The sequence below is a fragment of the Algoriphagus sp. 4150 genome (assembly GCF_031457395.1).
Lineage (GTDB): Bacteria > Bacteroidota > Bacteroidia > Cytophagales > Cyclobacteriaceae > Algoriphagus.
Map to the genome: position 1 here is coordinate 115344 of NZ_JAVDWS010000014.1, position 47486 is coordinate 162829.

A 47486-nucleotide genomic window follows, 5' to 3' on the forward strand; every position below is an offset into this window, starting at 1 on the left:
CTGCGATCAATGCAGCAGACCCCGCACAAAGTGCATTGAGCAGATTATGCTTCCCTTTGATGGAAAGCGTATCCACGGGTACTTGGACAGACTTTCCTGATACGTCATATGTCAACGTATCTCCATCCGTCCAAGCTCCTGCCTGCTGTGCCCCCCAAGCTGAAATCCACAACTTGGAAGCATGTATAGTATTTGCCTTCAGGCCTTCCTTAGTCAAAGCATCTTCTGCAAAAAGAATCGCCTGATCCGCTGAAGTCATGTTCTTAAAAATCCCAAACTTGGAATCTATGTATTGGTCAATTTTGTACTCATATCGATCCAAGTGATCCGGTGTGATATTACAGAGGATCGCTACTGATGGTCTGAAATCCACAAATCCATCGATCTGAAAACTGCTGCATTCGATTACCCACCAGGCATGATCACCTTCCAGCAGTTGAGCTGCCCAGCTCTTCCCTACATTTCCTGCCAGTCCCACATCCAATCCTGCTTCCTTCAATAGGTGATAAGTAAGAAGCGTCGTGGTGGTCTTGCCGTTGGTACCGGTGATGGCGATCACTTTTCCTTTAGTATAGCCAAATGCAAACTCCAGCTCATCGATAATCGGAATCCCTGCCAGCGATGCCTTGGCTACCAGTTCGGTCTTGGGCGATATTCCCGGGCTTTTGATAATCAAGTCGGCATTGAGAATCTTCTCTTCTGAGTGTTTTCCCTCTTCAAATGAAATATCCAAGCGTTCCATTTCAGCTTTTCGAGTTGCTGAAATCTGACCAGAATCTGAAACGAAAACGGCATACCCCTTCTGTCCGGCAAGCATCGCTGCTCCCAATCCACTTTCTCCCGCACCCAGAATGGCCAATCGCTTCATTTCTTTTATCTCAGTTTAAGTGTTGCCAAAGTGATTACTGCCAACAAAATCCCCACAATCCAGAACCGCGTTACGATCTTGGCTTCGGGGATATTTTTCTTTTGGTAATGATGATGCAATGGTGACATCAGGAAGATTCTCTTGCCTTCACCGTATTTTTTTCTAGTGTATTTGAAATAGCCCACCTGGAGCATCACACTTACATTTTCTATCACGAAGACCCCGCACATCAATGGGATCAGCAACTCCTTGCGAAGTGTCAATGCCAACACTGCTATCACTCCGCCCAGCATCAAGCTGCCCGTATCTCCCATGAACACCTGAGCCGGATAAGCATTGTACCATAGGAATCCAACACAGGCTCCTATAAATGCCGAAGCGAAAATCACCAGCTCTCCAGAGTTGGGGATGTACATAATATTGAGATAGGAAGAGAAAATCGCATTTCCACTGAGGTAGGCGAAAATCGCAATCGTCAATCCTATGATGGCTGAAGTTCCTGCCGCCAAACCATCTATTCCATCGGTAATATTTGCACCGTTGGAAACGGCCGTGATAATAAAAATCACCACAAAAATGTACAGGACGGGAGTCATCGCTTTGCCCATAAAGCCGAGCATAGTCTCGTAATTCAACTCATTGTTTTTGGTGAATGGAATAGTGGTTTTAGCCACTTTCACGTCTCTGAAAGCCGGTGTTTCCACTACGCCTTCCTCTATGGACACCGGATTGGTGAATTCCCGTATGACTACGCTCTCATGGAAATACAACGTGGAGCCCACGATAATACCGATTCCTATCTGTCCAATGATCTTAAATCTACCAGCAAGTCCTTCTTTGTTTTTCTTAAAAACCTTGATGTAATCATCTATAAATCCTATTGTCCCCAACCAAACAGTGGTGATAAGCAAAAGAATAATATAAATATTGTTCAGATCTGCGAAAAGCAATGTCGGAATCAGAATGGCAGCCATGATCATCAAGCCTCCCATTGTAGGCGTGCCTTTCTTTTGGTTTTGCCCCTCCAATCCCAGATCTCTTACCGTTTCTCCTATTTGCTTGTTTCTGATCCAAGCGATGATTTTGTGACCAAAGGAGATGGTAATGATCAAGGAAAAAAGCGCAGCCATTCCCGCACGAAACGAGATATACCTAAACACCCCTGTTCCCGGGATATCAAGCACTTTGTCCAAATAATCAAAAATGGGATATAACATCTCAGCTCTGTGTCAATTGTTGTAAAAACTCAGTTACTACTTCAGTATCATCGAAGTGATGCTTCACTCCATTGATTTCCTGGTAATCCTCATGTCCCTTTCCGGCGATCAGGATGATATCTCCTTTTTGAGAAAGCATACAGGCTGTCTTAATTGCCTCCCTGCGATCCACAATGGTTAATGTTTTTCTGATTTCAGACGGGCCTACGCCAGCCTGCATATCCTTTAATATTTCTGACGGCTCCTCAAATCGGGGATTGTCAGAAGTAAGTATTGCCTTATCACTTTCCTGAACAGCAATTTTTGCCATTATAGGACGCTTAGTCTTATCTCGATTCCCTCCACAGCCCACGACTGTGATCAGTTGCTCACCGCCGGTTCTCACACCATTTATTGTCTTGAGTACGTTGTCCAGCGCATCAGGAGTATGCGCGTAGTCTACAATGGCTGTAATGCCTGCTATGGAAATCCTATCGAAACGTCCTTTGGCTCCGCGAATGCCTGAAAGTTCACGAAGAACCTCATCCTCTTCTTCTCCCAATAGCACGGTGACACCCAGAACTCCCAGAAGATTATAAGCGTTGAACGCTCCGATCATTCTGAACCAAATCAGCTTGCCGTTGATGTCCAGCTCAAGTCCTTCCAAGGTATTCGAGATTATTTTAGCCTTGAAGTCCGCCGGCGATTTAAGGGCGAACAGCTGATGGGAGGCTTTGCAATTTTGAAGCATTACAGCCCCTCGCTTGTCATCACCGTTCACCAGAGCAAAAGCGTCCTTTGGAAGCTCATCAAACAACTTTTTCTTAGCCTTGATGTATTCGTCAAATGTGCCGTGATAATCCAGATGATCGTGGCTGATATTGGTAAATACAGCTCCTGCCAGCTTCAAACCCGCTATTCTCTCCTGTACTATCGCGTGAGAACTAGCTTCCATAAAGCAATGCGTACAGCCAGCATCGACCATTTTGCGAAGCAAAGCCTGTACACTCACCGCGTCGGGCGTAGTGTGGGTGGCATGGATTACTGTTTCATTGATTTTATTTTCCACAGTAGAAAGCAATCCTGTACTATAACCCATCCGCATAAACAACTGATGCAAAAGAGTCGCCGTGGTCGTCTTACCGTTAGTACCTGTGATCGCTACGACCTTGATGGATTCGGAAGGATTGCCATAGTAGTTGCTTGCCATGATACCTAGGGCACGGGCGGAATTCACCACCTCTACATAAGTGATTCCATCCAGAAGTTTCTCAGGCAATTGCTCACAGATGACACTCTGAGCCCCGAGCCCAATGGCTTTTTCAATAAACTCATGCCCATCTACCTGGGTACCTTTGATTGCCACAAAAGCACTTCCTTCCGTCACTTGACGGCTATCAAAGACAATATCATTCACCTCCAACTCCATATTTCCTGTAGTAGAGGTTAGTGATACTTTATACAATATGTCTTTCAGTACTTTCATTTATCCTAATACCAGATTTATGGTTGTGTTTGGTGTTAATTGGGTTCCGGGAGAAATCGACTGTCCTTTCACCCGGCCTTTACCGGAGTAATTGACCTTCATTCCTTTATTTTCCAGAATAAAAAGCGCATCCCTAAGCGGAAGTCCCGACACATCAGGGACAAGCGATTGATCCGTGTCATTGACGTTCATTTCCACGCTAGTCGCATGAGACACCGTCTTCACCCACTCTTCAGGGTTGGCTGCAGAGGCTTTCAATCCCAATTCGCGGAAAATACCCTGCAGTTCTTCGGCCTTACCCGCCTTGACAAAAGGCATCTGTGTATCCTCCGCTTCGGCTCTTAATATTCCTTTCTGATTCATTGGATTCAACTCAATGTCCAATGCATAGATTTTGTCCGCAATTTCTTTGAATACCGGAGCAGAGACATCCCCCCCATAAGCGGCAAAGCCTTTTGGGCTATCAATTACCACGACCATGGAGTACTTTGGATGGTCCGCCGGAAAATAACCGGCAAAACTGGTGTAATAATTTTTTGTGTATTTCCCGTTGACCAGTTTCTGGGCCGTTCCTGTTTTTCCTGCGATTTTATAATCAGCATTAGCTATATTTCTTGCCGTGCCACGCGATACCACACCTTCCAATAGTTCTTGAAGAAGCTTGATGTTTTTCTCCGAAGCGATCTGCTTTCTTATCACCTCAGGTTCGTACAGCTGTTCAATTGTATTGCCTTTGGAAACTGACTTGACGATATAAGGCTTCATCATTTTTCCTCCATTCGCAACAGCATTGTACAATGCAAGTGTATGAAGAGGATTCAGTTTGGATTCGTAACCGATGGAAATCCATGGAAGTGAAGTGCCATACCAATCTTTATTTCCCGGTTTTTTATAAAAAGGCCTTCCCTCACCGATGAGCTGAAATCCAAAAGGCTCCCGCAATCCCACTTTGTCGATGTAAGCCATGAACTTGGAAGGGCTGGAACCAAAATGCTCATCCACCAATTTAGAGATTCCGACATTCGAAGATTTCTCAAAAGCCTCACGAATCGTCAACGTGCCAAAACCACCATTCTTTGCATCGCGCATCACTTGGTTATAGAATTTATGAGCACCGTTACCTGTTTCCACCATTTCTTCCAGCGAGATCTTATTCTCTTCCAAAAGCGCAAGCATGGAAAGCAACTTAAAAGTGGAACCAGGCTCTGTGTTACCCTGATCACCAATTGCATAATTGTAATTCTCACCGTAGCCATTTCCGCTGGTGTTGCGCTGCAAATTGGTTATAGCCTTGATCTGTCCAGTTTTCACTTCCATGACGATCACAGCCCCAAACTCCGCATCCCTATCTGTCAACTGCCTCCTCAAAGCTGTCTCTGCTACGTCCTGAATATTCACATCCAAGGTAGTGACCACGTCAAACCCATTCTCGGGCTTTACGTCCTCAGCATCAAACACCGGCTTCCAGCTTCCTCCGGCCAATCGCTGGAAAAGTGCTTTTCCATCCTGACCCCGTAGGTAATTATTGAAACTGTACTCTATACCGGCGCCATATTGATCTTCATTCAAAAAGCCAACAGTACGGCTGGCAAGGGAATTAAACGGACGATATCTTTTTTCTACCTTTTCGAAGATCACTCCTCCTCCCAGCCTCCCTTGCCGGAAGATCGGCCATGTGGACATTTCCTGCATACCCTGATAGCCGATCTGTTTTCTGTTCAGCACCAGATAGCGCTTATTCTCAAGTCTGGCGTCATTGATCATTCTTTTATAGGCCGCAGCAGACTTATCGTTGTAATATGCAGACAGTAATTTTGCCAGAGAATCAACTCCGGCTTTGTACTGATCCGTTTTCGCTATGGTGGGATCCAGCGCCACTCTATAAAAAGGTAAACTTGTAGCCAGCAAACTCCCGTCACTTGCATAGATATTCCCCCGGGTGGCAGGTACTTCTCTGTATTGAAAATTGACAGTTTCAGCTCTTTCACGCCACACGTCTCCTTCCGCCATCTGTAGTTTGGCGATCTTATACGGGATAAGCGCTGAGCCCAGCGCTATCAGGATGAACACCACCCGTACACGGATCAATATGGATCGTTTAAAATTCACTTTTCTATCTCGATTTTTATCGGCGGTTGATTGAGTTCAAATATTCCTTTATCAGCTACTCGCTTGGCTACTTCGGACTGCATGCTGCTAAGCATATACTCTGCCTCCAGCGTAGTGACATCAGCCCGAAGATCTTCTACCTCTTGCTGAGCCTTTTCGATCTGCCGCACCATATTCTCCGCTCGGTGATTGCTCCAGATATAGACCAAAGCCAATAAAGCCACAAATCCAACTGGCGGAACCAGTTGGACAGGCATTCCTTCACCCAAGACCCCGGTGATGTCCAGCTTTTCTTCAATCCAGCTAAAGATGGATTTGCGGGGACCTCCCTTTGGCTTATTGCCTGACTTCAGTTTCTTTTTGAATGTGTTATTGCTCATCCTTCCGTCTTCTTCGCTATTCTGAGTTTTGCACTTCTAGCCCGGGGATTAGATGCGATCTCCTCAGCACCTGCCACCACAGCCCCTCTGCTTACAGGCTCCAAAGGCCGAATAAGATTTCCATAGAAATCCTTTTCTACCTCACCTTGAAATCTGCCTTTGATCATCAGGTTTTTCACCAATCGATCCTCGAGACTATGATAGCTCATCACTACCAATCTACCCTCAGGCTTTAGCACATCCACCGCTTCCAGCAGCATCTCTTCCAATGCGCCCATTTCATCGTTTACTTCTATCCTCAAAGCCTGAAAGACTTGGGCATAGTATTTAAAGTCTTTGCCCCGGGGAGCATATTTTTTTAAAAAGGAGGTAAACCCTTCTGTCGTTTCGAATGGCTGTGATGCCCTCTCGGAGACGATGGCCTGAGCCAATGTCTTGGCATTTTTCACCTCGCCATACATCCCGAGAATCTTATGTAGCCTTGCTTCATCGTAAGTATTCAGAACCTCCTTGGCCGAAACCTCGGCTGATTGATTCATACGCATGTCCAGGCTGCCACTGAATCTGGTGGAAAACCCTCTGCTTGGCTCATCTATCTGATGGGATGAAATACCCAAATCAGCCAAAACGCCATCTACTTTCTTCACACCGTAAAGCCGTAGATATTTCTTCAAATCCCTGAAATTCGCAGCGATAAAGGTAAAATTGTCACTAGCAGGAATATTAGCCTCCGCATCCACATCCTGATCGAAGGCATACAGATGCCCCTTATCCAGATACTTCAGAATCTCCCGGGAATGTCCACCCCCGCCAAAAGTCACATCTACATAAATCCCATTGGGATCAATAGACAATCCTTCAGTGCATTTGGCTAGCATCACTGGAATATGGTAAACTGACTCTGTCATGAGGTTACGAGAGATATTTTTCCATCAGACTGGATAAGTCTGCCGGATCCACTATGATATTCTTGCTATAATTTTCTTGATTCCAGAATTCGATCCTCCCACCATTCCCTATCACTATCACATCTTTTTCAAGACCTGCATAAGCCTGATAGGCCTTAGGGATCAACAAGCGGCCCGCACTGTCCAATTCTATATCGACGACAGAATTGAAAAAGGAGCGCTGCAACATTCTTTGTTCCGGATTATGAATAGAAAGAGACTTGATCTGATTCTCAAGTTTCTTGTATTCCACCATGGGGTAAAGAGCCAAACATCTATCTTCAGCCATCCGAAGCATAAGCGTAGCGCCATTGGCCTCCGGAATCGCCGCCTTGATCTTGGCCGGCAACACCAGACGCCCTTTGGGATCTAGCTTGCAATCGTATTGACTGTTGAACATAATTTTCTGAACTCTTTAGAATGACGAGCATGTAGTAAAGACAAAAGTAATAAAATGACTTTCACTTTCTACCACTTTCCCCCACAAATTCCCACTTTCACTTAAAAGTAGGCAAATCTTTATTCCATCCCAATATTTCTCTATAAAAAAACAAGGATTTTTTCAGAGGTATTCTATTGATTAGAAAGAGGTTAGAGATTCCCCAAAATGGGGTTAAACTGAGCGTATGTAAGGTTTTCAGCAACTCTAAAAGAATATGAATGCCTTAGATTCCTCTGCTTCAAAAGAAAAGTGGGTGAAAATCCCATGATCCGGATTGGAGTCCGCATAGAAGTGTGGAGGAATCCCACATCAATTTTTAAAAAAGTCTATAAATAAAAAGACCTGCCCATCGGGCAGGTTTTTTCAAAGTATCAACACACAATTATTTTTTGAGAATATAACTCGAGCGGGAGGCATCTCTATTCATTATCATCCTTTTTCTTTAATTCCTCCTCAAGTTTTTTCTGATATTCTTCAATTTTGGTAGCATTCTCTTTTTGCCATATTTCCATTTTACGCTGGTATTCTTCCATCTTTGGCTGCATCTCTTTTTCCCAAGCCTTCATCTTCTCTTCATAATCCTTCATTTTAGGCTCATTTGCATCTTGCCAAGCCTTCATTTTGGCTTCGAATTCTTTCATCCTAGGCTCGTGGTTTTTTTGCCATTCGGCCATTTTCTTTTCAAACTCCTGCATTTTAGGCTCAAATTCTTTTTGCCAAGCCTGCATTTTCTCTTCAAATCCCGCATTATTTTCTTCCCATTTGGCAGCCCATTCCTCAGCCTTTTCAGCCATCTCATTGGCTTTGAATTCCATTTTCTTTGCCCATTTTTCTTTTTCTCCTTTAGTCATGCCCGCGGTGTCCTGAGCGAAAAAAGAAAAATCCGGACTTCCTGCGAATTCAACAGCCATCGCCGGCATAGCCCCCATATCAAAGCCTGGTACCGGTACCATCTCGAAATCCATCACAGGCATAGCAGGCATTATAAAATCCATGACCGGCATTATCGCTTCTGCCGGGAAAGATGGCATAGGGGGCAGTTCCAAAGCAGGCATATCTTCTAAGATTATGGTCTTGCCATTGTATTGGTAAACGTGTGATCCTTTGTTGCTATCCTTAATTATTACCGTGTCGCTTTTGGAAATAACCGTATCAGCACAAACATTAACATTTGCATTGATAGTTAGATCAATAGCAACTTCTTCAGCCAGATCTTCCGTAGTACTTACACTTACAGATATCGGATTAGTTTTTTCTATCGAGACAGGGATGTCCTGCTGTGCAGTTGCCATGAGGCCCGCACTTAATAAGAGTGTTAGTAGCATAGGGATGGAAATAATAGGGTTTTGTGGATAAGTCTGGGCAGAATGGCCCAACATTCGTCTGATTCTCTGTAGTGTGGGATTTCTTTTTCTGGCCGCCGCCAGAGCTAACTCAGGAGGATTTTGATTTGCGAAGTTCAATACTTCAGCCAAGCTGCAAGCCAATTCCCGAGGCGAAATCCCGGCTTTTACAGCGATATCATCAGCAGCATTTTCTCTCAGTTCCTTGACCGTCTGATTCATCCACCAGTAGCAAGGATGATAGAAAAACAATACTTCCATAGCGGACTGCAGAAGATTTGCCAGGTAATCGTGACGCTTCACATGCGCCAATTCATGAGCGATGATCGCTTCCAATTGGCTTGGAGCAAGCTGAAAAATAAGGCCTGCAGGAATAAGAATAATAGGTTTGAGATATCCGAAAGTAACAGGGGAAAGACCATAGGAAGTAAGTTTAATCTCCACTTTTTTGGCTACCTTCATTTTCTCCATTAGGCGAGAGAGCATTTCCTCCAGCTGGAAATCCCGGGGATCAGCCGATGATTTTCGAAGCATCCTGATTTCCGAGAGACTATTAAATAATCGAAAAAGGAAGAGTAATGCGCCTACAAACCAGAAGTTCACCAAAAGAGGTAATTGTAGTTCAATCCAGTTTATCAGCATTATGATTATGTCTTCCACTCCCAGAGTAGCCGAAGCCTGTATTTCGTTTAGCACAAGTCCCTCAAATGCCATTCTACCCAGAAGCGGAGCAGGGCTAAAGCTTGATAACTCATAGATAAAAGTGGCTATTGCACACAGCAAACTGACTCCCAGACTGCCCAAAGCAAGATTATATTTGACTCTGGGACTACTTTTGTGAAAAACTTTCAGTAGCAGCCACAAAGCAGCTCCGACCAACACTAATTGCCAAAGTGAATGCACGAGCGTCCAGCCCATGGAATAAAGTAAACTTTCAGAGATCCAGTCGTTCAAAAGATTCATTGTTATTACTTGTTTTCTAGTTGGTCCAAAAATGCACGAATTTCATCCAATTCCTCCTTTGAAGGGTTTTCCTCACCCAATGCCTGGAGCACCAGTTTCTGCGCAGAACCGCCAAATGCTGTAGTTACCAGATTTTTGAGCAATGATTTCTGGGTATCTCTTTGATTGGTTGCCGGACTGTAAACATGAGTCCGTTGGGTTTCATTCCGGCTGACCATCCCCTTGGCATGCATATTCTGCATAGTCTTCAGTGTGGTCGTATACCCGGTATCTTTCGTCTCTGCCAAGCGTTCATGGATCTGGCGTACGCTGGCTTTCTTCATTTCCCACAATAGGGAAAGTATTTCTAATTCTGATTCTGTTGGCTTACTCATGGGACATTATACGATGACTTTCGTACCAAAGATATACGAAGAGAATCGTAAGTTCAAAACCTCTACGAAAATAATCGTATTAAAAATTGTTAAATCAATGATTTTCAGACAATTATTATAAATAATTATTTTCTAAAAGACTATTTAACACCCTCAAGAGGGACTTTAATAGCCCAGACGATCATCATAACCTACTTAAATTATGGAGCATTTTTCTATGGAATATACTAAAGGGCACAACCTTTTCATCACCTATTTTCTATATCAACTCCAAGGCTAAAAGCGAACTTAAAACCATCCTTATTAGTTGTATAGACATAGAATTTTTAGAATTAAACCAACCACGACATGATTAGCGATCAGGCATTATTAAAACCCATCACACTTTCAGGAGGGCTAGCATTGAAAAACAGAATCTGGATGGCACCGCTGACCAGAAGCCGAGCTGCCAATCCCTCAAACAAACCATTTGAGATTCACGAGAAATACTATGCACAGCGGGCTTCTGCCGGTCTGATTATTACAGAAGCTACGCAGATATCCAAACAAGGCATAGGTTATATCAATACCCCTGGGATCCATTCTGATGCACAGATAGAAGGATGGAAACGTGTCACTAAAGCCGTGCATGAGAAAGGCGGTCATATATTCATCCAACTGTGGCACGTAGGCAGATTGTCCCACCCTGATTTCCATAATGGAAAATTGCCCTTGGCTCCATCTGCAATCAATCCCCACGAAAAATCCTATACCCCGGAAGGTTTTAAAGAAACGGTCACTCCAAAAGAAATGACCCGGGAAGAAATCAAGCAAACTGTCCAAGATTTTAAGAATGCGGGAAAAAATGCAATGGAAGCAGGATTTGACGGAGTAGAAATCCACGGTTCCAATGGTTACTTACTTCATCAGTTCTTCAATGCTACCAGTAATGTGAGAAGGGACGAATATGGTGGATCCATAGAGAATAGGGCAAAAATTTTGTTTGAAATCATAGATGCACTCAAAGAAGTAATGCCTGAACAAAAAATAGGATTAAGATTGAATCCATCTCTAACAGGCGAATTTGGCACTACTGCCGATGAACAGACAATTCCTACTTTTGAATACATCGTAAAGAAACTCAATGATTATGATCTCGCTTATTTACATCTATGCGAGCCCTCTTCAGACGTTTCAGATATTCCTTATCTAGTCAGTCATATAGCTAAGCACTTTCGCCCGTTATATAAAGGCACATTGGTGATCAATGACGGTTTTGACCGGGAAAAAGGCAATAAAGTAATCGAGGCAGGTAATGCGGATGCCGTGGCTTATGGCACATTATACATCTCCAATCCAGATCTGGTAGAACGCTTTGAACAAGGTGCTGAGTTAGCAAGCCCAGACCAAAAAACCTTCTATACCCCAGGAGAAAAAGGATACACCGATTACCCAAGCCTGAAGGAAATAAAAGCCGGATAATCACCCAAAGGCCGGATGTTCCGGTCTTTTCTTTCTTATTTTTGAGCCATGTGTTTAGTAGCTTTTTCCTGGAAATCCCATCCCACATATCCATTGATCATCAGTGCAAATCGTGATGAGTTTTTCGAGCGTCCTACCCAAGCCATGCACCATTGGGAATCCGGATTCTATGCAGGAAAAGATATGAGAAGCGGCGGCACCTGGTTTGGCATTCATCCCAATGGCAGATGGTCATTATTGACCAACTACAGAGATTTCATCCACCAGCGCGAGTCAAAAATCAGTAGAGGAAAACTTGTGCAGAATTTTCTTGAGAGCCAAATAGATCCTGAAGCCTACCTCGAAGAAATTGAACAGAACAAAGCCCTTTATGATGGATTCAATCTGCTTGTATCAGATGAAAATCGGCTTTTTTACTACAGCAATTTCGGAGAAGAAATCAAAGAAATCCTGCCTGGAGTATATGGCCTAAGTAACGGACTAATCCACGATCCCTGGCCAAAATCACAGCTTGCCAAGCTACAGTTAGAACAATTGCTGACACAGCAGTTTGATGAAGACAACCTGCTTGAGATTCTAAAATCTACGGACACAGCAGATCCTGCACTCCTTCCTTTTACCGGGATTCCTCCTGAGATGGAGATTGCCCTTTCTTCTCAACTCGTTAGAATCGAAGGCAATTACGGCACTGTTTCTTCTACGGCTGTGTTACAGCATAAATCCGGATTTACCAAACTTAAAGAGCGGACTTTCGAGTGGGATTACCACAGATTCGAAGACCGGAAATTTCAGTTTCAGCCGGAAAAACCTATTAAAAGCGAATGACGAAGATATATGAAATGCTGATCATCGGCGGGGGCCCTATCGGCCTGGCCTGTGGTGTAGAAGCAAAAAAAGCAGGGTTGGACTATGTGATTATAGAAAAAGGCGCACTGACCAATTCTATTTATAATTACCCGATCAATATGACTTTTTTTTCCACCTCCGACAGATTGGAGATGGCAGGGATTCCCTTTATGTCGATAGGGAACAAACCCAACCGCACAGAGGCATTGGAATATTACCGTAGGATTTTCTCCCACTTTGATCTTAATGTGAAGCTTTATGAAGCAGTGGTGACCTTGGAAAAAAAAGAGGAAGTATTCCAAGTCAAAACCTCAAAAGGAAAGTACTTGGCAAAGAATATAGTAATGGCAACCGGCTTTTATGATTTGCCAAATCTAATGAACATTCCCGGCGAGGACTTGCCGAAGGTGCATCACTACTACAAAGAGCCTTGGCCATTTATCAACCAAAAAATCGTAGTGGTAGGAGGAGCCAATTCGGCCGTGGATGCCGCATTGGAAACTTGGAGAAAAGGCGCTGAAGTCAGTATGGTTTTGCTGGATGAAGAAGTGGATCAAGCTGTAAAATACTGGGTACGCCCAGACATTGTCAATCGCATTAACGAAGGCTCAATCAAGGCCTTCACAAAATCAAAGCTCAAGGAGATCCGGGAACACGAGGTGGTGATCACCACACCTGAAGGTGATGTGACGATAGAAAATGACTTCGTCCTTGCCATGACAGGATACAAGCCCAACTTTGGGCTATTGAATCAACTCGGGGTAAAACTAAGTGAAGACGAGAAATGCCAACCCCAGTACAATGAGCTAAGCCACGAATCGAATGTGCCCGGAGTTTATCTGGCAGGAGTGGTTTGTGGGGGATTGAACACCCGGGAATTCTTTATCGAAAACAGTGTGGTCCATGCCGGAATGATTGTGAGAGATATTGTTGGGAAGGTGAAATAGGTGTAAAATGTAGTAAGTAGAAAGTGGCAAGTTGCAACATAGATTTGTAGATTTTACTTGACACCTTTTACTTCTTACCCTTACACGGGGATTACTTCCTTCCTGTTCCTATTCCTTAATCTCTATCACCTTAAATTCTGTTCTTCTGTTTACCTGATGCTCTTCCTCCGTCTTGGCATTTTCTATGATCAACTGACTTTTACCATAGCCTTTGGCTACCAGCCTATCTACAGCTATTCCTTGAGACACGATATAATCGACCGCGGATTGAGCTCTTCGCTGGGATAAGTTTTGGTTATAAGACTCAGATGACCTGTCATCCGTATGAGAGCTTAGCTCGATTCTGATCGCAGGATTATCTTTCAGTATCTGAACCAATTTATCCAATTCTACTGCAGCATCGGCTCTGATCTCAGCTTTATCCAGATCGTAGTAAATATTCTCCAATACGATAGAACGATCCAGTACAAGCTGATCCAATACGATCGTCGTGTCTAGCGTAATATTGGTCACATCCTGCACGAGTGTGGAAATATCCGGCGTCTTGCCCTTGGTAGTATAGGGTACCGACTTAGAGAAGTAGCCATTCTTGGATGCGATGATGGTAAAGTCAGCGTCCGGAGTCAACGTAAATCTTACACGGCCATTTGTATTGGAGAAGTCTCCACCGGTTTGCTTATTATTTCCGTCGTATAATACTACTCTTGCCTGCTCCAGTACGGCATCATCTTCGCCTGCGATTCGTTGCTTGGTGAACACGTTTAGTAGTACATTGATGATTTTCGGTTTAGGGGTCTTATCCTCAAAGAAATAAATATCATCGTCTCCTACCCCGCCTTCGCGGTTGGAGGAAATAAAACCGGCTTTGGGGTATTCAGTGAAGAAAAGAGAGAAATCGTCGTTTGTACTGTTGAAATTTTCACCTAGATTTTTGATCACCTGTTTTCCGGACTCGTCTTTTTCAGCTACAAAAAGGTCTAATTTCCCATACCCGGGATGTCCATCTGATGAGAAAAAAAACTTACCATCAGCCATAGGCCGCGGAAAAAGCTCATTTCCCGGCGTATTTATATTGGGCCCAAGATTGACGGCATTACCGAAATCTCCGTTCGCCAGCTTGGTTGCCTTATAAAGATCTATTCCTCCAAAACCTCCCGGCCTATTGGATGCAAAATACAGCTCAGAACCGTCAGGGGAAAAAGCAGGGGTCGAATTCCACCAAGTTTCGTCTTCATTCACAGGCATCCAAATCGGCTGAGTAAATCCACCTCCTCTGAAGTAGGAAACAAAAAGTGCTGTTTCGGGGAGGTCTTTATCAGAAGTAGAATTCCCTCTTGCGTAGATAATCGTGTTGCCATCAGGGCTGATCGCAATTGCGGCTTGATTCAGGCCTTCTTCATTTTTAAATTCCGGAAGAGCCTGCGCGCCACTTACATCAACGCGAAGCCCTTCTGCCCGCGCTCTGAATAATTTGGTATAAGGAGAACCGTCAGCCGGGTAAAGTCCACTTGCCTGGCGCCCTGAAGTAAAATAAAGAAAGCCTTCGCTGATCACAGGAGCGTAATCAGGTCCAGCTGTGTTGAGGTCTTTATAATTTGTCAGCACATGATTTGGCCAGTAATCGGCTATTCCCTCAGATAGCTTGATGGCCTCAAGTTGACGTTGTGTCTCTGCCAAATAGGTTTCATCCTGCGTATAGTCTTTTGCTTTTTGGAAAGCTTCAGTCGCCTCCACGTCTTTATCCAGTGCCTTTAAGCTCAAGCCCAGCCGATAATAGTTGTCAAAGGAAGGATTTTCTTCCACCAACTTCTGATAATAAGGAGCCGCATTTTCTATTCTATTAGACAGCCTGTAACTCTCCGCTACTACCTGATTGGCTTCTATATTTTCGGGATCATCTGCCAAGATCTGGGAAAAGGTATTGATGGCATATTGGTACTGACCGGAAAGAAACTGGTCATTACCTTTCTCCTGTAGGCTTTTGCATGAGCTTACTCCAAAGAGAAGTATAGCACAAATCCAAAAAAAATGGTTTTTCATCTGAGGGGGCTATTGATGATCTATTGTGAATATTACTAAATTAATTTGGAAAGTATCTGCTCAGCCAACTTTTCCCTGCCAAAATCCACACACTTTCCAAGTCTTTTTTGCTTTGAACCTGAGGATTGATCACGGGTGTATGAGAATCGATCTCTCCGGAAGTTACTTTTGATTTTATTCCCAATGCCGAAGCTACGCTGATTTCACCCGAACTGGATTTAAAAGTCACTTTACCCTGATCGGTAAGGTTGTTTTCTATTTCATCTTCCAGCTCGCGCAATGTCCTCACCGAGCTATCAATGGAGCATCCACTTGCTCCCAGACCCGACTCATCCACAGCCAACACCAAGATCTGCCCGTCCAGAATCTCAAAAGATGAAGGCATTCTATTGCCGTGTGTGTTCCAGCCATCACAGAAGACGGATAACTTAGATGTGATCAGATCCTTTTCGTACTCGGAAAATCGACGTGCGGCCTGGTAAACCCAAACCCGTGAATATTCCGGCATATCTTTAAATTCAATGTACATAATTGCTTGCTACGTTTTGGCAAAGAAAAACCCTTTCTACCTAACGGCAAAAAGGGTCAAATTGATTCATGGAAAAAACTTAAATCCCCATGTCCTTGGCGATCATTTCTGCCAGATCATAGACTTTCACATCAGCTTCTCTTTCCTTACTCTTCACCCCGTCTGTCATCATGGTAAGACAGAATGGACATCCTACAGCTATTGCATGGGCTCCCGTCGCCAAAGCTTCTTCAGTCCGCTCCACATTAACGTCTTTTTTTCCCGGTTCAGGCTCTTTAAACATCTGCGCCCCTCCTGCACCACAGCAAAGTCCTTTGGTCTTGCAGCGTTTCATCTCTACCAGTTCTACATCCAAGGCTTTGATCACTTCACGTGGCGCTTCATATACATTGTTGGCTCTGCCCAAATAACAGGAATCGTGAAAGGTGATCTTCTTTCCTTTGAATTCTCCGCCTCCTTTCAGTGCCACTTTACCGGCATTGATCAATTGCTGGAGAAACTGCGAATGGTGAATCACTTCGTAATTCCCTCCCAAGGCAGGATACTCGTTTTTGATCGTATTGAAGCAGTGCGGGCAAGCCGTGACTACCTTTTTGATGTTGTACCCGTTCATCACCTGAATATTTGCCACAGCTTGCATCTGGAAAAGGAATTCATTCCCGGCACGTCTGGCAGGATCGCCTGTACAGGCTTCCTCAGGGCCGAGCACAGCAAAACTTACTCCCACCTTATTCAGGATTTTGACAAAAGCCTGAGTAACGGCTTTATATCGATCATCAAATGATCCGGCACAGCCCACCCAGAACAGTACTTCGGGACTCTCTCCTTTGCCGGCCATCTCGGCCATGGTTGGAACTTTATATGTAGACATAATTTAGAATTACGATTTGAGAATTACGATTTACGAGCTCGATCTCTAATTCAGAAATGATCTCTGCCCAGAAACCCCAAATTCTTTATACTATTTATTTCACTTCACTTACCGAGTCTACTTGCCTACTGAAACTGATGACTGAGACTGGCAACTGATTACTCCATTTCTTCATCTTTCACTTTCTCTGCCCAGTTGAATCGATCCGAAGGACTGAATTTCCATGGTGCAAAGCTGGTTTCCATATTTTGAAACATTGCATTCCATTGTGCCGGAGTACCGGATTCTTCCATGGCCACGTAGCGTCTCATTTCCAAAATGATTACAAGCGGATCAATATTCACCGGACAAGCCTCCACACAGGCATTGCAACTGGTGCAGGCGTTCAACTCTTCTTTGGTGATATAATCCCCCAAAAGTGACTTACCATCATCTAGTCCTTTTCCCCCTGTATCCAGACTTCTTCCTACTTCTTCAGCCCGGTCACGCACGTCCATCATGATCTTTCTCGGAGAAAGTTTTTTGCCGGTAATATTCGCCGGGCATTCTGCTGTGCAACGACCGCACTCAGTACAGGAGAAAGCATTCATCACATTAATCCAACTCAAATCATTGATGTCTTTGGCTCCAAATCGACCGATTTCAGCAGGAGGATCAGCCGAAGTATCCACAGGAATACCGAGCATCATATTCACCTCATTGGTCACAGCCGGCATAGTTGACATTTCACCTTTAGGCTTCAGATTCGAATACCATGTGTTTGGGAAAGCCAGAAAAATATGCAAATGCTTGGAATAAGTGACATAAACTCCAAAAGCCAAAATCCCGATAATGTGGAACCACCAAGCAACCCTTTCTGTGAAAATCAGAAATTCCGAACTGAAGCTTTCAAAAAGGGGTGCTAATAATCCGCTGAAAAACAACCCTCCAACAGGAATATATGGATCCACGCCCCTCGAGGCCAGCACCTGATCGGCTGCATTCATCTTCAGAATAGCTATCATCAGAACAACCTCCATAATCAGGATAATATTGGCGTCTAATGCCGGCCACCCTTTAATGTCAGGATTGATGAAGCGGGGTAGCTTGACAATATTTCTTCTGATCAGAAAGATGACACAGGAAACAAGCACGGCCACCGCGAGAAATTCAAAAATATTCATTGCTATGGAATAAGCGGCTCCCAAAAAAGGAGCAAAGATCCGATGTGTCCCGACCATACCATCTATGACAAACTCCAAAACCTCGAGATTAATCACCATAAAGCCCACATAAACGCACAGGTGCAGAAGAGCAGGTATTATTCTCTTGAACATTTTCTGCTGCCCGAATGCAACTCGTATCATTGCCTTCCATCGTTTGCCCGGCTGATCATTTCTAGTTTCAGCTTTGCCCAGTAAAATATTCCTACGAAGGAATTTGACACGTTTGATCAAAAAGAAGCCTGTAATGGCCAAAATGATCAAAAATAATAATTGAGGTAAAAAGCTCATAGTGATGATATTAGCGTATTTCTTGGGTTTTGGTCTATATTTTTTTCTAAAATGGCTTGCTTCAAATACTCAAATACCTACCTTTGCATCACTTTACAACAAGGTGATATAGCTCAGTTGGTAGAGCATCGGACTGAAAATCCGTGAGTCGGTGGTTCGAGTCCACTTATCACCACAAGCCATGAAGCAATTCATGGCTTTTTTTATGTCTTTTTTTAACCACAAAGAGTACAAAGATTTCGCAAAGTGCACAATTCCATATTCTGAACTAAAACTCAGAACAATCCCCCCTACTTTCATCTCATCTGTATATCCTACATTCATTAGTGTTGCAATTTCTTTATCGTAAGATACTGAATCATTTTTTGGATGCTGATAGGCAAATTAAGAAATAGTCGGCATGCATACTATTTCTATCGCTAATTTAGAAGCAATTTAGTCTAGCTAACCATCCCAATCAAAATACTTAACTTATTGAGAGTCTTTAGCTCTTCCCTTTTCCCTGTATGTGTAAAAAACTTTAACTTTTTTTCTTCACAACTGTAACATTTGCCATTCCCATGCATTACCGTATTAAATGAAGTCATTTTTTGAAGCACATATCTGGCCGCAAAGAGGCAGGCTCTACAGGCTGGGTTACCTCTGGGTGAGGGATCGGTCCTTGGCGGAGGATATGCTTCAGAATGTCTTTGAGAAATCTTTCGGAAAGGAGGAGGAACTTAGCAGTCACCCAAACCTTGCCGGCTGGCTGGTGAAAAGCCTGAAAAATGAAGTGTTAATGCACTTTCGACAGACCAAGAAACTGGAATCATTAGAAGGACTGGAAGAATTGACAATGGAAGAACCGGTTTCTGAAGACATAAAGGATTCTGTCAGACAGGTAATGAATCTTGTAAAGGGATTGCCACTGCGCCAACAGGAAATTTTCCTCCTAAGAGAGGTGGAAGGATTGAGTTACGGGGAAATCACCGAGCATCTGGACATCAGTCCGGAGCAAGTGAAAGTAAATCTTCACAGAGCTAGAAAAAGTATCCGAGAGCGGATGCTAAACCAAAAATCAACCAAATGAACCAGCGAATAGACGAATTACTCGAAAAGTACTGGGAAGCGGAAACAAGTCTGGCGGAAGAACAAGAACTAAAAAATCTGCTTCAAACTGCCTCCGGCTATGAGGATGAGAAAGCATTGTTCTTAGGCACCAGCACCTTCTCTTCCGAAGAGCCGAACCTAAAGATGCCTACCAAGACCATCCCAATCAAATCCGGAAATTGGATGAACTGGGCAGCATCAGTGGCAATCCTTGCCGGATCTATCTGGGGATGGACAGTATATGAGCAAAAGCAGGCTGAGAAGCAGGCGTACATGGAAGTGATGCAGGCCTTTGCCCTGATCCAAACCAATCTATCCAAGGGACAGGAGGAAATGCATGTGATGAATGATTTAAAATACCTGAATACGACAAACCAATTATTTGGTAACGCTATAATTAAATAAGCCATGCAAAAATTTCTTCTAATTCCACTTTTGGTCTTCGCCTTTATAATTAAGGCGCAAGCTCAGGACGATGCCATCCAGCGTTTTTTTTCCAAATACATGGATGATGACCGCTTTTCCAGGGTGTATATCAGCCCGAAGATGATGCAAATGGCGGGAGGCTTTCTGAAAAGCAATGCAGGAACAGATAAAGATGCCGAAGATCTGGGGTCATTGATATTAAAAGTGAAAGGAATCCGGATTCTTTCCTCAACCGAAGTGGACGGACTGACTTTCTATAAGGAGGCAATGGGAACCCTCAGTCAAAATAAATACGAAGATCTGATGGTGGTTCAAGACAAGGACAGCAGTCTGAAATTTATGGTTCGTGAAGAAGGGGGATTAGTGAAAGAGCTGATGATGATCTCCGGTAAAAAAGGTGATTTCACACTACTATCCATGCTGGGAAATTTTACTTACGAAGACCTCAACCTACTTGCCGAAAAGACGGATATACCGGGAATGGATCTCTATGGCAAAGGGAGTAAAGGATCGAAGGGAAGCAAATGAAGTAGCAAGTAGCAAGTAGAGCGAAACCGGAGGTCAAAAGACAAGGTTTCAGGAATTGAAAATCATTTAAACTAGCCATACTATAAATAAGACTATGAAAAAGTTAATTCTAACCTTAGCACTAATCGGAGCGGTGATGGCCGTCCAGGCACAAAGCAAAAGCGTCAAAGCCCTGTATGAAAAATACAAAAGCCAAGATGATTTCTTCCACATGGAGCTGGGAGGCAATTTCATGAACTTTGCCAACGGCTTCAAAATCGACATGGATAAAAATGACATGGCGACCGTAGCCAAATCAATTGAGAAATTGAATTTCTTTACACTACCCGATCATGCGGACAAATCCAGAGTGGAATACAAGGCATTGCAAAAAGGCCTGGAAAAGGAACGATATGAGCTGCTAATGGAAGCTTCTGAAGGAAAAAAGGGTGGTGTGGTGGTTTATTCCAAAGGAGGCAATACCATTTCTGATTTAGTAGTGCTGGTGGGAGGTGATGACGGTGACCTAATGGTCGTGGAATTGAAGGGGAAATTTGACCAGGAAATGGTAGCCAAAGCGACAAATTACAAGGGAAGAAATTAATTCTTCCGAAAAATCAGAAATCACAGAAATTCCAATTTTTGCAAGTACTCCTTAAACAGGCTTAGAATTGATTTTCTAAGCCTGTTTTTTTTGTCCATCCTAAAATTGTGGGATAAAATTCAACCAAGCTCCCACTAGTAAAGTCACTAAAATCCCAAAACCGGCTTGATTTCAGGTCATTGCAAAAGGCTGTCAAAAAAAATTTTCAATTTTTTTTGACAAAATTTCCATTGGGAATCCGTAGAAATGCTTTTTACCTGTAGTCATTATATTTTGCAAAAATAAAAAATTCAGTAAAATATTCTTCAAAACCACAAAAACGCAAAACACAAAGAGTTTCGCTATCGATTGCGAAAGCATTTTATTAAATTCATAAATTTTACATTGTTCTGTTACGAAATCATTAACAATTATCTTTTTTTATTGAAGTATTTGCAATTATCATTTTCCGTCGTACCTTTGAATTGTAATAACAAACCAATCGGTTACCCCGATGGAAACTGTAGCCCAAAACACCCCTCCAAGAGACGGATCAGCCGTCCGGCGGTTACACAAAATTTAGAACCTATTCAAACCAATTATTAAATGAAAAAATTATTCACATTGCTTTTTGTAGCGGGGATCGCTGCAGGAGCGTTCGCAAAATCTGAAGGCACGGCTGTTCAAATCAGACAGACTGAAACCACCAAGGTATCAGTAGCTTTCAATGAAGCGCCACATGGTACCGTGATCGTGAAAATCACAGATTCTCAAGATAGGTTGATCTTAAGAGACAAAATCAACAAGACAGAGGCATTTGCTAAGAAATATGATCTTAAAGCACTTCCTGAAGGAAACTACTCTGTAGAAGTTATGGACGAAACAGGCGTACTGAGAACTGCCTCTTTCAACAACTTTGTAGCTAAAACTCCGGCCGTATTCTCTAGAGTTTCTCCTATGGGTGACAACAAATACAGATTGCTTGTAAGCAACCTTGAAGCAAAAGACATCGAAGTAATGATCTACGATGGTGACAAATTGATCCACTCTGAGAAAATCGATAATCCTCAAGGTCTTCACAAAATCTACACTATCGACAAAGTAAGTGGAGCAGGTATCAACTTTAAAGTGAAAACTGCATCAGGATTTGAAGGATATGTGACTAGCCTATAAGCTAAACCAATTTTCTATAAACTAGCCCCGCTTGAGCAATCGAGCGGGGTTTTGTTTTTAGCACGCTTTTTTTACCGCAATGATCATGGAAGTTAACACAGAGGACACAGCCAATGAAATGATTTTATTTTTCCGCCAACATAAACTGAAATCTCTGACCCAAGAAAAAGGATTAATAGCTATTAACCTGCTCTACTACAAAGGTTAGTAATCCCAGCTGTCTTCACACAGGCTTTTCAACTTTCGTTTTTTGGACTGACAATAAAGGTATTCTCTCCAAGCAGCCCTTAAAATCCGGAAGAGGTAATGTCAAAAATGGTATCCTCCTCGCAAACCTTCGCAACCCTTGTGGTGAGAATCCTTAAAAGGAGGCTGTCTCATATAATTGTCACATTGAGCAGCCAGTCTGCCGAAGGCATGAAAGTCGAAATGGGCTTAATTAGCACATAAAAGGCTTCGACTTCCCGCCAAGGCGAGGCAAGCTGCTCCCAATGACGGATTTAATCTGAGTGAGCAGGTATTGGTATTGTGTCAGTTCGAGCACCCGGAAGACGGGAGTCTGAAGGAAGAGAACCCTTCGATTTCGAGACTCTCGTCTCTCAAGTGCTCAGGATGACCTTAATTTGTCCCTAATTACCTTGCTGTCACTACTCTTTTGTAAATTCTAAATTTTCCTTACTCAGCCTGACAAGAAAACATGATAATGAGGCAGCCTCATTTCTTTATCTCATCGTCAGAAAACAGGTCAACAATGCTTACTGGGACCGATCACTGTGACTTTACTACTTCTTCCAACTTGCTTTCCCTCCTTTAGCAGAATCCACTGCAATGGAATAATTAGATCCTGAAGATACAATCCACTTCACTTTCACTCCGGTCATACCGGGTATATTCGCAACTGATATTTTCTCAGGAGTTACCTTTTGCTCGGTAAATTTGTTGAAATCCTCATCTTCAACTACAAATCCCGCTACTACCTTGGCTCCGGATATAGTAACGTAGTCCGGTCTTTCGATTTTGTATTTGAGATCCTGGCTTGCATGAGTTGGCATCAGTCGCTCGTTGAAAATGGTGGCTGTAATGGCTTTCAAACCTCCACCCAACTCTTCTTCTTTCACATCCATTACAGACAGCTTTGGAGTGTGATACGCATGATAGATCGTGAAAGCCGTATTTCTATGTGCATCCTGCTCAAGTAAAAATCCCGGATGGGCACGGCCAAAGTTCTTCTTAAATCCACCGATTTCCACAGTCCCAAACTGCGGATGATCAAACTCATGCCAGTTTACAAATGCATCCCCCATGGTCAATAACTCATCCACCTTAAACATTTCGTCTTGTCCACGTCCCTGAGATTCCTTGTGAAAATAGAGGTAAGAATTCATCAGCTCGTTGGAATAGGTAAATACGCCCCGCACTCCATAGAACCAATCCAATTCTCCTCCGAACACAGAATAAAGATCCTTGTAAACCGTCAAATACCTATAACCTGGAATCATCTCCTCTCCCCGCTGTGCAATAGCGTCATAGATTCTGATATCGTCCCGATTGTAAGTATTTACGTCCTCTTCAGCACCCGGCCCTCGAAGAATCATTCCACCAGAGTTATGGAAACTTTGAGCCCCTGCTATATTCGGATGCTTCATCACAAACTCCATGACAGATCGATTTTCAGGAAGTGTAAAGGGATATTTCAAAGCGCCACGCTGGATGTAATCCGGCTGCCAGTTCCAGCCCCAGTCCCGATTGGGATCGTAATACCCTATACCGTCGTCGTTCACACGGCCATCACCATCCAAATCAGTACCTTCTTGGCCCAGCATTTCGTACTCTCCCCTCTTATCAGGCCCCACCATAATCAACTTTCTGGGATCCTGTGGATCTTTGATGTAGCGACCGGTAGGTGATTTCCGGATCATCATCGTAATGTGGCCATCTCCATCCAGATCATCCATCATATCCTCTCCTGCTTCGCCATCCCCGTCATTGTCCAAAATCATCATTCCGGATCGTGGGGAATTTGCCGTATTTGGCTCTAAAAAAAAGTTATTTCTTGCATCAGGATTAATAGTAGGTGTGATGTAGAAGGTTTTATCCTTGAGGAGTTGCCTGACAAACTCATTGTCAGCAAACATTTCAGTCAGGTACCAAGCGCCATACAGAGAGAACTCTCCTCCCTGAATTTCATTGGAGTGAATATTCCCATCGATCCACATGCCCGGTTTGTCCGTGTCTTTTCCTGTGGAAAAATCAGTAATCGTCAGCGTCATTATATCACGGCCCTCGTAGGATTTTCCTATTGATTCGAGTTTGGCGAGGTTTGGATGCGCTGCCGCAATCTTTTTCATATTATCCACCAACCCCTCATAGGTATAATATCTGTTGAAAGCGATTTCTACTTTGGGATTGTGGGGAGTACCTATTGCCCGAAAAAACTTCTCCTGTGCCTCAGCTTTATAACTTACAAAGCTAAAAGCACCCACAGCCAAGGCAAAGACTAATTTTGATATTTTCATGGTTTTCATGGCTTAGAGTTTTAAAGTAGTAGAAGTGAAACCGGCGTGAGAAGCGCCTGCCTTTACAGTCACATTTCCTGAACCCCGAATAATCCAGCTGAAGCTGACTTTTTCATATGCACCGAGGGAATCCACTAGTTCAATTTTATTTCCTGACACAATTTTGTCTGGCGTGGCATCCATATCAATTCTGATTTTGCGCAGCCATCTGGATTTCTCTCCCATTTCCGAGTGAGTTGGGATCGCAGAGTTGTTGAAAAGATCCAGCGTCACCCGGCTTAGTCCGTTGCCAAGCGATTCACTTTTCACATTGTGAATCTCCAGTTTTGGTTGCATCCCTGCCAATTTTAGGATGAATTCTGTATGCTGAGCAGCGATTTCATCTACTTTTTCAAAAGTCGGAGTTCTCATCACAAAAGGCTTAATCCCTCCAACTTCCACTTTTTTGCCCAGAAAATCAGGGTGCTGTACTTCAGTCCAAGGCACGAAAACATCATTCATACCCAGAGAATCCGCCCAGGCCAAGAAATTGGCTTCAGCATTGGACTTGCCCTTCCCCGTAGCATCCTTGAATTCAGGCACCCAATAACCCGGAGTACTGAAACTCAGCCTACCGAAGTGGAAATATGCCCATTGAAAGAAATCACCATCAGTCCCTTGATTATCTTGCAGATACGATTGCTGCTTTACGGTTTCTTTATAGAGATCTGACACCAGTGTATTGATAGCCTGATCCTTTTCTAAGATAGAAGTGACCACACGCTTGGTAGCATTTCCTGCATTGTACTTCAGCGGTGAAGACAAATTATTAGCCGGAGAAAAAGTAACAAAAGCAAAAATATTCCACTGTTCAAATAAATAATCCAACATGGCCCTGGATTCCTTTTGGCTCACGGGCATATCTCCGGCCAATGGCTCGAATACGGGAAATTTGTACGTCAACGACTTATTGAATGCGATTCCTTCTTTCAGGTCTTCAGCAAATTCACCGTCTTTGTCATCATCTTTGGATTCCTTGTAAAGCAGATACTTTCCTGCTTCGCCTTTTGATCTATCAGCTTTTACCAGTACTCTTTCATCCTCCTTTGAGACTAAATAATCTCCCATCGGATCTTCTACCCGCATCACAGTGATCATTCCGTCCCCGTTCAGATCCGTATAGCCACTGCCACCCGGAATCCCATCACGGTCATGATCTACTGACACAGCGTTTCCCCTTCTCTCATATTTTAGCGCAGCATGATATTGCTCATATGCATCCGGAGACATATTTGGGAAAATGTAAAAGGTCGTAGATTCCAATGCCTTCCGATGATCTGCCACTAATTTTTCGGCAAATTGAACTGCAAGCTCTACGCTCAACACCTCATAGCCTTCCACTCCACCGACTACTGCCAATGCGGGCTTCTGATCCTTTTGACCGGTACCAATTTTCAGAACCCAGATATCTTTGTCCCCATCGGTTTTGGTGAGTGATGTGAGTTCAGCGGAAGCATTGGACGCTATGCGCTGCAAACGCTGATTGAGTTGAGTCAGGGTTGGGTAGTCTGTCTGAGCATAAGCAACTCCCGACATGCCCATCCCGCAGACCAGCAACCAACTGAGTAGTATTTTTTTCATAAATGTTTGGGTTTTAAATATCTGATTTGCCGATTTTCTCCTTGAAGAAAGGCGTATAAATTTTACTAAAATTTGGCGATAAAAAGTCTTATCCTTTTTGTGAATGTGGAAATACCACTTGAATGGGAATTGCTTGTGATAAATGGAGTTATAAAAGAGATGTTGGACAGCTGGGCAAAATTCGCTTATTTAAGGGCATTACCTTTTAGCAATGTATCAAAAAGTAGCCCTTGCCATAGCTTTTTCCCCTAGGATGGAAGCTTTGATTTCTGAAACCAAACGACTGGTCCAGCTTTTTGGATCTGATCTGATTCTCATTCATATCGGCAAAAAAACCGATGAACTGGAAGCAAAACTCGATGAGATTATCATCAAAACAGGCTTGGACAAGCTCAAAACCGAGCTAATCTGGAAAGAAGGGAAACCTGTAAAAATGATCCTGGAAGCATGTAAAGAACAAAAAGCCGACTTGCTGGTGGCCGGAGCATTGAAGCGTGAGAAAATGCTTACCTACTACATGGGTTCTGTAGGGAGGAAAGTGATCCGAAAATCCAGCTGTTCTGTACTGACCCTGATTAACCCTCAAGTAAACGCGAAGAGATTCTCCAAAGTGGTAATCAATGGCACGCAGCTGGAGGTAACTCCCAAAGTAATTGAACAAGGGTTGAAATTCTGTCAGATAGAGCAAGTTCCCCACGTTCATATTCTCAATGAAATAAAGTTATACGGATTTAGAATGGCCACAGCCTCGGAGGGACCTGAAAACGAAGTATCAAACACTCGGCGAAAATTGATACAAGAGGAGGTCAGGTATGTACAGGAAATACTCAAAGGCTTGGATAAAACAGGTTTGAAAATCAATATCAAAATAACCGCTGGCAAATGGGCTGTAGAATTAGTCCGTTATTGTGAGGCTTTTAATGCAGATTTGTTGATCATGGGTGATGAAAATGGGTACACATTTATAGACCGTCTTTTTCCTCATGACCTTGAAGAAGTACTAACTGAGCTTCCTTGCAACCTTCTAATTATAAAGTAAAAGATGGAAAGCTTAGCGCACAAGGATGTCATCAATTTGCTCCTGCAACTTGCCAGTATGTTGTTATTGGCCCGGGTGTTTGCAGAAATTGCCCAGAAATTCAATCAACCTTCCGTGGTCGGGGAAATTCTGGCCGGGGTAGTTTTAGGCCCTACGATATTGGGATCTTTGGGACCGGAGGTTTTCGATTTCTTATTTCAAAGTAATCCGCCTTCAAATCTGGCTTTGGACGGTATAGTCCAAGTGGCCGTAATACTACTTCTTTTTGTAGCCGGATTGGAAGTAGAGCTCCACTTGGTATGGTCACAGGGTAAATCTGCCTTAGCCATCAGCTTGCTGGGATTGGTCATTCCATTTGTTTTGGGATTTATATTTCCGTACTTCTTTTCCGAGTTCTTTGGATTGGGAGAAGGAAACAGACTGCTATTTTCCTTGTTCATGGGCACAGCCATGTCCATCACAGCGCTGCCTGTAGTGGTCAGAATCCTCATGGATATGAACTTGTTTAAGACCAAAATGGGGATGGTAATTGTGGCAGGAGCTATGGTAAATGATATCATTGGATGGCTGATTTTCTCAGTTATCCTGTCTTTTATGGGGCAAACAGCGAATCTTTCGCTTTTCAACACAATCGGAATTACGCTATTATTCACAGCCTTTATGTTGACATTGGGAAAGGCCATGATCAATCGTGTCTTGCCTTGGATCAATAAAAAGTTAGCATGGCCCGGAGGGCTTTTGTCCCTTTCTATGGCCTTTTGTTTTCTGGCAGCTGCTTTTACCGAATGGCTGGGGATCCATGCAATATTTGGTGCCTTTATATTTGGCGTGGCTCTTGGTGACTCTGACCATCTATCAGAAAAAGCAAAAGAAATCATACATCAGTTTATCAACAACATCTTTGCGCCTTTGTTCTTTGTCTCGATTGGGCTAAAAATTGACTTTGCTGCAAATTTCGATGTTCTTTTAATTTTGGCAATTCTGGCAATTTCATTTACAGGTAAAATTGTCGGTAGTGGATTCGGCGCTTATAGATCGGGCTATACACTAAGAGACGCCTTGGCTGTAGGTTTTGGGATGAATGCAAGGGGAGCTATGGAAATAATCCTGGGCATTATCGCCTTGGAAAATGGCCTAATCGACGAAAAGCTCTTCGTCGCATTAGTTGTAATGGCACTGGTGACATCGATGACAAGCGGCCCGCTGATGAAATGGGCACTGCGTGAGAAAGCCCCGCTACATATTCAATAAATCATCTAAAAATCTGTGGGGATGCTACGGAAAACTAGTTCTTTTTTTCGTTAAAACAGGTTAAAAACAAGAATTAATAGGATTTAAATTAGGGGTTTTATATAGGGTTTAGTAGGTTAGCAGAAGCTAAACCAAAACAACAACCACATGAACAATCTAAAATCATCAAAATTATTCTCATTTGCTGTGGTGGCGGCATTCCTTATGGCCAATGTAGCAATAGGACAGCAGCAGACTCTTCCTCCAACTGTACAGGAAGGAGTGCAAGAAGATTTCTCGGAAAAAGAGATCGAGACATTCGTGAAAATCAATAAGGAAATCATGCCTTTGCAGGAAAACATCCAGACCGACATGGTCAGTTCTATTGAAGAGGTAGGCATGGAAGTACCTAGATTCCAGGAGCTTGCCCAAGCACAACAAGGAGGCAAACTTCAGGAGGTTTCTCAGGACCCTAAAGAATTGGAAAAATTTAATGCAGTAGGCCAAAAGATCATGAAACTCCAGGAAAGCCTTCAGGGAGAAATTGAGAAGGTAATCGACGACAACAAAATGTCGACCGAGAAGTTTGAGGCAATTTACATGGCTTACAACACCAATCCGGAAGTCAAACAAAAAGTAGACAAATTGATCTCTGAGGACACCTAATGAGAATAATCAGCAAATTTATAACAAGCCTGGCCTATGCCGGGCTTTTTTATGGTTGAAACTTTCAATGAGGATTTGAATCTTTCAATGTAAAAAAAAGAACCAAAGCACTACTTTTGGGTTCTCATTAGGAAATCTTCACAATAGAGCGCTCATGACTAAAACCGGAAAAACCGGCATTTTGCTGGTGAACCTGGGAACTCCAGATAGCACCGCTACCGGCGATGTAAGAAAATACCTTCGCGAATTTCTAATGGATGGACGTGTGATCGACATTCCATTTCTATCCAGATGGATGCTGATCAATTTTATAATCGCGCCTTTCCGGGCTCCCAAATCAGCACATGAATACCGTAAGCTATGGACAGAAAGAGGCTCTCCCCTACTTTTCCACACCGAAGATCTCAGGGATCGGTTGATAGAAAAACTTGACCCCAAGCAGTACAAAGTAGCTATCGCCATGAGATACCAGAGTCCATCCATCGAAGCCGGGTTGGATGAATTGCAAAAAGCCCATGTGACCAAAATCATAGTATTGCCACTCTTTCCCCAATATGCTTCTGCCTCTACGGGATCGGTTCAGGACAAAGTGATGGAGATCGCCAGAGGCTGGCAGATTATTCCTGACATTTCCTTTATAAGTAATTTCATAGAACATCCATTATTTGTGGAAGCTTGGGCAGAACGGGGCAGAGCGATGCTGGAAGGAAAAGAGTATGATAAAATCCTGTTCTCATACCATGGCCTTCCTGAACGACAGATTCTAAAAGGATCCGTAGACGGTTATTGTCAGTTAGGAGCATGCTGCAATAAATATGGGGCAAAAAACCACTATTGCTACCGTGCGCAATGCTTCCAGACTACCCGACTGATAGCCGGCAAATTAGGAATCCCGGAAGAGAAAACCGTAAACTGCTTTCAGTCTAGACTGGGAAAAGACCCTTGGGTGAAGCCATATACCGACGTAGTTATCGATGAATTGGCTGCACAGGGAGTGAAGAAAGTACTTGCCTTTTCCCCAGCTTTTGTTGCTGACTGCCTGGAAACCACCGTGGAAGTCGCAGGAGAATACCGCGATAAGTTTTTGGAAGCCGGTGGAGAGGAATGGGATTTGGTGCCAAGTTTGAATTCTGAAGATACCTGGGTAGAATGTGTGAAGTCAATGGTGCTGGAGCATTCCGGGGTTAACTGATTTTCACCACGGAGCCCACTGAGTTTTCCGCAGAGAAAATGTCCTGCTTCTCCAGAAGCAGGACTTTTATATTCAAAACATGAAGCAGTCTGAAGACTGCCATAATTTAAGTCCAAGTCATGAGACTAAACTAATCTCAACTTGAGCCGAATTCTCGGATTATATTCAATTGCGTTCTCTGCGAAAACCTCCGTGTCCTTTGCGGTTAAATTCATTCTCCTCAGCTGCCGATTCAACTTTACCCGTCTTATTCATCCATTTTGGATAGAACCTATTAACTTTGCGCTCATGAACGAGCGATATATGCAGCGCGGAGTTTCCGCTTCCAAAGAAGATGTCCACAAGGCTATTTCTAATCTTGACAAAGGACTTTTCCCTCACGCCTTTTGCAAAATCGTAGAAGACACCCTTGGCAACGATCCTGAATACTGCAATATCATGCATGCGGACGGAGCCGGTACCAAATCCTCTTTGGCTTATTCCTATTGGAAAGAGACAGGTGATGTGAGTGTATGGAAAGGAATAGCCCAAGACGCCATCATCATGAACACAGATGACTTGCTATGTGTGGGTGCAATCAACAATATCCTCGTTTCTTCCACGATTGGGAGAAACAAAAACCTTATCCCGGGCGAAGTGATCTCTGCCATCATCGAAGGCACCGAAGAAGTACTTCAGATGCTACGGGACAATGGAGTAAATGCCGTACTGACCGGTGGTGAAACTGCCGATGTGGGAGACTTGGTCCGAACAATTATCGTGGACAGCACTGTTACTTGCAGAATGCGCCGTGACGAGGTAATCTCCAATGATCAGATTCAAGGCGGTGATGTAATCGTAGGATTGGCTTCTTTTGGTCAGGCAAAATACGAAACATTCTATAACGGTGGCATGGGAAGCAACGGCCTAACCTCTGCCCGTCATGATGTGTTCAACAAAGTATTGAAAACAAAATACCCGGAGAGCTTTGATCCTTCTGTACCGGAAGACCTTGTTTACTCAGGCAAATATAATCTGACCGATCCGGCTCCGGGCTCTCCTGTCAATATAGGAAAGCTTGTACTCTCTCCTACCAGAACTTATGCGCCGATTATGGTGGATGTGCTGAATTACATGAGACCTAGAATTCACGGCTTGGTACATTGCAGCGGTGGAGCCCAGACCAAAGTGCTTCACTTTGTAGAGAATGTGCATGTGATCAAGGACAATCTTTTTGAAACGCCTCCACTTTTTCAAATCATCCAAGAAGAAAGTGGTACCGATTGGAAAGAGATGTACAAAGTTTTCAATATGGGCCATCGAATGGAAGTTTATCTTGACGAGCGAGATGCAGAGGAGATTATCGATATCGCTGAATCCTATGGCGTAGAAGCTCAAATCGTCGGTCGGGTAGAACCTCACCAAGGCAAAAAAGTAACCATCAACAGCCCTCACGGCACTTTTGAATATTAATTATTATGATTATCCGAAATGATGCCAGTAGCATTATTTTCTTTGGTTTGCTTGTCGGAAGACCGAAGACGGGTGACCTGCCTTTGCCGGTAGGCAGGCCGAAGTAGCCTCAATGCTAGAGTTTACCAAATCCTATATTGCTTTTGTTTCGTTACTGGCAGAAAAGCGGATTTACAGACTAATTATTCTCAGTATCCGCAAACATGCCAGTAACAGTATTTTCTTTGCTTACCTGACGGGAAGACCCCTCCTCGCCGATAGGGCGGGGATGACGGGTGACCCGCCACGGCGGTCAGGTCGAAGCACCGACAATACTAGTGGTTGCCATATATTAAATCGCTTTTTGCCTTAAACTGGTACAATTGTGGACATACATATTAAACAGCAATGAAAGCAAAAAGCATGTTAATAAAAACAACGAAGGTTCTATGCTGGACTTTTGTTGTTTTGGTGGCAATTGCCTTGGTCGTATTGACTAAAGTAGATCGCTCACCGATTCAGGATCAAGGTTTTTACAAGGAAACTTTTGAGCGGTTAGATCAGACTACTTTTTCAAATTCACAGGGAGACATCTGGATAGCAGGTTGGTCTAGCGTCAATATGACTCCGGATGAACCGGCAGATCTGGTAGGTTATGCACCCAGAGGAAAATATGAGTTTGTTCAGGACAGCAGCTACGTCAAAGCATTGACACTTTCCAACGGTAAATCCCGGGTTACTTGGCTTAATTATGAATTACTGATCGTTCACCCTCATCTTGCTGAGCAAGTTCGGAAGGCTATCTCAGCCGCCGAACTACCGATAGACCAAGTGATCTTCACTGCTACGCATACGCACTCCGGTATGGGCGGCTACATGCCGGGTCCCATGGGAGAAATGGCTTTTGGCGGGTATGATCAAGGTGTTGTAGATCTGATGGTTTCCAGGAGTCTTTCGGCGTTGAGAAATGCAATAAACTCCCAAGACACCACTTCTATTGCCTATCGAAAATCAGATGCAGGCGATTTGGTCGCCAATAGATTTGTGAATGGCGGTGCTACAGATCCTTATGTCCGACAGCTTATTTTTACCAAAAAATCAGGCAAAAAAGCTATTTTCCTTACCTATTCCGCTCATGCCACCACGATGAGTACCAAGTTTATGGGCTTATCCGGAGACTACCCTTTTTACCTCACCAAGGATCTGGAAGCCGGCGGTTTTGAATTTGCTCTGTATGCTGCGGGGACTGTAGGAAGTCACAGACCAATGAGACCCGGAAACACACCCGAAATGGTGGAACTGTATGCCCATAAACTAGACTCCACATTGAATTTGTCTACATCTGATTTAGATACCATCGCCAATTCGGAAATGAAAACAGGATATCTTCCAATCTCACTCCGAGCTCCACACCTTCGGGTTACTGATAATTTGCGTATTCGTCCTTGGCTGTTCAATTACTTACTTGGCGACACCAATGCGCACCTTGACATCACCCAAATCGGAAACACATTGATGATTGCCTCAAGCGGAGAGCTCTCAGGGGTTTTCTATGAAAAGTGGGAAAAGCTGGCGCAAAGAAAAGGCTTGAATCTGATCATCACCACGTTCAATGGCGGCTATATCGGCTATATTACTCCTGACGAATTGTATGATGAGAATTTCCATGAGGTCCGGGAAATGAACTGGTATGGCCCGGGAAATGGAAAATACTTTGACGAGTTGATTTTGGCAGTTATCGAAAAATCACAACCATAACTGGCCCAAAAGTCCTATTTTAAGGAGCTTTTATCCAGTTCAGAGGATGTTGCTTGTTGTATTTTTGTCAAAACTTAAAAGCAATGAGATTTTCCACCTTGAAGAGTATATATCAATGCAAATGTCCACGTTGCCATAAAGGCGACATGTTTTTGCGGGGCAAGTTATTAACCACTAAGTTTTCGGTGATGAATAAGCATTGCTCACATTGTGGACAGTCTTTTGAACCGGAACCGGGATACTACTTCGGTGCCATGTTCATTAGCTATGCCATCAATACTGCGCTTTTCATTGCTGCTTGGGTGGCTTTGTCTCTCATCTATCCGGATTATTCTCTCAAACTTCTTCTATCATTACTTGGCCTCACCGTGCTGATCTTCTTGCCGTTTATTTATCGGGTCAGCAGATCTATCTGGATCTCGATTTTTGTCCCTTACAGAGGCAAAGATCTACCTAGTCCGCCTTGATTTCTACGCATTTCTGAAGTGGGTATATTTGAACTATCTTTACTATTGAAGATATCCAACTATGCCCAAAAGTCCTCTCCCTATATTGCATATTCCGGATTTCGAGTCTGACAGGCTGGATTCCTCCCATTTCTATTATTCCGGGCTGAGAAACCACCTGTCAAAACATCAGTTTATACAAAAGCCCCACAAGCATGATTTTTACATTATTGTGGTGTTCACGCAAGGAAAAGGAAGTCATACCATTGATTTCAAAACCTATCCCGTAGAACAAGGCTCAGCTTTTTTCTTAAGTCCGGGACAAGTTCACTCTTGGAAACTTTCATCAGATACGGACGGACATATTCTCTTTTTCAGTACGGACTTTTATTCTTCTGTTTTTTCCAGAAAAAGATTAAACGGATACGGTCTTTTCAACCCAACCCTAGCCTTCCTTAAACTGGAAATTCATTCATCCGACGCAAAAGAGATTTTGTACATTTTTGACAAAGCCCATCTGGAGACGCAAAACCCCACCTGGGCTACTATGGATTTGCTGAGAAATTTCACAGATACACTTCTCATTTATTTTTACAGATATAAAGGCAAAAGGACTTCCGGCTCACAGGAAGAGAAATTAGTGAATGACCAATTCGAAAAGTTCGAAATGCTGGTTGACAACTATTTTAAGAAGCATAGGGAAGCCAGTTTCTATGCAGACAAAATGAATCTGAGCATGAAGCAGCTCAATGGGTTTTGTAAAAAGTCGGTAGGAAAAACCAGCTCACAACTCATACTGGACAGAGTTCTACTGGAGGCAAAAAGGTTGCTAACGCATGCTGACCTGAACATTTCTCAAATTGCCTACGAGTTAGAATTTGACGATGCCTCTTACTTCAGCCGATTGTTCAAGAAGAAAGCCGGAGTCACACCGGAGCAATTCAGAAAGCAATTGGAAAGTCCTTCAGCCTGATTGCCATAGCTGTGCTTTCACCCAACCTCCCACAAATTCCTTTTCTAAGCTTTTCTGCCAGTGTTCCGCAAATAATAGCTGCTCATAATCAGGAATACCGGTTCGCCGGTGGTTCACGGCTATTCTAAAAAACGTAATCATCCCCTTGTTCAAAAATCTCTGGTAAGCGTTCTTAGGCTCGAAGAAATCGGCAAGATGAATCCTTCCTTCTGTGGTAAGGCTTTTCTTTATTTCCCGTAAAAGAACAGTTATTTCATCATCCGGCATAGTATCCAGCACAAAATGAAGCCAGATCTCATCATACAACTTATGCGGTTCGGCTTGAAAATATCCCAAGCAAAAAGTCAACTTGCTTTCTGCCAGATTCACTTTCGCTCTATTGAGCATGGATCCGGAAATCTCCCAATAATCTCCCGTAAGTCGATTTTGAAAATCCCGGTAATCCAGACCATCTCCACCGCCGATTATTAAGATCTTTTTATTCGAAAGATCTTTAGCAAAATGACTTTTTGCATGCTTCAACTCGTTCCCAAAAACCAATTTGGTCAGAGAATTATAGTATGGAGCAAGGAAACTGTAATGATCTTTCACTAGTTTAAAGAAATGAACTAATCCCAAAAATACCTTTTCATGAAGAATCTATTTAAAACCATCGGCGGACTCCGTCAACTTTTATCCAGTGTCGATCTCGATCAGATTTCCAAGCTTTCCCAAAAAGTAGATCTCTCCAAGATGGTTGGCTTGGTCTCGAAGATGAGCGAAGAAGACCTTTCTAAAATGATGGGGATGCTCAAAGGAGGCAGCAAACCCAAGGTAATTCCACCGATCAACGGTGATTTCTATGAGTTGGGCAAAACCCTTCCCCATCATGAGCGGGAGATCCAGCTGCGTGTGCGGGAATTTATGGAGCGGGAGATCAAACCTATTGCAAATGATTACTGGAATAGAGGGGAGTTCCCTATGCAGATCATCCCGAAAATGGCTGAACTGGATATAGCAGGGCTCACCTATCAAGGCTATGGCTGCCCTGATCATTCTGCCTTATTGGAAGGGTTTATAGCCATGGAAATGGCGAGAATTGATACCTCAATCTCTACTTTTTTTGGTGTACAAAGCGGCTTGGCCATGGGCTCTATTTACTTATGCGGCTCCGAAGAACAGAAACTGGAATGGCTGCCGTCTATGCAAAAACTGGAGAAAATAGGTGCATTTGGTTTGACAGAACCTGAAGTGGGATCAGGTGTAGCCGGAGGATTGACCACTACCTGTAAAAGAGAAGGCGATGCTTGGGTGCTCAATGGGCAAAAAAAATGGATAGGAAACGCCACCTTCTCAGATATGACCATCATCTGGGCTCGCGACCTCGATGATCAGCAGGTGAAAGGGTTTATTGTAAGAAAAGGTAACCCGGGATTCTTGGCAGAAAAACTGGAAGATAAAATGGCGTTGAGAACAGTTCAGAATGCTTTGATTACGCTGACCAATTGTGAAGTGCCGGAAGCAGATAGATTACAGGAAGCAAATTCATTCCGTGACACGTCGAAAGTACTAAGGATGACTAGGGCGGGTGTAGCATGGCAAGCCGTAGGATGTGCCAGAGGAGCTTATGAGTTAGCATTAGCCTATACCAACGAACGCAAGCAATTCGGAAGACCTATAGCGTCCTTCCAACTGGTTCAGGACCTCTTAGTTACTATGCTTGGGGACTTGACAGCCATGCAGACGATGGTTTTCAGACTTTCAGAGATGCAGGATGATGATATTCTAAAGGATGAGCACGCTTCACTTGCCAAGGTATTTTGCACCTTGAGAATGCGCTCAATTGTCGATCATTCTAGGGAGCTTTTTGGAGGAAATGGCATTTTGCTGCGTCATGACATCGCGAGATTTGTGGCAGATGCTGAGGCAGTCTATAGCTACGAAGGCACCAAAGAGATTAATTCACTCATCGTAGGCCGGGCAATAACCGGACATAGTGCATTTGTCTAGATCAATAGCAAAATAGCAGGAATCAGGAAAGCTACTTCCATCCGCATTCTTACTTGTTCAGCGCTTAAGTTGGTTTTAAAAAAGCACAGGAAGTGTACAAGCAGCATAATCACCAGTAACCCAGGATAGATTCTATAGAAAGAGTTAACCAGAAGCAATCCCAAAAGAGAGCACAGAATCAAACTAATCGACAAATTTCGAATGTTTGTGAGAAGTTTTTCTTGGGGTATTTTGGTGGCGATTGAAACGAACCCAGCTTCCTCGTCTGATTTAGTGTCCAAGCTGGATAGCATGATTAGATTCAAATAGGCCAATCCCATATAGAGAATTGTCAGTCCAAAAACTGTCCAGGTGTAGTCTATTTCAGGTGTTTCATACCAAGGAAGCCAAGAGATTCCTATTACATAAAAAACCGCTGAGCTAAGTTCTTTCAATCGAACTTGTAGTGCCCCAAACTTCCTGACGGCAAGCATTATTGCAAGAATAAGTACTCCCAATCCGGTACCGAAGAACAATTCTCCGGAAAACCCAAAAAACTGTATCGCCCAAAATAAGCCAATGAATCCAACCAGGCACAGTCCCATCAGCAATGGTGTCCTATAAATAAGGTGAAAATGATGCCTATCCTGTCTAGGAGCTGAGGTCAACTTTCCGGCATCCATCAAGTGATCTGCGGTATAAATACACCAAACTGCCATCCCAAGCAGGACATATTCCTGCCAATCCAGTTCAACTCTCAGTGCCCTAGCAAAAAAAAGCATCCCAGCCATAGCCCCGAGGACCACATCAATGGAAAGCCAAGTAATGCGCTGATAGAATTTGAAGAGAAACTGCACGGATTAAAGATAGGGGGAATAGGCAAAAGTGCCTAGTTGGTACTCGGATGTTAGCTATAATTGGTATTTTACCGGCCAATTGTCTTGAAAAGAATTCGTAAACTTGTCCGCACCTAAATATTATTCTAAAAACTGTTTCCCCTCGACTTTGCTCGGGGTCCGAAATCTAAAACGAAACGTTGGAGGAGTGGAAGGAGGCGGCTTCGCCGCCTCCTTCCACTCCTCCCATTAACAGCTTAAAATACGGTGGCCGAGCGAAGCCCGAGGCCCCTTGGTACTTATAATTCTCAATTCAATAACCCTAAACACATGAAAAAATTCAATTTACTTTTAGTCACTTTTCTTGCCTTTGCCAGCATTTCTTTTGCGCAGGCTCCTATTAAAATAGCCTGTGTAGGCAACAGCATCACCCAAGGCCCGGGCAGAGACAATCCTGACAGCTGGCCGCTGCAGATGCAGGCAATACTTGGCGATGCCTATAAAGTGGGGAATTTCGGAGTAAGTGGTAGAACGTTACTCAAAAAAGGAGATTACCCGTATTGGAATGAACCACAGTTTCAGGAAGTGAAGGATTTCGGAGCAGACATCTTGGTCATCATGTTGGGGACCAATGATTCCAAACCTCAAAACTGGCAATATGCTTCGGAATTCAGACAGGACTATCTGGATATGATTGCTGAATTCAGAAAAACCATGCCTGCGGACGGAAAAGTCTACGTGATCATGCCGGTACCAGTGACCCGTGAAAATTTCGGGATCACTCCCGAAGTGATGAATAATGAGCAGCGGATGATGATCATGGATATCGCTATATCCTCAGGTTCTGAGCTGGTGGATTTATATACGCCATTGATGAATAAAACTGACTTACTCCCTGATGGTGTACATCCGAATACCGAAGGCTTGGGCATCATGGCGAAGGTGATTGCCAGAGCGATAAGGTTGTAGGAAGAGGGAAGTTAGGAAGTTGGAAGGTTGGAGGTCCCATGTAGCGAACCCTCCACTCTAGAAGTAGAATGAGCGTCGATCTAAGAAGGCTGTCTCATAACTCATAATTGTCACATTGAGCAGCCAGTCTGCCGAAGGCATGAAAGTCGAAATGGGCCTAATTAGCACATAAAAGGCTTCGACTTCCCGCCAAGGCGAGGTAAGCTACTCAGCCTGACAAGAAAATCTGATTATGAGACAGTCACTTTTCTATTTTTTGGAATTTGATATTTCATCTCAATAGTTCAACGCCCTTCGGGGTTGCTATTCCCTATCACCTCTTAAAATCCACCCCTTTCGAGTTAAAGTATCAATCTCCGATTCCCACCCCAACTGCTGCACCAGCATAAAGAAAATATTCAATTCACCTTTGGTGATTTATCTTTATTTCGTAACCACCACTGCCAAAAACCCAAAACGTGGATATTCTGGCGTTTTTAGCTCAACAAGAAAGAACAAGCAATCTTATTTTCTTCTATTTGCCTGTCAATACTGAATTCCTATATTTAGTCAGTCAAAAACCCAAAAAAATGAATATTCTAGCAGAACAATGTGCCTTGGATTGTGGTGAGCGATTCCAATCCTACCTGAATTACAAGCAATATTTCCGTGAACCGAAATGGCAGGATGAGCTCCCCTGTAGTACAAGACTGCCATGGGCTTTATGCAAAAGGTAACCAAGCTACTTTCATCCAACGCTACGCAGGCCATTTATATGGAGACTTCGGTGAATAAATTCATCTTTGTAGGCCGAAGGTTATTTTTTATTACCTAATCCATGCCTCTATTTACACATATATATTGCCTTATATCGCTGATTTTTGGCTATATGCCTACTCAGTCACCTTTGCCGGGAGGATTAAAATTCCATGGAAGTGAGGAAGCAATAAACCAACGCACATCCTACAACGTCTTGGGGGATAGAGCCATAGAATTTTCGGAACAATTCTCTATAGAGTGTAATCTATCCCTGTATCCCGCGACGGAAATTGGCTATATCGTCCGTATCAAAAATAGGAAAAGTGACAGGATTTTTAATCTCTTCTACGACGGCCAAGGGGACAATCTCATCTTTAAATTCAACGAAGAAGGAAAAGACAATCTGATAGTGGCACAGATGAATAGGGATGAATTGCTCAATACGCAATGGTTTAACATGAGGATCTCATTCGATCTCACCGGCAATTCTATAAACCTGACTATAAACAACCAAAGTTTTTCGGCTAAAAATCAAAAGTTTGAAGCGACGTACTCTCCTGTTATTCTATTCGGCAAAAGTGATCATGTAATAGACGTACCATCTTTCGCCATTAAAGATCTTTCTGTAGAAAGTAAGGAAACTTACAGCTTCCCTTTGTTGGAAAACGAAGGGAACATCGTCCACGACATGAATGGCAATCCAGTAGGAAAGGTTGTAAATCCTGACTGGCTCAAAAATTATGCTTACCACTGGAACCACCAAACTTCCTTTAAATCCCAAGCTATAGCAGGCGCAGGCTATAACTCCCAAAGAAAAGAACTATACTATTTTAACAGAGACTCCATCCATATATATAATGTGAGATCGGGTGATAAGAGAATTGAAATCTTCAAACAAAAATGTCCTGTAAAGCTAGTTTTGGGCACCAATTTCATAGATACGACACGAAATAAATTATATACCTACGAGGTGTATTACGACACTCCCTACGATGGTCCCACAGTAGCAAGTCTCGATCTTGACACATTCGAATGGACTGTTGAAAGCTACGAACAACTTCCAACCCAGCTCCACCATCACAGCTCCTATCTAAACAACGCTGCTTCAGAATACACCATATTCGGAGGTTTTGGGAACATGAAGTACAGTAAGAGTTTCTTTTCTTTCGATTTAGCTACAAGAGAATGGATCGCCCTTGAAGACTTCTCCGGGGATTTTTTATCCCCTCGGTACTTTTCCTCCTTGGGCTATGAAGAAAAGAAAAGCTCACTGTACGTTTTTGGGGGTATGGGCAATGAATCCGGTGAGCAAGCTGTCGGGAGAAAATATTACTACGATCTATATCAGGTTGATTTAAACAGCAATCAGATTACCAAACGCTGGGAAATTCCTTGGGGAAAAGACAACATTGTTCCGGTAAGAGGGATGTTCACCCTCAACGATTCAACTTTATTCACACTGTGCTATCCTGAACATTTCTCTCAATCCACGCTCAAACTGTATAGGTTTTCCCTAAAGGATGGCAATTATGAAATACTTGGAGATTCAATTCCGATTATATCCGATAAGATCACTACAAATGCCAACCTGTATTTTGATTCAGGGCTTAACAATCTGTACGCCGTCGTTCAGGAATTTGAAGATGACATTTCCTCTGAACTAAATATTTATTCTCTGGCATTTCCAGCCATTACAGCAGCCGAGCTTTCAGATTTTCCGGTGGATAAAAGCAACAATCTGTTGGTGATAATTCTTCTTTTGAGCGGATCAGCGATTGCTATTGGATACCTTTTGCTCCAAAAACAAAAACCAATCGACAATCCTATTGTAGAGGAAATCAATAAGGGAATCGTAGCCGTTCCAAGAATAGAAAGGAAAACCCGTCCCAATTCCATCTATCTTTTTGGCACTTTCACGGTGAGGGACAGGAAAAACAGGGATATCACCTATATGTTCAGCACTCAGCTGAAACAGGTATTTTGCCTGATATTACAATATAGCACCTCTGAAGATGGCATCACCTCCCAGCACCTGAGCAATTTATTGTGGCCGGATAGACCCGCTGATAAAGTAAAAAACTCAAGAGGGGTTACTATAAACAATCTGCGGAAAACCTTAAGTGAACTTGATGGCATAGAATTAATCCATGAAAAAGGCTACTACAAAATAATCCTCCACGAAGAAGCCTATTGCGATTACAGTAGGTGCTTGGAACTTGCCTCCACACATGAAATGGATGTATTCAGAGATGAATTTGCTGAAATAGTAGGCCGCGGTAAATTCCTCTATCTGGCTGATGATTATTTATTTGATGAGTTTAAAGAAGAGGCGGAAGCGAAACTTGAGCCCATACTCTTGGTTGAAATTGAAAAGAGCTTTGAGGCAGGATTGTATCATACGACTATTTCCCTTGCAGAAGCTATATTCAATATTGATCCACTAAACGAATTGGCCTTAGCTTGCGAAATTAAAGCGATGCAAAAACTAAAAGCCCATGAAGAGGCCAAAATCAAATACCGGGCGTTTGCTCTTGAATATAAGAAAGTAACGGGGAACGATTATCCCCATACTTTCATGAGTCTGGTCAATTCATAGTCTCTCCAACCTAAGTTTACAGAAGGTTACGCCAATCGTTCTGCATCTTTAAATATCACCAACTCAATTCTATATGAACGCCTTCGGGATTATTTTCGAAACTTAGGAAACAGGTTTTACTCGATTCGTCCCATGAAGTAGTTGATTCCACGGGATTACCATCGGCATCCTTCAGCTCTATTTCTCCGGCTTCCTTAGGCAAAAGTACTCTCATCACATTGGTCGTGTTCAAAGGGCTTTTGGCCACGAAGGCATACGAATTAGTTGTTCTTTCTTCTTCGTAAATCCTTGCTGCCGAGACCAAAACCTGTGGCCTTTGCTTATTTTCTACACTTCCTATATTGAATAGAAATGCCTGTTCTCCGGGATTCACCTGTTTTTCGTCCAGAACGGGTATTTCAGGATTAAATAAATCAATCAGTTTTCCCTTGAGGATATAAGGAGACTGATCAGAGTTTTCATTGACTACAGAAATAATTTCATAAGGTCCTCTGGTAAGAGAGAAGTGGTTTTTGAGTTCCAGCTTCCCGGCGCTGCCTTCTACTTCGTATAATTTCTTGATCGTATTGACAAATTCTGTATCGCCACTCACTTCCAGCACGAACTCTTTCGGATCGCTGCGCAAAATCACGACTTTGCCTTTTCCGTAGGCATATTCTCCTGCATCAAACGGTGCATTCAGACCAAGCTTTTGAAACAAATCTTCCGATGGGGCTTTGAAATTATTACCATCCGTGTTCCACCATTCTTGCACGGTTTGAAAGGGATCATCGTCTCTTCCACTATATACTATAATGCCCCCTTTTTTTACCCACTCAGCGATGTATCCGTGCGACTCCTTATTCATGGGTTTCATATTGGAATAAGACATAATCAGAATTTTTATATCCTTCAACGTCTGATCAAAAGAGACATTTTCTATATGAACTGTCTTCACAGGAACGCCTCGCTTTAGCAAGGGCAAAGCTTGTCCATAGAAATTTGACAACTGAGGATCATCATACCCCTGATGGATAGGGAATCGTTGGAACATAAGTGAATTGGACATAAGAATTCCTATCCCATGCGATCCACTTACTTTGTTATCAGATAAGGGCATGTCGTTCAGCGTATTGATCATGACTTGCATCTGGGTGGAATAAAAGCGGGGAATCTTCTCCTTCTGATCACTGTCGGCGCTTGTACGATAGGTTCCTTCGTAAATCCTGTCAGGCCATGGCATCACTTCATAGTCGGCTATCATGGGATAGAGTAGTTGGGCGGCAAAAGTAGCATGGTAATTCTTCTTGTAATCAGCCCAATCCCGAGGCCAGTCTTCTATCGGGTCGGTAAGAAAATACATTTTTTTCCCAGTTGGTGCAGTCATGGACTCCATGGAGCCGTATTCCAGAAAAGCAGTTTCAAATACCCTCTCTTTCTCCTGTCCATTAAAATAATTGGGCTCGCGGGAAGTTCCTGTCCAGACCTGTGCGATGTAGCCATCCACACTCGGTAAGGATGCCAGACTTGCCTCTGGACTTACGATCATCCACTGGGAATAATTAACAAGCGAGTGGGTAGGAACGTAACAACGTACGTCCATTCCCTTACTTTTGCCATATTCTTTAGCATAGGAAAAGCATTCCTCTACAGCTCTATAGTAAAGATGATATTTCAATTTGTTTGACAAGTAGGTATTTTCAGGGGATTCATGCTGAGGTCTCCAGTCAAAGCCGTAATATTCTTTCCATTCTCTTTTAAAAGCTTCGCTATAACCTGTTCTTGCCCAGAATTCAGGTTCTTCCAGATAAATGGCATCAATCCCGGCATCGATCACCCGTTTGATCACCTTTTCCTTCATGTACTTTATGAAATTGTTGGAAGGAACGATGTAAGGCACCATGTGTCCGTGCCATAAGGTATCCCCCTGTTGGGTTACCTGTCCTTCATCGAGATGCCATTCCCCATCCCATTCTCCGGTAAAATAATCCTGATATTCCCCCCAGGCGATCCCGCTCATAAAATGCGTGGTGTATCCTCTATCACGCCAAGTCTGTACACGTTCCTCAAAAGTCAAATCCCCCTGCTTATGATGGTCTTTCACGCTATACACAATCGCAACATCTGCCCTGACATCTGTTACGGGTTTCCAAGGGTTTGAAGTTTGAAAGGCGGTTTTCTCTCCTAGCCTTTCTGTTGACTGATCCGCTTTTTGCCGGGATATAGAACACCCTTGAAAAAAAAGAGCTGTTAGAAAATATAATAAGATTGATTTTCGCATGGAGAATGGATATAAAAATTCTTAGGTAAATGAATTAAACCCTTCACAAATAAACGGGGGTACCCAAAGCCTTTAAGCATATCTGCAACCCAAATCACACCTACTGTTCTGAAAGGATTTCTTTCTTCTGTAGAGGTAAAAGTTTAAAGCCACTCCAGTAGAAATAGCTTTAAACTTTACAGATCGTTAGTAAACCAATACTTGGCGAGGCTCATTATAATTCCATCGTCTTGTACCGCTGCCTCTAGGGGTATCGTAGTTGATCCGTGCAGCTGCCCGGACAAAGACCATCCTTCCTTCGGGGATGGTTCCGTTGGATTCTATGGTAATCGTCTCTCCCAGCCTCGAGTTGAATGAAGAACCTGAAAACTCCATCTGACTGGACCATCGCTCGTCACGTGCACGATAGCCCACAGTGGAAGAATAGCTTACAAACAATTGTATATCTGTAACATTGGTAAAGCTGTTGCTATATCCACCCATAGGTTCAATCTGGGAACGAAACTCTTCTTCAGATACCCCACGGGTGACACGTACCTGCGCTTTTACCTTACCGTTGATCACCTCAGGCTCTTTTACCCACTCCACAAGTAAGAAAGGCTGAACCTCGAACCTGACATGGGATACACCCTGGATATCTACTGTCTGCGTTTCGTCTGCTAATGGAACACCGCGGTCATCTTCGCGGATTAAAGGAATAAAAGGCCCATCAATACGTACGTTATATGTCCCCGGAAACAGTTTTGTATTCTGAAATGTACCATCGGGCATGCTAAAGAAGTCTGGATTTGGAACCACATTATCACCCCAACTCAGTTCAGTGAGCCGGACACGTATGCCCTCACTTCCCTGATCTGTAAGTATTGGCTCACCTGTTTCACTATCCACCACTTCTCCTTGAAGCGTCTCATCCGGCAGGTCGTAATTGTCCAGTTCAAACATTCCGCAAGAGCTAAATGAAAACAGTGCGCATATTGCTAGGTAGATTGATATATTCTTCATCTTCTATGGATCTTGGTTAGTGATAATTTCTTATCGGTTGGGTTGCTGATCTATTACCGGACTCTTAGAAACTTCTCCTCCGGGAATGGCAAAATAATAGTCGATTATATTGTACTCGAATGTCTTCAAACTCACCCACTGGAAGCGCGCATCGAAGAAGTACTTCCCACTTTCGGCAGACAAAAATGGATATAGACCACGAAATCTGTATCTGGAATTCATACTGAAATCCTCCTTATCCCTTTGCTCACCCCAGAATCCATCTCTTTCTTCGTAGTGCTGAACCCTCCATCTGCGTAGATCCCATTTTGTCTTATGCTCTAGGGCAAGTTCCTTTCGGCGTTCTTTTCGAACAGTATTCCGCCCGTCTATATCCGGAGAAATCCCACCGGATAGCAACGTTGCTCCAGCTCTTTCCCGAATTTCATTTATTGCGGCAGTGGCAATCTGTAGCATATCAGATCCATCGGGAGAAGCCTCACCTACCAAAGAAAGCTCTACTGCTGCCTCCGCTGCATTAAGCAACACATCCGCATAACGCATAAGTATAAAATGCTGCGATGACCTACCCTCCCCAGCTTCAAAAGAAGGATCAGGGTTGAGCCATTTTCGCCCATACATTCCGGTAAGTGTGCTTTCCCCATTATCGAAGAAGGGACCATTGGCACCTGCAGCAGTGATCTGTCCGCCTCGGAAAGGGACTAATTCCTGACTCCCTCCTTCTCTTGCACTAAGAAAAAGACGTTTGGGAGCTTGAGTGTAAATGGGTAAGTGCTGATATCGTGTTTCTGCTGTTGCGTAAGAATAATCATTGAACAGAGGGCGAATGGGTTCAGATCCGGTATATACCCCCGCACGGATTTCTATTTCCGTATTTTTGAACACATCCCCTGGGAAGATCACATAAGCACGTAAGCGCGGCTCGGCATCTTGGAAAAAATCCATCGGCGAATCATACATCAGGTAATCACCTTCTGTGTTGGTAGCCCCTGTAGTAACCTTAATCGTGCCATCCGGATAGCGGTCAAAACCTTCAAACAACTCCAAGAAATCCAGCGTAGGGCAGGTGCCGGCTGCCAGTGGCGCTTTGAATATAAACGGAGCACTGTAGGCATCATACCCGTGAGTAGCTACTGGAAAACTGTACTGTTTCACATAAATATTCTCAGGACTGGTAGGATCACTGAACATATCTACCATGTTTTGGTATTGGGCTTCAGGGTCATTAGCTGCCCACCTTCTCTTATAGAGAGCGTACTGACCGCTTGAGATCACTTCATTGGCGGCCAAATAAGCCTCTTTGAAATACCTTACCGATGCCGCTTGGGCAGTCTCCTCGGAGAAACCAATTACACGCACACCTGTTTTCAAACCGGTTCCGCTGAGCCGTCCCGGTACGGTTTCATTATATTTTGCTACACTGCCTGCATAGAGCATTGCCTCCGATTTGAATGACAGCGCCACGTATTTGTTTGAATACCCACTTTTTGGACTGGCAGGCTGAAGCAACTCAATCGCCCTGTCGTAGTCTGCCAGCACCTGGTCCCATGTCTCTTCCTCGGATGACCGGGGGATTTCCAACGTTTCCTCTCCGGCAGGATAGCGGAGGACACCCGTTACCAGCGGTACGCCTCCAAAACGTCGTGCCATAGCGGAAAAGACAGTCGCCCGCACAAAATAAGCTTCTCCCAAATAATGATTGAAAGTAACCTCAGGGTAGGTGCTTGCAAATTCAGGCAATTTTTCCAACAGGTAATTGGCATCCCGTAGCAAAGCAAAAGCATTTGACCAATAGGGTGTTCTTTCTCCCGTAAAAGCCGAGCTTATTCCATCCCGGTTCAACGCTTCACCGGTGCCTTCAATACCTAATGCTCCCAGCCACGAATTGAATTCAACTCCCCACTGCGCCATGTATTTAAAATCCTCAAACGGCATTTTACTGTACATTCCGGCTACATAAACGTCCATCCCGGATTCGCTCGTCATGAGTGTTTCGTCGCCAATGACATTGGGAGGAGGTACATCAAGATCCGTACAGCCGGAAAAATACATCAAGCTTATCAGCAATAATATGATTCTTATTTTCATATGTTTATAATTTTTCTGTCACTTCATTTTTATATTTTTAGGTAAGGGTAAGAAAACGCTAAGAAGTTAAATTTTCATATTCATG

General features: G+C 43.4%; 39 protein-coding genes and 1 tRNA gene (1 of these 40 only partly in view). 20 read left to right on the forward strand and 20 right to left on the reverse strand.

The features are described from left to right. The 9 genes from murD to J2X69_RS17065 all read right to left on the reverse strand — a co-directional run. Nucleotides 1-868, reverse strand: partial view of a UDP-N-acetylmuramoyl-L-alanine--D-glutamate ligase gene (gene murD / locus J2X69_RS17025; RefSeq protein WP_310105949.1) — the 5' portion only. 485 nt of this gene lie to the left of the window's left edge; 868 of the gene's 1353 nt are visible here — the first part of the coding sequence; it begins with the start codon at nt 866-868; its stop codon lies beyond the left edge, outside the window. A gap of 5 nt (nt 869-873) precedes the next feature. Next, nucleotides 874-2085: a phospho-N-acetylmuramoyl-pentapeptide-transferase gene (gene mraY, locus J2X69_RS17030; RefSeq protein ID WP_310105953.1), complete on the reverse strand. Its 1212-nt coding sequence runs from the start codon at nt 2083-2085 to the stop codon at nt 874-876. A 1-nt stretch (nt 2086) separates the two neighbouring features. After that, on the reverse strand, nt 2087-3550 hold the full coding sequence (locus J2X69_RS17035; protein WP_310105956.1) for a UDP-N-acetylmuramoyl-L-alanyl-D-glutamate--2,6-diaminopimelate ligase: 1464 nt from the start codon (nt 3548-3550) through the stop codon (nt 2087-2089). Further along, on the reverse strand, nt 3551-5659 hold the full coding sequence (locus J2X69_RS17040; protein WP_310105959.1) for a penicillin-binding protein: 2109 nt from the start codon (nt 5657-5659) through the stop codon (nt 3551-3553). After that, on the reverse strand, nt 5656-6039 hold the full coding sequence (locus J2X69_RS17045; protein ID WP_310105962.1) for an FtsL-like putative cell division protein: 384 nt from the start codon (nt 6037-6039) through the stop codon (nt 5656-5658). The genes J2X69_RS17040 and J2X69_RS17045 overlap by 4 nt, the downstream gene beginning before the upstream one ends. Beyond that, nucleotides 6036-6947 (reverse strand): 16S rRNA (cytosine(1402)-N(4))-methyltransferase RsmH, encoded by a 912-nt coding sequence (gene rsmH, locus J2X69_RS17050; RefSeq protein ID WP_310105965.1) that lies wholly within the window; start codon nt 6945-6947, stop codon nt 6036-6038. Before rsmH ends, J2X69_RS17045 begins: the two co-directional genes overlap by 4 nt. A 4-nt stretch (nt 6948-6951) precedes the next feature. Next, entirely contained in the window at nt 6952-7386 is a 435-nt protein-coding gene (gene mraZ / locus J2X69_RS17055; protein ID WP_310105968.1) for a division/cell wall cluster transcriptional repressor MraZ, read from the reverse strand. Nucleotides 7387-7847: 461 nt separating this feature from the next. Continuing rightward, nucleotides 7848-9734 (reverse strand): M56 family metallopeptidase, encoded by a 1887-nt coding sequence (locus J2X69_RS17060; protein WP_310105970.1) that lies wholly within the window; start codon nt 9732-9734, stop codon nt 7848-7850. Between the two features lie 5 nt (nt 9735-9739). Continuing rightward, nucleotides 9740-10108: a BlaI/MecI/CopY family transcriptional regulator gene (locus J2X69_RS17065; RefSeq protein ID WP_310105973.1), complete on the reverse strand. Its 369-nt coding sequence runs from the start codon at nt 10106-10108 to the stop codon at nt 9740-9742. Nucleotides 10109-10456: 348 nt separating this feature from the next. Here J2X69_RS17065 and J2X69_RS17070 point away from each other — a divergent pair, with 348 nt between their 5' ends. The 3 genes from J2X69_RS17070 to J2X69_RS17080 are packed head-to-tail and all read left to right on the forward strand — an operon-like array spanning nt 10457 to nt 13362. Further along, complete coding sequence (locus tag J2X69_RS17070; protein ID WP_310105974.1) at nt 10457-11569, forward strand: alkene reductase; 1113 nt, start codon at nt 10457-10459, stop codon at nt 11567-11569. A gap of 48 nt (nt 11570-11617) precedes the next feature. After that, on the forward strand, nt 11618-12394 hold the full coding sequence (locus tag J2X69_RS17075) for an NRDE family protein (protein ID WP_310105976.1): 777 nt from the start codon (nt 11618-11620) through the stop codon (nt 12392-12394). Then, nucleotides 12391-13362 (forward strand): YpdA family putative bacillithiol disulfide reductase, encoded by a 972-nt coding sequence (locus J2X69_RS17080; protein WP_310105979.1) that lies wholly within the window; start codon nt 12391-12393, stop codon nt 13360-13362. Before J2X69_RS17075 ends, J2X69_RS17080 begins: the two co-directional genes overlap by 4 nt. Before the next feature lie 108 nt (nt 13363-13470). Here J2X69_RS17080 and J2X69_RS17085 read toward each other — a convergent pair whose 3' ends face one another. The 4 genes from J2X69_RS17085 to J2X69_RS17100 form a co-directional block, all read right to left on the reverse strand. Next, nucleotides 13471-15402: an OmpA family protein gene (locus J2X69_RS17085; protein ID WP_310105982.1), complete on the reverse strand. Its 1932-nt coding sequence runs from the start codon at nt 15400-15402 to the stop codon at nt 13471-13473. 40 nt (nt 15403-15442) lie between these two features. After that, nucleotides 15443-15931: a hypothetical protein gene (locus J2X69_RS17090; protein WP_310105985.1), complete on the reverse strand. Its 489-nt coding sequence runs from the start codon at nt 15929-15931 to the stop codon at nt 15443-15445. A gap of 79 nt (nt 15932-16010) precedes the next feature. Then, complete coding sequence (locus J2X69_RS17095; protein ID WP_310105988.1) at nt 16011-16802, reverse strand: (Fe-S)-binding protein; 792 nt, start codon at nt 16800-16802, stop codon at nt 16011-16013. 158 nt (nt 16803-16960) lie between these two features. Continuing rightward, nucleotides 16961-18295, reverse strand: a complete 1335-nt coding sequence (locus J2X69_RS17100; protein ID WP_310105992.1) for a 4Fe-4S dicluster domain-containing protein — start codon at nt 18293-18295, stop codon at nt 16961-16963. Between the two features lie 102 nt (nt 18296-18397). Between J2X69_RS17100 and J2X69_RS17105 the strand changes: the two genes are divergently transcribed. The 6 genes from J2X69_RS17105 (at nt 18398) to J2X69_RS17130 (ending at nt 22073) form a co-directional block, all read left to right on the forward strand. Continuing rightward, a tRNA-Phe gene (locus tag J2X69_RS17105) sits at nt 18398-18470 on the forward strand. Between the two features lie 402 nt (nt 18471-18872). After that, nucleotides 18873-19364, forward strand: coding sequence for an RNA polymerase sigma factor (locus tag J2X69_RS17110; RefSeq protein ID WP_310105995.1), 492 nt, complete (start codon nt 18873-18875; stop codon nt 19362-19364). Next, nucleotides 19361-19789, forward strand: a complete 429-nt coding sequence (locus tag J2X69_RS17115) for a hypothetical protein (RefSeq protein WP_310105997.1) — start codon at nt 19361-19363, stop codon at nt 19787-19789. The genes J2X69_RS17110 and J2X69_RS17115 overlap by 4 nt, the downstream gene beginning before the upstream one ends. Before the next feature lie 3 nt (nt 19790-19792). After that, entirely contained in the window at nt 19793-20338 is a 546-nt protein-coding gene (locus J2X69_RS17120) for a DUF4252 domain-containing protein (protein ID WP_310106000.1), read from the forward strand. A 94-nt stretch (nt 20339-20432) separates the two neighbouring features. Beyond that, nucleotides 20433-20921 carry a DUF4252 domain-containing protein gene (locus tag J2X69_RS17125; protein ID WP_310106003.1) on the forward strand — a complete coding sequence of 163 codons (489 nt, stop codon included), beginning with the start codon at nt 20433-20435 and terminating at the stop codon, nt 20919-20921. Between the two features lie 585 nt (nt 20922-21506). Further along, entirely contained in the window at nt 21507-22073 is a 567-nt protein-coding gene (locus J2X69_RS17130; RefSeq protein ID WP_310106006.1) for a hypothetical protein, read from the forward strand. A gap of 782 nt (nt 22074-22855) precedes the next feature. Here J2X69_RS17130 and J2X69_RS17135 read toward each other — a convergent pair. Further along, nucleotides 22856-24589: a M14 family metallopeptidase gene (locus tag J2X69_RS17135; protein WP_310106010.1), complete on the reverse strand. Its 1734-nt coding sequence runs from the start codon at nt 24587-24589 to the stop codon at nt 22856-22858. A gap of 12 nt (nt 24590-24601) precedes the next feature. Beyond that, complete coding sequence (locus tag J2X69_RS17140; RefSeq protein ID WP_310106013.1) at nt 24602-26209, reverse strand: M14 family metallopeptidase; 1608 nt, start codon at nt 26207-26209, stop codon at nt 24602-24604. A 211-nt stretch (nt 26210-26420) separates the two neighbouring features. Between J2X69_RS17140 and J2X69_RS17145 the strand changes: the two genes are divergently transcribed. The 8 genes from J2X69_RS17145 to J2X69_RS17180 all read left to right on the forward strand — a co-directional run bounded on the left by J2X69_RS17145 (nt 26421) and on the right by J2X69_RS17180 (nt 34944). Continuing rightward, nucleotides 26421-27248 (forward strand): universal stress protein, encoded by an 828-nt coding sequence (locus tag J2X69_RS17145; protein ID WP_310106016.1) that lies wholly within the window; start codon nt 26421-26423, stop codon nt 27246-27248. A gap of 3 nt (nt 27249-27251) precedes the next feature. Beyond that, complete coding sequence (locus tag J2X69_RS17150; RefSeq protein WP_310106018.1) at nt 27252-28499, forward strand: cation:proton antiporter; 1248 nt, start codon at nt 27252-27254, stop codon at nt 28497-28499. Nucleotides 28500-28646: 147 nt separating this feature from the next. After that, the gene (locus J2X69_RS17155) at nt 28647-29144 is read left to right on the forward strand and encodes a DUF4168 domain-containing protein (protein ID WP_310106020.1); all 498 of its coding nucleotides are present in this window, start codon (nt 28647-28649) and stop codon (nt 29142-29144) included. 154 nt (nt 29145-29298) lie between these two features. After that, nucleotides 29299-30336: a ferrochelatase gene (hemH, locus tag J2X69_RS17160; protein WP_310106024.1), complete on the forward strand. Its 1038-nt coding sequence runs from the start codon at nt 29299-29301 to the stop codon at nt 30334-30336. Nucleotides 30337-30624: 288 nt separating this feature from the next. Next, on the forward strand, nt 30625-31788 hold the full coding sequence (locus tag J2X69_RS17165; protein WP_310106027.1) for an AIR synthase related protein: 1164 nt from the start codon (nt 30625-30627) through the stop codon (nt 31786-31788). Nucleotides 31789-32190: 402 nt separating this feature from the next. Beyond that, complete coding sequence (locus tag J2X69_RS17170; RefSeq protein ID WP_310106030.1) at nt 32191-33525, forward strand: neutral/alkaline non-lysosomal ceramidase N-terminal domain-containing protein; 1335 nt, start codon at nt 32191-32193, stop codon at nt 33523-33525. A 188-nt stretch (nt 33526-33713) separates the two neighbouring features. Next, nucleotides 33714-33992, forward strand: a complete 279-nt coding sequence (locus J2X69_RS17175) for a DUF983 domain-containing protein (RefSeq protein ID WP_310106033.1) — start codon at nt 33714-33716, stop codon at nt 33990-33992. A gap of 61 nt (nt 33993-34053) precedes the next feature. Beyond that, the gene (locus J2X69_RS17180; protein ID WP_310106036.1) at nt 34054-34944 is read left to right on the forward strand and encodes an AraC family transcriptional regulator; all 891 of its coding nucleotides are present in this window, start codon (nt 34054-34056) and stop codon (nt 34942-34944) included. Here the strand turns inward: J2X69_RS17180 and J2X69_RS17185 are convergent. After that, entirely contained in the window at nt 34936-35535 is a 600-nt protein-coding gene (locus tag J2X69_RS17185) for a class I SAM-dependent methyltransferase (RefSeq protein ID WP_310106039.1), read from the reverse strand. The two genes, J2X69_RS17180 and J2X69_RS17185, sit on opposite strands and share 9 nt — an antisense overlap. A gap of 39 nt (nt 35536-35574) precedes the next feature. Between J2X69_RS17185 and J2X69_RS17190 the strand changes: the two genes are divergently transcribed. Then, entirely contained in the window at nt 35575-36933 is a 1359-nt protein-coding gene (locus tag J2X69_RS17190; RefSeq protein ID WP_310106041.1) for an acyl-CoA dehydrogenase family protein, read from the forward strand. On the opposite strand, the gene J2X69_RS17195 is transcribed toward J2X69_RS17190, so the two are convergent. After that, on the reverse strand, nt 36930-37769 hold the full coding sequence (locus J2X69_RS17195; protein WP_310106043.1) for a hypothetical protein: 840 nt from the start codon (nt 37767-37769) through the stop codon (nt 36930-36932). The genes J2X69_RS17190 and J2X69_RS17195 overlap by 4 nt on opposite strands. A 309-nt stretch (nt 37770-38078) precedes the next feature. Between J2X69_RS17195 and J2X69_RS17200 the strand changes: the two genes are divergently transcribed. Further along, nucleotides 38079-38717, forward strand: a complete 639-nt coding sequence (locus J2X69_RS17200; protein ID WP_310106045.1) for a GDSL-type esterase/lipase family protein — start codon at nt 38079-38081, stop codon at nt 38715-38717. 817 nt (nt 38718-39534) lie between these two features. Further along, complete coding sequence (locus J2X69_RS17205) at nt 39535-42051, forward strand: DNA-binding transcriptional activator (RefSeq protein WP_310106048.1); 2517 nt, start codon at nt 39535-39537, stop codon at nt 42049-42051. Between the two features lie 55 nt (nt 42052-42106). Here J2X69_RS17205 and J2X69_RS17210 read toward each other — a convergent pair whose 3' ends face one another. From J2X69_RS17210 to J2X69_RS17220, 3 genes are all read right to left on the reverse strand, one after another. After that, nucleotides 42107-44311, reverse strand: coding sequence for a hypothetical protein (locus J2X69_RS17210; protein ID WP_310106051.1), 2205 nt, complete (start codon nt 44309-44311; stop codon nt 42107-42109). Nucleotides 44312-44497: 186 nt separating this feature from the next. After that, the gene (locus J2X69_RS17215; RefSeq protein WP_310106054.1) at nt 44498-45313 is read right to left on the reverse strand and encodes a DUF3823 domain-containing protein; all 816 of its coding nucleotides are present in this window, start codon (nt 45311-45313) and stop codon (nt 44498-44500) included. Nucleotides 45314-45343: 30 nt separating this feature from the next. After that, nucleotides 45344-47401 (reverse strand): RagB/SusD family nutrient uptake outer membrane protein, encoded by a 2058-nt coding sequence (locus J2X69_RS17220; RefSeq protein WP_310106055.1) that lies wholly within the window; start codon nt 47399-47401, stop codon nt 45344-45346. Nucleotides 47402-47486 lie beyond the last annotated feature (85 nt).

Excerpts from the sequence above, each read along its gene's own strand:
- mraY (WP_310105953.1), bottom strand. The coding sequence starts at position 2,085 with ATGTTATATCCCATTTTTGATTATTTGGACAAAGTGCTTGATATCCCG.
- J2X69_RS17035 (WP_310105956.1), bottom strand. The coding sequence starts at position 3,550 with ATGAAAGTACTGAAAGACATATTGTATAAAGTATCACTAACCTCTACT.
- J2X69_RS17045 (WP_310105962.1), bottom strand. The coding sequence starts at position 6,039 with ATGAGCAATAACACATTCAAAAAGAAACTGAAGTCAGGCAATAAGCCA.
- rsmH (WP_310105965.1), bottom strand. The coding sequence starts at position 6,947 with ATGACAGAGTCAGTTTACCATATTCCAGTGATGCTAGCCAAATGCACT.
- mraZ (WP_310105968.1), bottom strand. The coding sequence starts at position 7,386 with ATGTTCAACAGTCAATACGATTGCAAGCTAGATCCCAAAGGGCGTCTG.
- J2X69_RS17060 (WP_310105970.1), bottom strand. The coding sequence starts at position 9,734 with ATGAATCTTTTGAACGACTGGATCTCTGAAAGTTTACTTTATTCCATG.
- J2X69_RS17065 (WP_310105973.1), bottom strand. The coding sequence starts at position 10,108 with ATGAGTAAGCCAACAGAATCAGAATTAGAAATACTTTCCCTATTGTGG.
- J2X69_RS17070 (WP_310105974.1), top strand. The coding sequence starts at position 10,457 with ATGATTAGCGATCAGGCATTATTAAAACCCATCACACTTTCAGGAGGG.
- J2X69_RS17075 (WP_310105976.1), top strand. The coding sequence starts at position 11,618 with ATGTGTTTAGTAGCTTTTTCCTGGAAATCCCATCCCACATATCCATTG.
- J2X69_RS17080 (WP_310105979.1), top strand. The coding sequence starts at position 12,391 with ATGACGAAGATATATGAAATGCTGATCATCGGCGGGGGCCCTATCGGC.
- J2X69_RS17085 (WP_310105982.1), bottom strand. The coding sequence starts at position 15,402 with ATGAAAAACCATTTTTTTTGGATTTGTGCTATACTTCTCTTTGGAGTA.
- J2X69_RS17090 (WP_310105985.1), bottom strand. The coding sequence starts at position 15,931 with ATGTACATTGAATTTAAAGATATGCCGGAATATTCACGGGTTTGGGTT.
- J2X69_RS17095 (WP_310105988.1), bottom strand. The coding sequence starts at position 16,802 with ATGTCTACATATAAAGTTCCAACCATGGCCGAGATGGCCGGCAAAGGA.
- J2X69_RS17100 (WP_310105992.1), bottom strand. The coding sequence starts at position 18,295 with ATGAGCTTTTTACCTCAATTATTATTTTTGATCATTTTGGCCATTACA.
- J2X69_RS17110 (WP_310105995.1), top strand. The coding sequence starts at position 18,873 with ATGAAGTCATTTTTTGAAGCACATATCTGGCCGCAAAGAGGCAGGCTC.
- J2X69_RS17115 (WP_310105997.1), top strand. The coding sequence starts at position 19,361 with ATGAACCAGCGAATAGACGAATTACTCGAAAAGTACTGGGAAGCGGAA.
- J2X69_RS17120 (WP_310106000.1), top strand. The coding sequence starts at position 19,793 with ATGCAAAAATTTCTTCTAATTCCACTTTTGGTCTTCGCCTTTATAATT.
- J2X69_RS17125 (WP_310106003.1), top strand. The coding sequence starts at position 20,433 with ATGAAAAAGTTAATTCTAACCTTAGCACTAATCGGAGCGGTGATGGCC.
- J2X69_RS17130 (WP_310106006.1), top strand. The coding sequence starts at position 21,507 with ATGAAAAAATTATTCACATTGCTTTTTGTAGCGGGGATCGCTGCAGGA.
- J2X69_RS17135 (WP_310106010.1), bottom strand. The coding sequence starts at position 24,589 with ATGAAAATATCAAAATTAGTCTTTGCCTTGGCTGTGGGTGCTTTTAGC.
- J2X69_RS17140 (WP_310106013.1), bottom strand. The coding sequence starts at position 26,209 with ATGAAAAAAATACTACTCAGTTGGTTGCTGGTCTGCGGGATGGGCATG.
- J2X69_RS17145 (WP_310106016.1), top strand. The coding sequence starts at position 26,421 with ATGTATCAAAAAGTAGCCCTTGCCATAGCTTTTTCCCCTAGGATGGAA.
- J2X69_RS17150 (WP_310106018.1), top strand. The coding sequence starts at position 27,252 with ATGGAAAGCTTAGCGCACAAGGATGTCATCAATTTGCTCCTGCAACTT.
- J2X69_RS17155 (WP_310106020.1), top strand. The coding sequence starts at position 28,647 with ATGAACAATCTAAAATCATCAAAATTATTCTCATTTGCTGTGGTGGCG.
- hemH (WP_310106024.1), top strand. The coding sequence starts at position 29,299 with ATGACTAAAACCGGAAAAACCGGCATTTTGCTGGTGAACCTGGGAACT.
- J2X69_RS17165 (WP_310106027.1), top strand. The coding sequence starts at position 30,625 with ATGAACGAGCGATATATGCAGCGCGGAGTTTCCGCTTCCAAAGAAGAT.
- J2X69_RS17170 (WP_310106030.1), top strand. The coding sequence starts at position 32,191 with ATGTTAATAAAAACAACGAAGGTTCTATGCTGGACTTTTGTTGTTTTG.
- J2X69_RS17175 (WP_310106033.1), top strand. The coding sequence starts at position 33,714 with ATGAATAAGCATTGCTCACATTGTGGACAGTCTTTTGAACCGGAACCG.
- J2X69_RS17180 (WP_310106036.1), top strand. The coding sequence starts at position 34,054 with ATGCCCAAAAGTCCTCTCCCTATATTGCATATTCCGGATTTCGAGTCT.
- J2X69_RS17190 (WP_310106041.1), top strand. The coding sequence starts at position 35,575 with ATGAAGAATCTATTTAAAACCATCGGCGGACTCCGTCAACTTTTATCC.
- J2X69_RS17200 (WP_310106045.1), top strand. The coding sequence starts at position 38,079 with ATGAAAAAATTCAATTTACTTTTAGTCACTTTTCTTGCCTTTGCCAGC.
- J2X69_RS17205 (WP_310106048.1), top strand. The coding sequence starts at position 39,535 with ATGCCTCTATTTACACATATATATTGCCTTATATCGCTGATTTTTGGC.
- J2X69_RS17210 (WP_310106051.1), bottom strand. The coding sequence starts at position 44,311 with ATGCGAAAATCAATCTTATTATATTTTCTAACAGCTCTTTTTTTTCAA.
- J2X69_RS17215 (WP_310106054.1), bottom strand. The coding sequence starts at position 45,313 with ATGAAGAATATATCAATCTACCTAGCAATATGCGCACTGTTTTCATTT.
- J2X69_RS17220 (WP_310106055.1), bottom strand. The coding sequence starts at position 47,401 with ATGAAAATAAGAATCATATTATTGCTGATAAGCTTGATGTATTTTTCC.